Raw genomic sequence first — 55,625 nt, 5'->3', positions numbered from 1 at the left:
CCGCAAGGGGGGAGATTGGCAGCTTCGATCCCGCCGCTCTTCTTGCAACATTCGAGATTGGCGAAAGCGGAGGTGCAGTCAATCTCCCCCCTTGCGGGGGAGATGGCCGGCAGGCCAGAGGGGGGTGCTGTCCCGCCAACGTCTCACCCGTCAGCCAGCGCACCCTAATGCCTTCGCGCCAGCTTCGGCGGGTGCCCATGCTCCTCGCGAAAAGCCCGGGCGAAACTCGACATCGAGGCGAAGCCACAGGCGAGCGCCACGTCGCGCACGGCGAGCGTCGAGTGCGCCAGGAGGTCGGCGGCGCGTTTCAGCCTGAGCCGCCGGTAGTAGCCGTTGGGCGAGATGGCGAGTTCGGAGCGAAAGGAGCGTTCGAGCTTGTCGGAGGAGACGCCGAGCTTCGCGGTCAGCTCGGCCATGCCGAGCCGCTCCTCGACCGCGTCCTCCATGATGGCGATGGCCGACAGCACCAGTTCGTTCTGGACGCCGGTGCGCAGCCGCAAGGGCATCATCTTGCGGTCGATGCTGGAGCGCAGCTGGCTGTGCACGAACCATTCGGCGACGCCAGCGGCAAGCTCGGCGCCGTAGTCGCGGGTGATGATCTCCAGCATCATGTCGAGGCTGCCGACGCCGCCGGCCGACGTAAAACGCTTGCGGTCGATGACGTAGAGGTCGCGCCTGAGCTCGATGTTGGGGAAGGCTTCGGTGAAGGCGGCCTGGCTGGTCCAGTGCAAGGTGCAGGCATGGCCGTCGAGCAGGCCGGCCCGCGCCAGGAAGAACGCCGCATCCGCCACCGCGCCGATATGGGCGCCATTGCGCAGGCTCTTGCGGATCCAGCTGGCCGCGTCCTCGGCAACAAGGTGATCGGCATCGCCGCCCGAACAGACGACGATGCGGTCGACCTTGGGCGCGTCCTCGGCGTAAAAACCCGGCTGGATGACGACGCCGTTCGAGGCCTCGACCGAGCCTTTTGTGCCGCCGACGATGATCCAGCGATAGCACTGCCGCTTGGCCAAGACATTGGCGGCACGCAGCGGCTCAATGACGGAACTGAACGCCATCATCGGAAAGCCGGGAAACACCAGCACGGCGAAGGTGAGGGGTGTTTCGGTGGGTTTGGGTGGTTCGCGCGTGGCCATGGGGCGCTACATTTCGGGCAGATGGGGTTTGGGGTCAACCGAGGCGATGACCGGCGCAAGACTGCGGTTGCTTTCACCGCCACCGCGGCGAAGAAGTTTTGTCTGATGTCGGCGCGGCAGAAACAGTTTACCCTGCGCCACCGCATCTTCCTCGCCGCGACTTCAGCCCCCTAACCCCCCAGCGCCTGATCCAGATCCGCGATCAGATCGTCACCATCCTCGATGCCCGCCGACAGGCGCACGAGCGAATCCGAAATGCCGATCTCCGCCCGCTTCTCAACCGGTATCGACCCATGCGTCATCAGCGCCGGGTGCTCGATCAGGCTTTCCACCCCGCCGAGGCTTTCGGCGAGCGTGAACAGCTGCGTGCGTTCGAGGAAGCGTTTTGTGCCGGCGAGGTCGCGGTCGAGCACGGCTGATATCATGCCGCCGAAGGCATGCATCTGCTGGACGGCGATGGCATGCTGTGGGTGACTGGCGAGGCCGGGATAGATGACGCGGCGGACGTCCTTGCGGCCTTCCAGCCACTGCGCGATTTTCAGACCATTCGCGGAATGACGCTCCATGCGTAGCGCCAGCGTCTTGAGGCCGCGCAGCGCGAGAAAACTGTCGAACGGGCCCGAAATGGCGCCGATGGCGTTCTGCAGGAATTTCAGCTGGGCGGCGAGCTCCTTGTTGTCGCCGACCACGGCGACGCCGCCGACCATGTCGGAATGGCCGTTGAGATATTTGGTCGTCGAATGCACCACGATGTCGATGCCGAGTTCCAGCGGCCGCTGCAGATAGGGGCTGCAAAACGTGTTGTCGGCGACCGTGAGAATCCCCTTGCGCTTGGCAAGTGCGGCGACGCCTTCGAGATCGACGATGCGCAGCAGCGGGTTGGTCGGCGTCTCGACCCAGAGCATTTTCGTTTCCGGGCGGATCGCAGCTTCCACGGCGGCGAGGTCGGTGAAGTCGACGAAGCTGACCTGCAGATTGGCCGAGCGTTTCCGAACCCGCTCCATCAGCCGGAAGGAGCCGCCATAGATGTCGTCGGTGGCGACGATATGCGCGCCGGAATCGAGCAGCTCCAGAACGGTGGCGATCGACGCGAGGCCGGACGCGAAGGCGAAAGCGGCCGAGCCGCTTTCGAGGTCGGCCACGGCGCGCTCGAAGGCGAAGCGCGTGGGGTTCTGGCTGCGCGCATATTCGAAACCTTTGTGCACCCCGGGCGACTGCTGGCCGTAGGTCGAGGTGGCATAGATCGGCACCATCACCGCGCCGGTCAGCGGGTCGTGGCTCTGGCCGCCATGGATGGTGCGCGTCGAGAAGGCCAGGCGGTTCTTGCCGGAAGGCCCGGATGTGCTGCTGGTCATCGTGCGCGCCTCAGATGGTTGATCAGGTCGATGCGGGTAATCAGGCCGACGAACTCGTCGCCGTCGAAGATGATGGCGACCTCGTTGCGGTCGAACACAGGCAGCAGCGCATCCAGCGTCTGGCTGGCCTGCAGCGTGTGCAAATTGGAGGTCATGGCCGTGCGCACCGGGCCATTGAAACGCTCCCAGCGGCCGTCATAGGGGCCGTCGACATGAGCAAGAATATCGCTTTCGTCGACGATGCCGACCAGTCTGCCATTGTCGAGCACCGGCAGCTGCGAAACATCGGACCGGCGCATGCGGCCATAGGCGTTGAGCAGGCTTTCGTCAGGGCCGACATAGACTGTGTCGCCGGTGCGGTGCGAACGCATCACCAGATCGCGCAGATCGCCATGCTGCTCGTGCTCGGCCAGTCCCTGCTCGGCCAGCCAGAAATCGTCGAACACTTTCGACAGATATTTGTTGCCGCTGTCGCAGACGAAAGTGACGACGCGCTTGGCAGACGTCTGCTCGCGGCAATAGCGCAGAGCGGCCGACAGCAGCGTGCCCGAGGACGAGCCGGCCAGGATGCCTTCCCTGGACAGGAGGTCGCGCACGGCCAGCATGCTCTGCTTGTCGGGGATGGCATAAGCCTTCTTGACCAGCGACAGGTCGGCATTGGGCGGCACGAAATCCTCGCCGATGCCTTCCACCGTCCAGCTGCCGGCCTCTTCCATCTTGCCGGTCTTGATCAGCGGCGCCAGCACCGAGCCGACCGGATCGGCCAGCACCATTTCGGTCTTCGGCGAGACTTTGGCGAAGTAGCGGCCAAGCCCGGTCAGCGTGCCGCCCGAGCCGACGCCGACCACCACCGCGTCGACGTCACCGCCGAGCTGCGAAAAGATCTCCGGGCCCGTGGTCGTCTCATGCGCCAGCGGGTTGGCCGGGTTGGCGAACTGGTTGGCATAGAAGGCGCCGGGCGTTTCCGCCGCGATCTTCTCGGCCATGTCTTGGTAATATTCGGCATGGCCCTTGCCGACATCGGAGCGCGTCATGCGCACCTCGGCGCCGAGCGCGCGCAGATGCTGGATCTTTTCGCGCGACATCTTGTCAGGCACGACCAGCACGATGCGATAGCCCTTGGGGATGCCGACCTGGGCTAGGCCAAGGCCGGTGTTGCCGGCGGTCGCCTCGACGATGGTGCCGCCGCGCCTGAGCTTGCCCTCCCGCTCGGCCGCGGCAATCATCGACAGTGCGATGCGGTCCTTGATCGAGCCGCCGGGATTCTGGCTTTCGAGCTTGATGAACAGCCGGCACTTGCCGGTGTCGAATTTGGTCAGCTCGACCACCGGCGTCTGGCCGATCAGGTCGAGAACCGACTTGTAGGGCGGGCGCAGGCGGGACAATTCGTCGGCTGCGGCGATCTCGTGCTCGCTCATATCGATGCTCCATGACCAAGCGACCGCCTCGAGGCAGGGCGGCAGCGTATCCTCTTTTCCAGCCCTTTGCAGTCGGAAAGAAGATAGATCGTGCCAATCAACCGGCCAGATGGGGAATGAAATTCCGGGTTTGGTTAGCAAGGTTGGTGGGGCACGCCCCCCTCTGGCCTGCCGGCCATCTCCCCCTCAAGTGGGGAGATTGGATGCGCAACGGCTTTCGCCAACTTCCAGCGTCGTGAAGAATGGCGCTGTCAGCGAAGCTGCCGATCTCCCCACTTGAGGGGGAGATGGCCGGCAGGCCAGAGGGGGGCGCCGTAGAGCGCTACCCGCAACCGCTCAGCCCAACAGCTGCTTGCTCAGCCTCGCACACTGCACGCGGATATCCGGGATGGCGTCGATCTCGAAGAAGGTGCCGCGTGTCAGCGGGCCGACGGCGAGGATCTTGGCCGAAACGGTTCCGTCGCCGGCGATGATCTCGCAATTGGCCGACACGTCGAGGCCGATGCGCAGCGGATCGGGCCGGGCCAGGCCACGATCGACCAGTGAGCGCACGACGCTGTTCGATGAGGTCGAGATGTCCCTGACGATGCCCGAGCAATCATAGATGCGGGCGATCTCGAAGGCCTCAACGCGCTGGGTGTGGCGCGACTGGATCTGGACTGTAAACTCGCCATTGCGTGCGATGTCGACGACGCGGCCGGCGACCAGGCGGATGCGGCCGGATTGCACGGCTTCCGTGACGCGGGCATAGACCTCGGGCGCCATGCGATGGCGGTGGATGTCCCACCAGGCCTTGGTGTGCTCGACAAAGCGGCGCTTGGCGGACGCAGGCCAATTCTGCCAGATTTTCTGGTTGAACGGCCGCAGGCCGTCGACGACGTCGCGCCAGTCGATACCGGCCGTCTGGTTTTCCTTGATCAGATCGCGGAACCAGCCGACGAAATAGGACAATTGGGTGCCGAGCGGAATGTCGGCGACGTCGAGCTTGATCGGATTGCCCTTGCGATGCGGCGAGGGCAGCAGGCCGCGCCTGGACACCGCGATGATGTCGCCGCGATGGCCACGCTGTTCCAGCGCCAGGAAGGCGTCGACCATGCTGAGGCCGGTGCCCAGCACCATGACGCTTCTGTCTGGATCAAGTGCTGTATCGGCCTCCGAGCCCATTCTGATGGCATGGCCTTGCGCCGGCTCCTCGTCATGGCCGGTGGCCAGCACGGCCAGATGCGCAACCACGCTGGTGCCGTTGGCCAGCGCCACCTCGACACCGGATGCAGTGGGCGTGATCGAGAGGCTTTCCTCGTGGATCAGCCGAAGCCGCCCGGTCTGCTTTTCCCGCGCTTCCAGATCGTCCAGCAACTCGCCGAGGTAGCGCGCATAGATGCTGCGTGGCGCATAGACCGGCGCCTGGTCCTGGCTTGCCAGGCCGCGCTCCAGCAGCCAGCGCCAGAAATTGCCGGGATCGTCGGCATAGGCGCTCATGCCGGCGGCACTGACATTCAGCACATGCGCCGACAGCAGCGTCGAATAGGCGATTCCTTGCCCGAAATGCGGGCGCTTTTCGATCAGCGTGACGCGCAGGTCAGGATTGGTCGATTTCAAGAGATGCGCGGCCAGCACGACGCCGCTGGCGCCGCCGCCGACAATGATGATCGAGTTGGCGCGCCCGGTCATAGGCATGCCTGCGGTGTGCGCAGCGCCAGTGTCAGGCCTGGACCTTCACCGCAACCGGCAGGTCGTCGACGCCCTTCGCGACTGGGAGGTCGTCGATGGCCCTCGCGACCGGAAGGTCGTCGAGAGAGATATCGCGCATTTCGGCGAGGCTGCGCTGATCGAGCACCTCGGCGATCGCCTGCCGGACCTCGAGCATCAGATGTCGGACTTGGCATGTCGCCTCGTTGCAATCTTCACAGCGCTGGTACTGGGTGCGGCTGGCGCAAGGGATAGGGGCCAGCGGGCCGTCGAGCACGCGCACGACATGGCCGACCTTGATCTCGTCGGCAGCGCGCGCCAGGCGATAGCCGCCATCCTTGCCCTTGCGGCTCTGGACGAAGCCGGCATTGCGCAGCTCACCCAGGATGGCGTCGAGAAATTTCTTCGGGATGTTGTTGCCGGTGGCAATGTCGTTGACGAAGGCAAGCTGTCCGGCCGGCAATCGCGCGAGGTGGACAAGCGCCTTGAGACCGTACTTCCCTTTTTTCGTGAGCATAAACCGAACGTTTCTCTGTCTGGCGACGGCTCATGGCCATCGGTTGCGAAACGCCTGGCGTGCCTCCCCGCCGCGTCCAAGCTGCCATGACACATAAATTCTAGTGACATGATGTACAAGCCGAGGGCTGTTGATTTTGCTTCGTTTTCAAGCCGCTGTAGCCATTTTGACCAGCCTTTGTGCCCTAGAGAGCACAAAAATGCGCTTTGACGGCAGCGAGATGGCAAATGGTCCTCCGGGGCCGGAGGCGACCGGCATCGACTGACGCGACGGCGAAAGCCGATCCATGCCGCCGGCGATCGTGGTGGCGTGGTGGCCGCTCATCGTCGACTCCAACTCCCTCATGTCGATAAGAATACTATACTTACCCCCGAACACGCGGAACGCGTTTTCAAATCGCCGGCTGTTTGAGGCATGGATTTGCCTGACAGGAGCCGGAGGGGGAATTCTCGTTCCTAAGTGGGGGTGGGCCGGAGCCATCACGGCGGTTCAGAAGGTTAAGGCCGACGGGACAGCACCCCCCTCTGTCCTGCCGGACATCTCCCCCGCAAGGGGGGAGATTAAGCGCTCAACCGCTTTCGCCAATCTCCACCCTCGCAGCATTGGGCGCAGCTTCGGAACTGCCGATCTCCCTCCTTGCGGGGGAGATGGCCGGCAGGCCAGAGGGGGGTGCTGTCCCGCCGACATCAGAAGACTTCCCTGCACGCTACAACCGCCTCATCCGCCCTGGCAGCCAACCACCGACAGCTTTTTTCTAACAAGCCCGCCTTCGTTGGAAGGATTTAACTCTACAAGAACGATAGAATTAGCTGACTATCATGGGGCATTCCAGTTTCTCTTTTTTCAGGAGCCCTTCATGTCCACGATTTCGCGACGCATCATTCTCCTCTCGTCGGCAGCGCTTGCGGGCGCTGCCTTCCTCGGTCCGGCCCTTGCCGACGACCTCAAGATCACCATCGGCTATCAGACGGTGGTCGAACCCTCGAAAGTGCCGCAAGCCGACGGTGCCTATGAAAAAGCAACGAAGGCGGCAATAGACTGGCGGAAATTCGATTCCGGCGCCGATGTCATCGCCGCGGTCGCTTCCGGCTCGGTCGATATCGGCTATGTCGGCTCGAGCCCGCTGGCGGCGGCGGCGAGCCGCGAGCTGCCGATCCAGACCATCTTCGTCGTTGGCCTGATCGGGCAATCCGAGGCGCTGGTCGCCCGCAACGGCGCCGGCATTGAGAAGATCGCCGACCTCGCCGGCAAGAAAGTCGCCGTGCCGTTCGTTTCGACGACGCATTACAGCCTGCTCGCCGCACTGAAGCATGAGGGCGTCGATCCGAAGTCGGTCGAGATCCTCAATCTCAGGCCACCGGAAATCGCGGCGGCGTTTGCACGCGGCGATATCGATGCGGCCTATGTCTGGGATCCGGCGCTCGGCCAGATCAAGACATCAGGCAAGGTGGTGCTGGATTCCTCGCAGGTCGCCGCCTGGGGCGCGCCGACCTTCGACGCCTGGATCGTGCGCACCGACTTTGCCGAAAAGAACCCGGAAGCGGTGCGCGACTTCGTCAAGGTGACGGGTGCGGCCTATGCCGAGTTCCTGGCGAAGCCCGACGCCTGGTCGGTGTCGTCGCCGCAGGCGGCCGCGATCGCCAAGCTCACCGGCGCCAAGCTGGAAGAGATGCCGCAACTGCTCAAGGGCTATGTCTTCCCGACGCTCGAAGAGCAGGCGTCCGACAAATTCCTCAGCGGCGGCACGGTCAAGGCGATCGAGGCGGCATCGGCCTTCCTCAAGGAGCAAGGCAAGATCGACGCCGTGCTGCCCGACTATTCGAAATACGTGTCGTCGAAATACGTCACCCAGGCGCTGGCCTCGAACTAGGCGTATGAACCCGGCCCGCGCGCTTCTTCCCTGACGCCGCGTGTTGCCTGCCCCGGAACCGCTGACGAGGAGCGGCTCCGGGGCATTCAGATTTCAACGAATTGCGAGGCATCCATGCCGCATCTCGTGCTCGACCCCCATCTCGTGCTGGACAAGGTCTCGATCCATTATGACGGCCAGGCGGCGCCCGCCGTCGAGCTTGTGTCGATCGATGTCGCCAAGGGCGACTTCGTCGTGCTGGTCGGCCGCTCCGGCTGCGGCAAGACCTCGCTGCTCAATGTCGCCGCCGGCCTGGTCGCGCCGGCGCGTGGGCGTGCCTCCATCAACGGCAAGCCGATCACCGCGCCGGGCTCGGACCGGGCGGTGGTGTTCCAGAACGATGCGCTGTTTCCGTGGCTGACCGCGCGCGAAAACGTTGCCTTCGCGCTCAGGCTGCGTGGCATCAGGCCAGCCGAGCGGGCGCGGCGCGCCGATGAACTCTTGGCGCTGGTGAAGCTCACCGATGCCGGCGACAAGCGCATCTGGGAGCTTTCCGGCGGCATGCGGCAGCGCGTCGGCCTCGCCAGGGCGCTCGCCGCCGAGCCTGAATTCCTGCTGCTCGACGAGCCGCTCGGCGCGCTCGATGCGCTTACGCGCGAGCGCATGCAGACGACGCTGCTCGATTTGTGGACGGCAAGCGATGTCGGCGTGCTGATGGTGACGCACGGCATCGAGGAGGCGCTGGTGCTGGCCACCCGCATCGTCGTGCTGGCTCCAGGCCCGGGCCGCGTGGTGCGGACCTTCGAGCCCGGTTTCTCCAGGCGCTACGCGGCCGGCGAGGCCATTCGCACGATCAAAGCCGACCCGGCTTTTGCCGCGGCGCGAGGCGATCTGACCGATGCGATCTTCGAAGGAGAGGCGGCATGACCCTTACCTCCTACACGGAGCGGCCGGGCAGCAAGATCGACGAGGCCGATGGCCTTTCGGTGCCGTGGTCGCGGCCAAGCCCGAAGCGCAAAGGCATCTCGGCACGCGCGGTTAGCGCCGTAACCATTCTGGTGGTGCTGGCGCTGTGGGCGCTGTCGGCGCGCCTGCAACTCGTGTCGCCGGTGTTCCTGCCCTCACCGATCGCGGTGTGGAACAAGTTCATCCTCGTCGCCCGTGAAGGCTTCGTCGATGCGACGCTGCTGCAGCATGCTGTCGCCAGCCTGTGGCGGGTGTTCGCGGCGCTGATCGCGGCCATCCTCGTCGGCGTGCCGATCGGTCTCGCCATCGGCATCAGCACCATCGGGCGCGGCATCTTCGATCCGCTGCTGGAATTCCTGCGGCCGATCCCGCCGCTCGCCTACCTGCCGCTGGTCATCATCTGGTTCGGCATCGGCGAGCCGTCGAAGATCCTGGTGATCGCCATTGCCATGCTGGCGCCGGTTGCATTGTCGACCGCGTCCGGCGTTCGCGGCGTCTCGCAGGAACGCATCAATGCGGCGCGCTCGCTTGGCGCGACGCGAGCACAAGTGGTCCGCCACGTCATCCTGCCCAGCGCGCTGCCCGCGATCCTGACCGGACTGCGCATCGCGCTCGGCGCCGGCTGGTCGACCCTGGTCGCAGCCGAACTGGTGGCGGCGACGCGCGGGCTCGGCTTTATGATCCAGTCGGCCGCCCAGTTCCTCGTCACCGACGTGGTGGTGATGGGCATATTGGTGATCGCGGCCATCGCCTTCGTGTTCGAATTCACCATCCGCAGGATCGAGCGCGTGCTCGTCCCGTGGGCGGGACGCGAATGATTGGAAACCAGAAGAGCAGGAGAGAATGACGATGACCCATTCCACCGCCGTGCTGTTCGCCCAAGCCGGTAACTGGCTTCTTGCCTGGACCAGGGAAAGCCAGCCGCCTGAACAGCAACCGAAATCGCCCACGCCGGTGCGCTGGGACGCCGAACGCGACCGGCTGCCGCCGCGCGACGAAAGTTTTTACTGGGCTTGGCAATACTGGTCGCAGTGACCGGCCTGCTCACACCCGCGACCGGTTTGCCCAGACCAGTCCCACCAAGCCGACCAGCATGGTGACGAGGCCGATATAGAGCCATTGCGGCTGGCCGGTCATGAAGCTGCCGCCGACCACGCCGACGCCCTGCAGCGACCACAGCGCGCCGATAGCAAGCACAATCAACGCCAGCAGATTTTTGGTCAGTCTCATTGCCGGATCTCGCTTTCGAAGTCGATCGGTTGCAGCATTATGGCCGCGATGAAAGAGCCAAAGGAAGGGCTCAGCCGTGCCGGCTTCTACTTGGATATTAATGTTCGATATTGTCAAACGGATCCCTGGTATCAGCACGAAGATCATCAGGAATTGATCATCGCGCGCCGGAACATCCCTGACAGACTGTTACCCAGTGACTCCAAACGTGTGCCATTGCCACGGAACCGCCAGATCATTGCCGCATTTCCTGCCTTATTTGGTACCTAACGGCTGGGGTCTGTCAAAAACGGAGCCATCCCTCAAATATGAAGAACTCAAAACAGACCGCGCTTGTCGCGGTAACGATCGCTGCTGGCCTGATGGTCGGCGCATCTTCGGCAACCGCCGCCAGCCAATGTGGCCGTGCCTCGTGGTATGCCCTGCACTCCAAGACCGCATCGGGCGAGCGCATGAACCCGTCGGCGATGACCGCCGCCCACCGCACTTTGCCTTTCGGCACCAAGCTCAGGGTAACCAACAAGAACAACGGCCGCAGCGTCATCGTGCGCATCAACGATCGCGGTCCGTTCATCAGGGGTCGTGTGCTCGACCTGTCGAAGGGTGCGGCCGGCCAGCTCGGCTTCATCGGCTCCGGCCATACTTCCGTGTGCATGGCGCGCGTTTGATGCTTCCTGTGTCCGGCAAGAGGGGCCGGACACATTGCTTACACATTTCGCAGTCGCACACTGAGCCGGCTGGCGCCGTTCAAGGCCGATTCCCAGTGCCTTGAACGAAAGAAGCATTGGTCACGCCGCGTGACGTATTGCATCGCAGCAATTAGTTGTTAACTTCCCCGCGAGACATTTAAGGCATGGCGCTGCTCGTCGTCCCTTCGGGTCGCAGGCAGCAGCGGGGTTCTCGATGTTCTACCAGCTTTATGAAATGAACCACGCCGCCTTGCAGCCGGCGCGCCTCTATGCCGATGCGGTGCGCCTGCTCTACACCAACCCGCTCAATCCGTTTTCCCATACGCCTTGGGGCCGTTCGATGGCGGCGACGGCGGAACTGTTCGAGCGCACCACGCGCCGCTACGGCAAGCCGACATTCGGCCTCGACAAGACCGTGGTCGATTGGAAGAGCGTCGAGGTCACCGAAAAGACCGTCTGGTCGCGGCCATTCTGCAATCTCGTCCGCTTTGAACGCACTGTCCCCGCCGGGCGCAAGCCCGACCCAAAGCTTCTCATCGTGGCGCCGATGTCGGGCCATTATGCGACGTTGCTGCGCGGCACCGTTGAAGCGATGCTGCCCTATGCCGACGTGCACATCACCGACTGGGTCGATGCCCGCATGGTGCCGCTCGCCGACGGCAGCTTCGACCTCGACGACTATATCGACTACATCATCGACATGCTGCACGCGCTCGGCCCCGACACGCATGTGATGGCGGTGTGCCAGCCTTCCGTGCCGGTTCTGGCGGCCGTGGCGCTGATGGAAACCAAGGGCGACCCGTTCGTGCCCTCGACGATGACCTTGATGGGCGGGCCGATCGACACCCGCCGCAACCCAACCGCGGTCAATCTCCTGGCCGAGGAAAAGGGCATCGACTGGTTCCGCGACAATGTCGTCATGCGTGCGCCCTGGCCGGTGCCGGGCTTCGGCCGCGAGGTCTATCCGGGCTTCCTGCAGCTGTCCGGCTTCATGAGCATGAACCTCGACCGCCACATCATCGCCCACAAGGACTTCTTCGTGCATCTGGTCAAGCACGACGGCGACAATGCCGAGAAGCACCGCGATTTCTACGACGAATATCTGGCGGTGATGGATCTGACGGCGGAGTTCTATCTGCAGACCGTCGACACCGTCTTCGTGCGCCATGCCTTGCCCAAGGGCGAGATGACGCATCGCGGCACCAGGATCGACCCGTCCGATATCCGCAACGTCGCGCTGTTCACGGTCGAAGGCGAGAACGACGACATTTCCGGCCTTGGCCAGACCAAGGCGGCGCATGATCTGTGCCCCAACATCCCGACTGAGCGGCACGCCCATTACATGCAGCCGGCGGTCGGCCATTACGGCGTGTTCAACGGCTCGCGCTTCCGCTCGGAAATCGTGCCGCGCATCGTCGATTTCATCACCAGCTATGGTCGTCAGGAGCGTGTTGCGGTGAAGCCAAAGCTGGTCCGCACTGCCAAGAGATAATGCATGTCGCCAAAAGACCGCAGCGGTTTTGGGACAACGACAGGCATAAACAAAGCTTAGCGGCGACAATCCCGGCCAATTGACCGGCGAAGGCGGCCGGCCGATTCTGTTGCACAAGTGCCGCTGTCCAGCCCCTCGGGTAACCATGCCGACAATCCGACCGACGTCGCAATTGACACGGACTGTAAATCCCCCTTAACCTTTCGTTAATAACAAAGGGTGAGCGGGGACAATGATTTCCTCATCGATGGCGCGACGGCTGCGCGTGTATGTGGCGGCCGGGTTGGCAGTAACGGGAGGCTGGGTGGCACCGGCTTTGGCGGCCGGAGCGATGGCGACCGGTGGTCTCACCTCGCAACCGATCGGCCACTATGATTTCTGCAAGCTCCATCCGGGCGAATGCTCGATCCGCCCGTCCAATCTCGCGCCGGCCGCGATGACCGACGGGCTGATGCGCAAGCTTCTCAATGTCACCGCCAGGGTCAACGCCGCCGTCAAGCCGATGAGCGACATGGACATCTACGGCAAGGACGAAGTCTGGGCCTATCCCGACAAGGGCGTCGGCGACTGCGAAGACTACGTTCTGGAAAAGCGGCGCCAGCTTTCGCGCATGAGCATCTCCCTTGCCGATCTTCTGATCACCGTCGTGCGCAAGCCCGACGGCGAAGGCCACGCCGTGCTGACGGTGCGCACCGACAAGGGCGACTATGTGCTCGACAATCTGACCGACAAGGTCAGGCCATGGGACGCGACCGGCTACCGCTTCCTCAAGCGGCAGGCGATCGACAACACCGGCCGCTGGGTCTCGATCCGCGGTGGTCAGCAGGTGCTGGTGGGCGCGGTTCAGTAGGCACCAGCAACGGCGGCTGCCTTGGGGGCGGCATCCAACGCTTCGTCATCCCAGGGCGGAGCAGGAGCGAAGCTCCGTCGCGAAGACCCTGGGATCCATGCCGCGAGGCGAATGAAGACCGCAGCGGTGCAGGAACAGGCGCCACTCGGCATATTGCAGATTTTGCACCGTGGCAGCGCTCGGAAGTCGCGGCAGGATCCTCGGGTCTGCGCTGCGTCGCTACGCTCCTTGCTCCGCCCGTGGATGACGAAATCGATATTTCTCCATGAACCATTTCCTCCCGGTCGACGACACATGGCCGTAGACGGAAAACAATCACGGAGACTTCAGATGACCGCACTTTTGCGAAATACCTTCCTCGCCGCCGTGGCGGTATCGGCTTTGGCCGGACCCGCTCTGGCCGATCAGACGGTTACAAGCTGCGCCCAGACGCAAACCAACGATTTGTGGAGCGGCCGCTGTTGCGGTGCTGGCGACTCGAACTGCCTGGGCGGCGGAAACAATGGCCACGACCACAACGACAATGGCGGCCGGGGAAACAATGGCGGTACGGCCGGCAAGAAATGATCTCATCACTGCTGATCGCCGGCGGGCTCTTCATGTGAAGCGAACGCCGGCGCCAGCAGGGAACTCGCGCCCTGGCGCAAACCACCGGATTATGGCCGTCGGCCCAGCGCCGCGCGGATCGATGTGGTGATGCGGCGAAGCTCCGCTTCATCGAGCTTTTCGATGTTCTCGGCCAGCAGATTGGCGAGCTCGGTGGCGGCGGGGCTGAGGCCCGACGTGTCGAGCTTGACGCGCGGATGCGAGGCCTCGGCCAGCCGCGCCAGCTCCTCGGCGTCGTCCCAGATGATGTTGAAATAGCCGATGATCTTCTGGATCAGCGTCCAGGTCGGCGCGCCGCGCCTGCCATGCTCGAGCGCCGACAAATAGGCGGCGCTGACGCCGATCGCCGCCGCCATGTCCTTCTGGCTGACACCGCGCTCGCCTCGCAGCGTCCGCAGCTTCTCGCCGAACGGGGTCACGCGCCCGGCCTCACCGTGCGCCGCAGCCTGATGTAAAGCGCGCCCGAACCGCCATGGTTGCGGGCGGCATGGTCGTGGCTGGAGACCAGCGGCCGGAAGGCGGGCGTGGACAGCCAGGCGGGTACCGCGCGCCGCAACACCCCGTCGCCGCCGGAGGACGAGCCTTTGCCGGTAATGACCAGGACATAGCGGATGCCGCCGGCATGCGCCCGGTGCAGGAATGAAAACAGCAGCGAATAGGCCTCGTCCTGGGTCATGCCGTGCAGGTCGACGCGGCCCTCGATCGGCAGCCGGCCTTTCGACAATTTGTCCAGCGTCGGCTCGTCGAGGCGGTGCGTGACATGCTGAGCCTTCGGCTTTGCGGTCCCAGCAGTGTTGGTAGTGGCCAGCGCCGGCTGCGACTGACTTGGCCTAGCCTCGGCAGCAATTTCGGGGACGTCGATGGCGATCCTGCCCTTCAGCGGTTTGGCCGTGCGCGCCACCAAATTCCACAACACCCGGTCGTCTTCGCTCAGCTTCGCTTCGTTGAGTCTGTCTGGGCGCCGGGTCATCGATTCGCACCCGGAACGAGCACGCGCGGCACCAGCGCATAAAAATCGGCCACATTGCGCACCACGCCGGCGATCTCGCCGGCTTGGTCGCCCGAACCGGCGAAGAGATCACCCCGCGCCGGCCCGGTGATGGCCGAGCCGGTGTCCTGCGCGATCATCAGGCGCCGGAACGGTTTTGCGCCGAAAGCGGTGAGCGACGGCGCGTCGATGTAGAATGGTGTGCCGAAAGTGTGCAACAGGCGGTCGACGGCAATGGAGCGGCCCGGCGTCAGCGGCACCTTGGCGGCGGCGATCGGGCCAAGGGCCGCGTCCTCGACATCGGCCTCGCGAAAGAAGATGTAAGAGCGGTTCCGCCACAGGATCTCGTCGACACGATCCGGATGCGCCTTGAACCAGGCGCGGATCGACTGCATCGTCACTTTTTCGAGCGGAATCTCGCCCATCTCGCTCAGCATCTTGCCGGGTCCGGTAAAGCGCTGGCCCGATTTGGCGGCGTAGGTGACGCGGGAAAGCCGACCGTCCGTCATATTGAGCCGCGCCGCGCCTTGCACGTGAATGAAGAAGGCATCGACCTTGTCGGCCAGCCAGGCTATTTCCAGGCCCTTGCCGGCCAGCGCGCCGCGCTCGATCGCGCCGCGATCGAAATATTCGACCGGCCCGTCCGGCGTCTGCCGCGCGAAAGCGAGGTAGGGATCCATGTCAGGCGGCCGGTTGGCGTCGTCGATGTCGACGAGATCGGCCGGACGCGACAGCAGCGGCACGCAAAACCGGTCCGTTCGCACCGGCGAGGCTTCGACCACGGGCTCATAGAAGCCGGTGACGAGGCCGGCGCCGCCAGTCTCGGCGCGGACAAGCGCCGGGACAAAATGGCGCTCGAAAAAAGCGCGGGCTTCCTTCCGATCCAGAAATGGCGACCGATTCGCCGGCGAAACAATGCGGGCCTCGGCGTATGCCTCGGCAAAGGCGTCGAAGTCGACGCCGAGCGCACCGCTGCGATAGGGTTTGGTCAGGACGTGAAAGGCCGAGCGGCGAAAGGCGGCGAAAACCGCCAGATGGTCGTCGTCCTCCCAGCCTGGCAGATCGCCAAAGGATTTTTCGACAAAGAGAGGCGATAGCGACACCGGAGCCTCGCCGCGTATTCCCTAGTCTTCTTCCTCGGTGGCGACGAGCTTCCAGTTCGGATCGCGCGAGCGGGTGTCGCGGGCGAAGGTCCAGACATCCTTGACCTCGGCGACGGTTTCCGGATCGCCGTCGATGACCGCGCCGGCCTTGTCGCGGGTCGCCGAAATCAGCTCGCTGATGATGCGCAGCGTGACATGCGCCTCGCCGCCCTTCATCTCGGCCGAGACGATGTCGGCCTTGTCGATGCCAACGAAAGAGGACTGTATCTTTTCCGCCTTGGCCTCGCGTTCGCCGATCGCGGCGACAAAACCGTCATAGACCTCGCGCGACAACAGGTTCTTCAGCGTTTTGCGATCGCCGTCGGCATAGGCCATGACGATCATCTCGTAAGCCATCTTGGCGCCGTCGACAAAACCCTTCGGCTCGAAGGACGGATCATTGTCCTTGATCGTGCGCAGGCCCTTGTTGAGGTCGGTGTCGGGTTTGGCGAAGGCGTCGATCGCCACATAGGTGTCAGCCGCCGGCTCGCCCGGCAAGCGCTTGCGCGGCAGCGAGACGACGTTTTCGGATTTCTGGGCGGCATCCTTGTCGCCGCTGCGGGCCGCCGTATAGGGGTCGAAGGGCGGCCGTTCACTGCCGGTGCGACGGCCCAGCACATTGCGCAGCTGGAAAAAGATGACCACCGCCGCAATCAGGAAGAAAATCGTGCCGAAGTCGAAGAATCCCATATCTTCCGCCAATCAATTCCTGCCCTGTGGCCGGACCGTCAGGCCCAATGGCCACGGTCGCATAGCGTTCAACATTCAAAGCATATAGAACGCAAGGCGCAATCATTCAAATCAAAGGCAGGCATACCTATCTAACAGCCTCAGTGCCAGCGGCGATTGCTCACTGGCGGCCAAAACAATCGAAACGGCCAAAACGATCCAAAAAGGTTGGCAAGACTTGCGCATTTCGTTCCTTCCCCTTTTTCTCCTGGCACTTCCGCTGCTGGAAATCGCCGGCTTCGTGGTTGTCGGACGCCAGGTCGGCGCGCTGGCGACGGTCGGCCTGGTGTTGGCGTCGAGCATCGCCGGCGCGCTGCTGCTCCGGCATCAGGGTTTCAGCGTGATGACGCGGATCCGGGCCGAGATGGACGCCGGCCGCGACCCGAGCCGCCAGCTGGCGCATGGCGCCATGATCGTGCTGGCGGCGATCCTGTTGATCATCCCCGGCTTCATCACGGACATTATCGGCCTGCTGCTGTTCCTGCCGCCGATCCGCGACCTCGCCTGGCGGGCGCTGAAGGGCCGCGTCGTGCTGGCCACCAATTTCTCGACCGGCGGCTTCCGCAGCCGGCAACGCGACAAGACCATAGACCTCGACGATGGCGATTATTCGCGCAGCGACGACTATGCGCGCGGACCGGACCACAACTCTCCCTGGCGGCGTTTGAAGGACGAGTAGGCCACCGTCCTTCCACATCCCGAGGCCGAGAAGCAAGGCGGCAAACCTTGTCTTGTCATCCCCGCCATGGTAGCGAACGCCCGATTTCAATTCGGTCAGCGACGCTGCCCAGGCAAGAGGACAAGGCTTATGGCCAGCAAAGATGACGCGCCGGTCGGCGCAGCCAACGGAAACGGCAATGGGGCGCAGCCGTCGCTCAACGTTTTGGCCCAGTATGTGAAGGACCTATCCTTCGAAAGCCCCGGCGCGCCGAATTCGCTGCGCGGCCGCGACAAGGCGCCCGGCATCGCCATCAACGTCAACGTCAACGCCAACCCGCTCTCCGACAAGCAGTTCGACGTCAACCTGACGCTGAACGCCAAGGCGTCCTTCGATCAGGAAGTGCTGTTCAATGTCGAGCTGGTCTATGGCGGCGTGTTCGCGATCGCAGGCTTCCCGCAGGAACACATGCTGCCGATCCTGTTCATCGAATGCCCGCGCCTTTTGTTCCCGTTCGCCCGACAGATCATCGCCGAGGCAACCCGCAATGGCGGCTTCCCGCCGCTGATGCTCGACCCGATCGACTTCGCGCAGATGTTCCAGCAGAAGCTGGCCGAAGATCAGGCGGCGACCAAGGTCAAGGTGAGCTGAGGCTGCTTGCCAACGGATTGTGAAAAGCCCGGCCTCGCGCCGGGTTTTTTGTTTTGGGCGGGACGACTGAGACGCCGGCGGGACAGCGCCCTTCGAGGTTGGCCGAAGCCCTCCCGTCTTCGTCATCCTAGGGCGGAGCAAGGAGCGAAGCGACGCGGCGCAGACCCTAGGATCCATGCCGTGACGCAAGCGACGGGTCAAAGCGGACCAGGATCGAGCGCTACCACCCCGTCCCACGAAAAAGCTCGAACCACTCAGGATTGGTCTTTTCGATCAATTCGATCTTCCATTGTCGCGGCCAGCGCTTAAGCGATTTCTCGCGCTGGATGGCATCGGTAACATCGAAAAATTCTTCATACCAGACCAGTCGTTGAACGCCATAGCGGCTAGTGAAACCTGCACCCTCGCCGAATTTGTGCTCCGGCATGCGGCGGCCGAGATCATTGGTAACACCGATATAGATGGTGCCCCGCTTTTGGCTTGCGGTCATGTAGACATAGCCGGTCATGGCGCGCTACCGGGCAATGCGTCGTGAGAACATCCTGATCCGTTGCATTCCAAGGCAAACGTCACGGCATGGATCCTAGGGTCTGCGCCGCGTCGCTTCGCTCCTTGCTTCGCCCTAGGATGACGAAGGCGTGGGGGCTCCTCGGCCAATCTCGAGGGTCTCCACCAACCTCGCTGCCATCCGGCCTCCACCTTGTCGCTAGCCAGCCGCAACCTTCAACCACAGCGCCTTTTCCCCAAGCGTGGCGACCATGCCGGCATGCGCATCGCGCTCGGCTTCGGTGAGGCGCGGCGGCAAGGGTGCCGGCCGCTGGCTGATGACAATCTCGATCTGGCGGACATTCTCGCCCTGGGCCGGCGCGGTCGCGCTGTCGAGGATGAGGGCGGCCTGCTTGCCGCCGATCAGCTCGATATAGACCTCGGCCAGCAGTTCGGAATCGAGCAGGGCGCCGTGCTTGGTGCGCCTGGTGTTGTCGATGCCGTAGCGCCGGCAGAGCGCATCGAGCGAATTGGGACCCATCGGATGCTTGCGGCGCGCCAGCGCCAGCGTGTCGACGACGAGGCCGCTGTCGATAACCGGGTGACCCAGACGGCCGAATTCGACATTGAGGAAGCCGATATCGAAGGTCGCGTTGTGGGCGACCAGCTTGGCGCCGTCGGTGAAGTCCAGCCACTCCTGCGCAATCTCGGCAAAGGTCGGCTTGCCCGCGAGGTCCGCCGCGCCGATGCCGTGCACGGCCTGCGCCTCGGCGTGGATCGCGCGCCCTTGAGGGTTGATGTAGTGGTGGAAGGTCTTTCCGGTCGGGAAGCGGTTGACCAGCTCGACGCCGCCCAGCTCGATCACGCGGTCGTCGCGCGAATCAAGGCCGGTGGTTTCCGTGTCGAAGATGATCTCACGCATCGAATCAGTCGCTCCAAAGGAGCAGAATCATGAGACCGGAACAAAATGGCAATGGGCAATGCTGACGGCCTGCCGTCAGGAGCCTGCCTTGCCGGACTTATCCCCGGAGAGTTCGGCAATGATGGCAGCAACCGTGGCGCGGGCGGCGTCGAGCCCCTGGCCGGTGTCGACGATGAAATCGGCCTGGCGGCGCTTTTCCGCATCCGGCACCTGCTTGGCGAGAATAGAGGCTAGCTTCTCCTCCGTCATGCCGGGCCGCGCCAGCACGCGGGCGCGCTGGGTCTCAGTCGGGGCGGTGACGACGACCACCTTGTCGACGCGGTTGCGGCCACCGGTTTCGAACAGCAGGGGGATATCGAGGACGGCGATCGATTTGCCTGATGTACGATGCCTGGCCAGAAAGGCATCGGCATCGGCGCGCACCAGCGGATGGATGATCGATTCGAGCCGCTTCAGCGCGGCGGCATCGCCGAGCACGCGCGCGCCAAGTTTTGCGCGGTCGACCACCCCGGCAAATGTGGTGCCGGGAAACGCCGCCTCGACCAATGGTGCTGCCGTGCCGGCATAGAGGCGATGCACCGCCTCGTCGGAATCGTGAACCGGCACGCCGGCCTCGGCGAACATCTTTGCCGTGGTCGACTTGCCCATGCCGATCGAGCCGGTGAGGCCAAGCACGATCATGGCTTCGGCACCAGATCGGCAACGATGAGTGTGCGGAGCTCAGCCGTGACTTGCGGCCTGATGCCGAACCAGCGTTCGAAACCGGGCACGGCCTGATGCAGCAGCATGCCGAGGCCGTCGACCGTCTTCAGGTTCCTCGCACGGGCCGCCGCAAGCAGCGGCGTCTCCAGCGGCACATAGACAATGTCGGTGACGATGGCGTGGTCCGGCAGCAAAGCGGGATCGGCCGACAGGCCTTCATTGCCATGCATGCCGAGTGCGGTGGTGTTGACCAGCAGGCCGGCATCGCCGAGCAGTTCGCCGGTCGCCGCCATGCCATGCGCCGAGACACCGGCGCCGAAACGATCGCGCAATTCCATGGCCCGGGCGAGCGTGCGGTTGACGATGCGGATGTCGGCCACGCCGCGCTCCTTCAGCGCATGGATGACCGCGCGCGACGCGCCGCCGGCGCCAAGCACGACCGCCGCGCCCTTGCTCGCCCAGCCCGGCGCATGATCGTCGAGGTTGGCGGCAAAGCCGTGCGCGTCGGTGTTGCCACCCCACAAGGTGCCGTCTTCGAACCACAGCGTGTTGACGGCGCCGATTTCTTGCGCCGCCTGGTCGCGGCGCTCGACCAGCGCGAAGGCCGCCTCCTTGTGCGGGATGGTGACATTGCCGCCGCGGTAATTGTTTGCTTGCAGCGTCTTCACGAACGCGGCAAAGTCCTGCGGCGCGACATCGATGGCCTGGTAGCTGCCGTCGATGCCATGTTCGGCCAGCCAGTGGCCGTGGATCTTCGGCGAGCGCGAATGCTTGACCGGATGGCCGGTGACGAACGCTTTCTTTGACGCCTCAGCCATCTATCGCTCCCAGCGTGCGCAGTTCGGCGAGCAGTGGCAACAGCGGCAGGCCGACAATAGTGAAATGGTCGCCTTCGATTTTCTCGAACAGCTGGATGCCTTCGCCCTCGATCTGGTAGGCGCCGACGCTGGAAAGCGCCTTGACGCCGACGCGGGCAAGATGGCGGCCGATGAAGGCCGGGTCGAGCTTGCGCATGGTCATCGAGGCGATGCCGACATGCCGCCACAAAACCGCACCGTCGCGAACCAGCACCGCGGCGCTGTTCAACTGATGGGTCTTGCCCGAGAGCGCCAGGAGATGACGGCGCGCGCCTTCCATGTCGGCCGGCTTGTGGAACACTTCGTCGCCGAGCGACAGCGTCTGGTCGCAGCCCAGCACCAGCGCGCCCGGTCTGCGTTCGCTGACTTCGGTGGCCTTGGCCTCGGCCAGCACCAGGGCGACGTCCTCGGGCGAGACACCGGTGTCCTGCAGGGGCGATTCGAGCGCCCGCTCATCGACGTCGGCCGGCACCGCTTCGACGTCGACACCAGCATCGACGAGCATCGCCTTGCGGAAGGGACTGCCTGAAGCGAGGATGAGTTTCTCGGTCATGTTTTTCGCCCGGTTAATCGTCGTTGACCGGCGCAATGCAGAAGGTTGCCAAAGGTTGGCGGGACAGCGCCCCCCTCTGCCCTGCCGGGCATCTCCCCCTCAAGGGGGGAGATTGGAAGTAACTTCGGCTTTCGCCAATTTTTAACGTTGACCAGAAAGTGCGGTCCGCGAAACTGCCGATCTCCCCCCTAGAGGGGGAGATGCCCGGCAGGGCAGAGGGGGGCGCGAAGGATCTCGACGTTTCGGACACTGTCTCAAGCCTGCGGGTGGGGAAGGCCACTCATCTATCTCGACTTTCCCCGCAGGGCAACGATGGCCGCCGCCGTTTCCTCGATCGAGCGGCGGCTGACGTCGATCATCGGCCAGCCATGGCGCGTGCAGATCTGGCGAGCATAAGCGAGCTCTTCGCTGATGGCGGCGCGATCGATATAGTCTGACGCCTCATAAGAACTGCTGTTGCCGAGGATGCGGTTTTGCCGGACATGCGAGATGCGCTCGGCGGTGGCGATCAACCCGACGATCAGCGGTGTCTTGGCGTTGACCAGGCTTTCCGGCACCGGCACGCCGAGCACGATCGGGATGTTGGCGGTCTTGATGCCGCGGTTGGCAAGATAGATGCTGGTCGGCGTCTTCGACGTGCGCGAAATGCCGATCAGCACGACATCGGCATCGTCCATGTTGAGCGGCAGCTGGCCGTCATCATGGTCCATGGTGAAATTGAGCGCGTCGATGCGGCGGAAATATTCGGCGTCGAGCACATGCTGGGCACCGACGCGGCGGCCGGCCGGCGTGCCGAGATAGGACTGGAACACGGTCAGCACCGGTTCCAGCACCGAAACACAGGGCAGCCCCATCGTCGCGCAGCGCTCGTCGATGCCGCGCGCCAGCTTCTGGTCGACGACCGTATAGAGGATGATGCCCGGCTCCTCCTCGATGTCCTCGAACACTTTCGCCACCTGCTTTTCGGTGCGGATGAGCGGATAGATATGCTCGATGGCGCGCGCATCCTTATACTGCGCCGAAGCCGCCCGGCCGGCGGCGAGCAGCGTTTCGCCGGTCGCGTCGGAAATCAGGTGCAGATGGAAGAAACTCTGGGGTTTGTTCACAGGGGGTCACCAGGGGCTGTGGGCGGCTGTGGATAAAGCGGGATGGAAAGAAGGGTCGGTCGGAGGCGACTGTATCAGATGGCAGTTTGTCCACAATTCGATGCGCTGTCAGCTTCGTCGGGCGGCTGGGGACAAGTCTGGGGACCGGTTTTCTTGCCCTGCTTCTGTCCACAGGGCTGGTTTTTCCCGGACAACCCTAAGACTTTGACTCCAGTAGCGGATTCCAAACTATCCCCAGAGCCCTACATCCGGGAGAAAGAAGCGCGCGACAATATGCTTGCTGGTGTTTTTCGGGGCAAAGCGGGACAGGTGACAACCACCACAACCAACAGACTCTTAGAATCAGAAGAATCTTAGATATAAGAATCTTTAAGACTATAGAGGGCTGGGAGAGGCGAGCGTTCGATGCCCAAAAGCCGGATCATGCTGGACGTCCTCAAGGGCGAAGCGGTGTTTCCGCCTCCGCTCTGGATGATGCGTCAGGCCGGGCGCTATTTGCCGGAGTATCGTGAAACGCGCAGACGGGCCGGGTCGTTCCTCGATCTCTGCTATGATCCCGACCTTGCCGTCGAAGTGACCTTGCAGCCGATCGAGCGCTTCGGCTTCGATGCCTCGATCCTGTTTTCCGATATCCTTGTGGTTCCGCATGCGCTTGGCCGCGACGTCCGCTTCGAAGAGGGGCGAGGGCCGCTGCTGACGCCGATTACGGTGCCGGAGATATTGGCTCTGGAAGGCAAGGTGTTTCACGTAAATCTCGAACCGGTCTACGAGACGGTTCGTCGGTTGCGGGCCAAACTGCCAGACGAGACAACACTGATTGGCTTCTGCGGTGCGCCGTGGACGGTGGCGACCTACATGATTGCCGGCCATGGCACGCCCGACCAGGCGCCGGCGCGGCTGTTTGCCTATCGCGAGCCGGCGGCATTCCAGCACCTGCTGGAGGTGCTTGCCGATCATTCGGCCGCCTATCTCATCCGCCAGATCGAGGCCGGTGCGGATGTGGTGCAGATTTTCGATTCCTGGTCCGGCGTACTCGACGATGCGTCTTTCGACCTGTTCTGCGTGCAGCCGGTGGCGGAGATCGTTCGCCAGGTACGAGCCGTTCATCCCGACGTTCCGATCATCGGCTTCCCCAAGGGCGCCGGCGCCCGCTACCAGAGCTATCGCCAGAAGACCAATGTGACGGGTCTGGGGATCGACTGGACGGTGCCCCTGGAGGCGGCGAAGGATTTGCAGCGCTCGGGTGCGGTACAGGGCAACCTCGATCCCTTGCGCCTCGTGGCTGGCGGCAAGGCGCTATCCGACGGCGTCGGAGCGATCCTGAAAGCGCTGGGAGATGGGCCGCTGATTTTCAATCTCGGTCACGGCATCACGCCGGAGACGCCGATCGCCCATGTCGAGGCGATGGTGAAGCAGGTACGGAGCGCGACACGCTGATGGCTCAGATGAACAACACGAACAGTACCGGCCAGGCGATGATGCGCATGACGATCGGTATCGCCGTACTGGTTGTGCTCACCGCGCTTTTGTATTTCGCCGCACCCGACAGCTTCTATCCGTGGGCCAAGACGATCCATATCCTCGCTGTCATCTCGTGGATGGCGGGCATGCTCTATCTGCCGCGGCTGCTGGTCTACCACGCCGATGCCGAGATGGGCTCGGTGCAGTCGGAGACCTTCAAGGTGATGGAGCGGCGCCTGCTGCGCGGCATCATCAATCCGGCGATGATCGTCACCTGGGTGTTCGGCCTGTGGCTTGCCTGGAAAGGCTTTGGTTTCGAAGGCGGCTGGCTGCACGCGAAGGTCGGTGCGGTGCTTTTATTGTCCGCCGTTCACGGCTATCTGGCCGGTGCGGTGCGCAAATTCGCCGAGGATCGCAATGAAAAACCGGCGAAGCACTGGCGAATGATCAACGAGATCCCCACATTGCTGATGATCGCAATCGTAATCCTGGTTGTCGTCAAGCCGTTCTGATGCATGTCGTTCAAAAGTGGTCGCCGGTTTTGGGACAACGACATGCATGATGCGCTTTGAGGCCTTTACCGGTCCCGCAAAACGCAGCTTGCTCTTTCCCCCGACCGACGATAAAAGACGGGTCTTCCTTCCCGTCATGCGCCGCCCTTCATTGCTTTCGGCCGCGCCCGGCATTTGTCGCATCCCGCCGATATTTTCCCAAAGCTTACCCAGACTCCATCTGTTCAAGGTCCGTCTATGCAAGAAATGAAACTCGCCGAGTTCAAAAACAAGAAACCACCAGAGCTGATCGCTTATGCCGAATCGCTCGAGGTCGAAAACGCCAGCGTGATGCGCAAGCAGGAGCTGATGTTCGCGATCCTGAAGAAACTGGCCGCCCAGGAGATCGAGATCATCGGCGACGGCGTGGTCGAGGTGCTGCAGGATGGTTTTGGTTTCCTGCGCTCCGCCAACGCCAACTATCTGCCAGGTCCCGACGACATCTATATTTCGCCGTCGCAGATCCGACGCTTTTCGCTGAAGACCGGCGATACGGTCGAAGGGCCTATCCGCAGCCCGAAAGAGGGCGAGCGCTATTTCGCGCTGCTCAAGGTCAACACGATCAATTTCGACGATCCCGAAAAGATCCGTCACAAGATCCACTTCGACAATCTGACGCCGCTCTATCCGACCAAGCGGCTGAAGATGGAGATCGAGAATGCGACCACCAAGGACATCTCGGCGCGCGTGATCGACCTGGTCGCGCCCATCGGCAAGGGACAGCGCGCTTTGATCAACGCGCAGCCGCGTACCGGCAAGACGGTTCTGATGCAGAACATCGCCCACTCGATCACCGCCAACCATCCCGAATGCTATCTGATCGTGCTTCTGATCGACGAGCGGCCGGAAGAGGTGACCGACATGCAGCGCTCGGTGAAGGGCGAGGTGATCTCCTCGACCTTCGACGAACCGGCGGTGCGCCACGTGCAGGTCGCCGAAATGGTCATCGAGAAGGCCAAGCGCCTGGTCGAACATGGCCGCGACGTCGTCATCCTGCTCGATTCGATCACCCGTCTCGGCCGCGCCTACAACACCGTCGTGCCGTCATCCGGCAAGGTGCTGACCGGCGGTGTCGACGCCAACGCGCTGCAGCGGCCGAAGCGCTTCTTCGGCGCCGCCCGCAACATCGAGGAAGGCGGCTCCTTGACCATCATCGCCACCGCGCTGATCGATACCGGCAGCCGCATGGACGAAGTCATCTTCGAAGAGTTCAAGGGCACCGGCAACTGCGAAATCCAGCTCGACCGCAAGGTGGCCGACAAGCGCATCTATCCGGCCATGGACATCTTGAAGTCCGGCACCCGCAAGGAGGACCTGCTGGTTTCCAAGCAGGATCTGCAGAAGATCTTCGTGCTGCGCCGCATCCTGGCGCCGATGGGGACCACCGACGCGATCGAGTTCCTGATCGACAAGCTGAAGCAGACCAAGACCAATGCGGACTTCTTCGATTCGATGAACACGTAAGGGCTTACCCTCCCCCTTGTGGGGAGGGTCGATCCGCGTAGCGGAGCGGGGTGGGGGTCAGCACCGGGGGTTGGCGATTCACCCCCCACCCCGTCCCACGATCTACGCTTCGCTACGATCGCGAGCCGACCCTCCCCACAAGGGGGAGGGTGAGGCGCTATCCCCTCAACAGCTTCTCCAACTCCTCAGCATCCGTGACCGCCGGCAAGCAAACCTGCCCCGTACACAACCATGCACCCGCTCTGTTGGTCGGCGGCAGGATTCCACCGGGCAGCAAGGGTCGATTCGCTACCGTACCGATCGGCACGATGATGTCGACGCGACGCGGGTCCGGGCATCGATTCGCAACCGGAACGAGCTTTGGATCGTCCAGTCCATCGACGATGACCAGCTTGAGCGGCTCGATCGCCAGCGCGCAGGCGTTGACGATGCCGGCCTGGCCATAGGCCTGGTGCGCAGCACGGCCGGCGGCATGCTCGGCGACTTCCCAGGCTCTCTCGTGCAGCTCGAGATCGCCGGTGACGGAGGCAAGCCGGATCAATGCCTCGATGATCTGGCCGGTTGCGGAAGGAATGGCTTCGTCGACATCGCCCCTGATGCGGATCGGCACGTCGGCGCTATCCGAGGCGGTCAAATAGTAGCCGGTCTTTTCGGTGTCGGCGTGCCAATGGTCGAGCTGCCCGACGAACTGGCTGGCTTGGTCGACATAGCTCCAATCGCCTGATGCCTCGAACAGCGAGATCGCTGCATTGGTCATGGCGGCGTAGTCGCTGGACAAAGCAGGAAACAATGTCCTGGAGCCGAGCATCGAATGGGGCAAGCGGCCGTCGCGGCTGCCAGAGCTGATAAGGGCAAAGGCCTTCGCCGCCTTATCGATCCAGTCAGGCCGCGCCAGCGACCGGCCGCCCTCGGCGAGTGCTGCAATCATCAGGCCGTTCCAGTCGGTGAGGCTCTTTGCGTCCAGGCCTGGCCTGACCCGTTGTTCCCGCACAGTGAGAAGCTTCGCCTTCAGTGGGCTGAGCTCTTCGCCGTCGATCACACTTTGCGACTGCTGGGACCTTGTTTGGTGGACAACCGGCTTGCCTTCCCAACCATGCGGGCTGGCGAGCGTGAAGTGATTGAAAAACAAGGCGGAATCGTCTCCGAGTGCGGCTTCGATCTCGTCTTGGCTCCAGGTGTAGAACAGCCCTTCCTCGCCGTCGCTGTCGGCATCGAGACTGGCGGCAAAGGCGCCGCCGTCAACGCGCATTTCGCGCAGCAGCCAGTCGACTGTCTCTTCGATTCGTACCCGGAACAATTCGTTGCCGCTCGCCGCGTAGGCCCAGTTGCAAAAGCGGATGAGCTGGGCGTTATCGTAGAGCATTTTTTCGAAATGCGGCACCAGCCATTCGGCGTCGGTCGAGTAGCGGCTGAGCCCGCCGCCGATATGGTCGTAGATGCCGCCGCTCACCATCTGTTCGAGACTGAGCAGGACGTCGTCGCGATGGCTGGCGTTGCCGTCGCGCAGCCAGGACAGCCAGAGTGTCAGCATGAACGGCGCATTCGGGAATTTCGGCGCGCCGCGCAGACCGCCGAGATCGCCGTCGACCATGCCGTCTATGCCCTTGGCAAGCTCCGCCAGCGTGTCGCGATCGAGCGCTGTTTTCATATGCGAGCCGGCGAGCCGCGCCTCGACATGCGTCGTCAGGCCGTCGGCGCTCTGGTTGAGGCTCGCCCTCCTCTCCCGCCAGGCCTTGTCCACCGCCTCCATCACCTGGATGAAACCGGGGCGGCCATAGCGCGGCTCGCGCGGAAAATAGGTGCCGCCCCAGAACGGCTTGCCGTCCGGGGTCAGGAACATGGTCAGCGGCCAGCCGCCTTGCTCGCCCATCGCGGAGAGCGACGCCATATAGATCTGGTCGATGTCGGGACGCTCCTCGCGGTCGACCTTGATATTGACGAACAGACGGTTCATGACGGCGGCGACGTCATCGTTCTCGAAGCTTTCGTGGGCCATGACATGGCACCAATGGCAGGCGGCATAGCCGACCGAGAGCAGGATCGGCCTGTCCAGCGCCTTGGCCTCTTCGAGCGAAGCCGGCGACCAGGCCCGCCAGTGGACGGGATTGCCGCTGTGCTGCTGCAGATAGGGGCTGGCTTCTTCAGCAAGCAGGTTTTGCGCGGGCAGCGTCACGATGAACAAACTCGGGTGGTCGGATAGGCGTGAAGCTAGAGCGGTTCGGTAGAGCGGGCAAATGATTTCAGGCGATTCGATCGTTGCGCTGTCGAGCGGCCGGCTTCCGGCCGGCGTCGCCGTCATTCGCATTTCCGGCCCGCAGACTCGATTCGTAGTCGAAACGATTGCCGGCGCTATGGTTAAGGACCGCGCGGCGGTTTTGCGCAGGTTCAGGGCGCCCGATGGAACCGTACTCGATAACGGCTTGGTCGTCTTCTTTCCCGGACCGGCCAGTTTTACGGGCGAGGATGTGGCGGAATTCCACGTTCATGGAGGACGCGCCGTGGTGGCCAGGATGCTGGAGACGATCACTGGTTTCGACGGCGTCAGGCACGCGGAACCGGGCGAATTCACCCGCCGCGCCTTTCTCAACGGCAAGGTCGATCTGGTCGAGACCGAGGCGCTGGCGGATCTCGTCAATGCCGAGACGGAGGCGCAGCGGCGTTTTGCTGTCCAAAATGCCGAAGGCGCTCAGAGCGAACTCTACCTCGGCTGGCGCCGCAGGCTGATCCACGCCCGGGCCATGATCGAGGCGGAGATTGATTTTGCCGATGAGGACGATGTCCCCGGTTCCGTTTCGGATACGGTTTGGTCTGATGTCCGGACAATGATCGATGAAATCGACCGGCACGTTGCCGGATTTCGCGCTGCCGAGATCATCCGTGACGGCTTCGAGGTCGTCATCCTTGGTGCGCCCAACGCCGGTAAGTCGAGTCTGTTCAACGCCCTGGCACGGCGGGATGCCGCTATAGTAACGGATGAACCTGGCACGACCCGCGATCTGCTTGAAGTGATACTTGATCTTCAGGGGCTGCGCGTCAGGCTGATCGACACGGCCGGGCTGCGCGATGCCGCTGGGAAGGTCGAGGCGATCGGCATCGAGAAGGCGAGAGCCAAGGCACATGGCGCCGATCTCTTGCTGTTGCTTAGAGATGTCTTGGATCCCAGGGATATCGGTTCGCTGTCGACGGCGCCGACCTTGCGCGTCGGCACCAAGCTCGATCTGCTGGAAGACCGCGCGGCGAGCGATGCGGCCGTTGATTATGATCTCGTCATCTCGGTGAAGGACGGGACCGGCGTGGAGGGACTGCTGGCGGAAATCGGCCAGCGTGCGGCGGAGGCGGCCGGCAACGTCGGGGATATCCTGCCGTCGCGCCTTCGCCACGTCGAATTGCTTGGTGCAGCAAACCGCCATCTGCTTCGGGCCATTGATGGGCAGACTGTCGGGCAGGAATTGCGCGCCGAGGAGTTGCGGCTCGCTGCCGATCGCCTGGGCCGGCTCGTCGGCGCCATCGATGTCGAGGACATGTTGGACGTGATTTTCTCGCAGTTTTGCATAGGGAAATGACTCACGTGAAACACTCTTTCGCCCAGACGGGATTTGCCTATCGGCCTAGATGCTTGGGATAGAGGCTTGAGGGATTGTCCGCGCGGAACCGTAGGCCTTGGCGATTGGCAGAAACATCAATCGCTTCGTCATCCACGGGCGGAGCAAGGAGCGCAGCAACGCAGCGCAGACCCGAGGATCCATGCCGGGGCTCCAAAGCGTTGCTACGGTCCAGAATTCTGCTCCGTCAGCAAGGTCGCGGCATGGATCCTCGGGTCTCCGCGACGCCGCTTCGCGGCTGCTCCGCCCGTGGATGACGAGGTTGGGAACACTCGGCAATCCCTGGTCGTGACTCACGTGAAACATCATCGGATGTGCCTCTCACCCTGTTTCACGTGAAACTCGTCGCGGAGTTTTCTTGACAGCACTGCTTCGCGGGGACATGTGTCCTCAATCTTTTGAGTCTGGGACGTTTGGAAATGACCAATCACTATGATGTGGTTGTGGTGGGTGGCGGCCACGCAGGTTGCGAGGCGGCCAGCACCGCCGCGCGTGCCGGCGCGAGAACCGCGCTGGTGACGCTGCGCTTTGACACGATCGGCGTGATGTCTTGCAATCCGGCGATCGGCGGGCTCGGCAAGGGTCATCTGGTGCGCGAGATCGATGCCATGGATGGCCTGATGGGCCGCGTGGCGGATGCTGCCGGCATTCAATTCCGTCTGCTCAACCGCCGCAAGGGTCCCGCCGTGCGCGGACCCCGCACGCAGGCCGATAGAAAGCTCTATCGCCTTGCCATGCAAGAAGCGATTCGGCAGCAGAACGATCTCGACGTGGTCGAAGGCGAGGTTCTGGACTTCGAAATCGTCGGCGAGCAGATCAAGGCTGTTCTCCTGGCTGACGGGCGGCGCCTGGCTTGCGGCGCGGCCGTTTTGACCACCGGAACCTTCCTGCGCGGGCTTATTCATATCGGCGAGAAGAAGATTGTCGCCGGTCGCATGAACGAGCAGGCCAGCCTTGGCCTGTCGGCGACGATGGACCGTGCGGGCTTCAAGCTCGGCCGTCTGAAGACCGGCACACCGCCGCGGCTCGATGGCCGGACCATCGATTGGGCGTCGCTGGAAAAGCAGGCCGCGGATGAGGATCCGGTGCCGTTCTCGCTGATGACCGACCGCATCGAGACGCCGCAGATCGAGTGCGGCATCACGCGCACGACCACGGCCACGCATGAGTTAATCCGCGCCAATCTTGGCCGGTCCGCGATGTATTCCGGCTCGATCGAAGGTGTCGGACCGCGCTATTGCCCGTCGATCGAGGACAAGATCGTCAAGTTCGGCGACAGGGACGGCCACCAGATCTTTCTGGAGCCGGAAGGTCTTGATGACGACACCGTCTATCCCAACGGGATTTCGACCTCGCTGCCGCAGGATGTGCAGCTCGATATCCTGAAAACCATCCCCGGGCTTGAGCGCGCAACCATGCTGCAGCCTGGCTATGCCATTGAATATGATCATGTCGATCCGCGCGAGCTGCATCAGACGCTGGAGACGAAGCGCATCAGTGGTCTGTTTCTCGCCGGGCAGATCAACGGCACGACCGGCTATGAGGAAGCAGCCGGGCAGGGCCTGCTTGCCGGCCTCAATGCGGCGCGGCTGATATCGGGCAACGAGCAGATCGTGCTCAGCCGCACCGAAGCCTATATCGGGGTGATGGTCGACGATTTGACCAGCCGCGGCATCAGCGAACCCTACCGGATGTTCACCTCGCGGGCCGAGTTCCGGCTGTCGCTGCGCGCCGACAACGCGGATGAGCGGCTGACTCCGTTGGCGTCGAGGTTGGGAATTGCCTCGACGCAGCGGATTCAGCGCTACGGGCATGTCATGCAGTGCCTCGATGAGGCACGTCAGCTGGCGAAGTCGCTCACCCTGACGCCCAACGAGGCTGCACGTCACGGGCTGGAGATCAACCGGGATGGCGTGCGCCGGTCCGGATATGAATTGCTGTCCTATCCCGACGTCGATGTGGCCTGGCTGGCACGTATCGATTCGCGCTTTGCGGAAATCGACGCCAAGACGGCGGAGCGCCTCGAAACGGAAGCAAAATATTCTGTCTATCTCGATCGTCAGAAGACGGATGTCGCGCAGATCCGGCATGAAGAGAGCCGGTTGATCCCCGAAACGGTCGATTTCGCCGGCGTGCCGGGGCTGTCCAACGAGCTGAAGCAGAAGATGCAGGCGCGGCGGCCGCGCTCCATCGCCGATGCCCAGCGCATGGAAGGCATGACGCCGGCGGCGCTGGCGATCATTGTCGCGCATGTCCGCCATGCTGAGAGTGCCCGGCGCCCACAAAGGGATGTTGCGTGAGTTCTATGTCCCTAGAGAGTCTGCAGGACGCGGCAGGCCCGGTTTCACGTGAAACATTCGATCGGCTGGTGGCGTTCGAGCAGGTGTTCCAGAAATGGAATCGCAGCATAAATCTCGTGGCGCAATCGACGTCGGGCGATGTCTGGCAGCGCCATATCCTGGACAGCGCGCAGCTCGGGCGCATAGAGCCTCAAGCCAAACGCTGGGTCGATCTCGGCTCAGGCGGCGGATTTCCCGGCCTCGTCATGGCTTTCCTGCTTGCCGAGCGCGACGGCGCCAGCATCGATCTGGTTGAAAGCAATCGCAAAAAGGCATCCTTCCTGCAGACCGTGGTCGGGCAGTTCAGCCTGCCGGCGCGGGTGGTGGCGCGCCGCATCGATGACAGCCATGCGCTTGTTTCGACACCGCAAATTGTCACGGCGCGGGCGCTGGCCTCGCTTTCGACCTTGCTGGACCTGTCTGCGCCCTGGCTAACGTCAGGCGCGCGCGGCCTGTTCCACAAAGGCCGGGATTATCGCGCCGAAGTGCAAGAAAGCGTTCACCGATGGTCCTTCGATCTGGTAGAACATCCCAGTGTGACCGACCCTCACGGGGTCATCCTGGAACTGTCCAACCTGCGACCTGTCTGATCTGCGACTTGTAAGACCATTGGTCAGACCATTTGGCGACCCAAAAATGAACTTCTGGCATAGACCCATGATGAAGAATGGCCCCCGAATCATCACCGTAGCCAACCAGAAGGGCGGCGTCGGCAAGACCACCACCGCCATCAATCTGGCGACCGCGCTTGCCGCGATCGGCGAAAAGGTGCTGATCGTCGATCTCGATCCGCAAGGCAATGCCAGCACCGGCCTCGGCATCGACCGCAAGGACCGGACGGTCTCGTCCTATGACGTGCTGACCGGCGAGCTGGAGCTGGAGGCCGCGGCCATTCCGACGGCGGTGCCTGGCCTCTCGATCGTGCCGTCGACGCTCGATCTGCTCGGCATCGAAATGGAGATCGCTTCCGCCCCCGACCGTGTGCTCAAGCTGCGCAATGCGCTTCGCGCCGCGACCGACCGCGGGGCGCCCTTCGGCTATGTGCTGATCGACTGCCCACCGTCGCTCAACCTTTTGACTTTGAATTCCATGGCGGCAGCCGATTCTGTTCTTGTGCCGCTGCAATGCGAGTTCTTCGCGCTCGAAGGTCTCAGCCAGTTGCTGGAAACGGTCGAGCAGGTCCGCCGTTCGATCAATCCGGATTTGACCATCCAGGGCATCGTGCTGACCATGTATGACGGCCGCAACAATCTCGCCAACCAGGTGGTGCAGGATGTGCGGGCGCATATGGGCGACAAGGTCTACGAGACCATCATTCCGCGCAATGTGCGGGTGTCCGAGGCGCCATCCTACGGCAAGCCGGCGATCCTCTATGACCTGAAATGCTCGGGCAGCCAGGCCTATCTGCAACTGGCGTCGGAAGTGATCCGCCGCGAGCGTAAATTACGCGCTGCTTGATTAGGCTGGGTGCATCGTTAAAAGCCGATTCGATACCGAAACGATCCGAGACGTTGGAATAAAGATGAGCGAAGACCTTTCGAGAAAGAGACTGGGCCGCGGGCTTGCAGCGCTGATCGGCGAGATTGATCGCCCGGCAGCGCCCGAAAAGACAGGTATGAGCGCCGACGGCAAGGTTCCGATCGAGTTCCTGACGCCAAATCCGAAAAATCCGCGCCGGCATTTCGGCGACGCCGAGCTGACCGATCTTGCCCAGTCGATCCGCGAACATGGCGTCGTCCAGCCGGTGGTGGCACGGCCGTCGCCGACGCAGGCCGGCCGCTACGAGATCATCGCCGGCGAGCGGCGCTGGCGCGCGGCGCAGCGCGCCGGGCTGTCCGAGATCCCGGTCATCATCCGCGAGGTCAACGACCGCACCGCGCTCGAACTGGCGATCATCGAGAACGTCCAGCGCACCGACCTCAATGCGGTCGAGGAAGCGCTCGGTTACCAGCAGTTGATCGACGATCACGGCTACACCCAGGCCGATCTCGGCCAGGTCATCGGCAAGAGCCGCAGCCATGTCGCCAACACGCTGCGGCTGTTGAAGCTGCCGGATGTGATCCGCGACATGCTGGTCGACGGCGCCCTGTCGGCGGGCCATGCCCGCACGCTGGTGACGGCGGAAGATCCAGCCGGCCTTGCCAAGCGCATCGTCGAAGAGGGACTTTCGGTGCGCCAGGCCGAAGCGCTGGCGCAGATGCCGGCCGGCAGCAGCAGCGCGAAGGAAGCCAAGCCGGCGCCGAGTCCGGAGCAGAAAGACGCCGACACGCTGGCCCTGGAAAAGCTGTTGACCGACACGATCGGCATGATTGTGTCGGTGGACCACAAGGGCAAGGGCGGCACTTTGCGGGTGTCGTACCGGTCGCTGGAGCAGCTTGATGAGCTGTGCAGAAGGCTGAAGCAGGAGCGGTAGTTAGCCGGAGAAGTATATTCAGACCGGAGATTGCGCGCATGTGGAAAGGGGCTGGCCATTGGGCCGGCCTTTTCCTTTTGTGGCGCTGGTGATTGGCGAAATCGGTGCCGCCGCGAATCTCCCTCCTTGAGGGGGAGATGGCCGGCAGGCCAGAGGGGGTCGCCCCACATCAAGCGCCGGCCCCCTGCGGCAACGAAGAAGAGGCCAGCGCTTCACGCGCAACGACCCCCTCTGTCGCCTTCGGCGACATCTCCCCCTCGAGGGGGGAGATCAGGCGCGCTGCGCCAAGCGGCTGCTCTCCACCGCGATCCCCAGCAGCGCCTGTCTCGCCAGCGCCACCGAAAGATCCGGCCGCCGCCGTGTCTGCAGCACCGCCGTCTGCAGCCGGGTCAGCGCACGGCTGAGCGCGTCGACGTTCCAGCGCTCCAGCGCCTTTTCCACCAGCTTGCGCCTGGAGAAAAAAACCGGCGGCCGAGCGGCGGCAACGACCGAGGCGGCGTTGCGGTTGCCGGACTCCATCTGCCCGCGCATGACCTGGATCTGCTGCAACTGCCGCATCGCCGAGGACAGCACCAGGAAGGGCTGGCCGCCGGACTGGCAATGGCGGGTGAAGGCGGTGTCGAAGTCGCCGATCTTGCCTTCAAGAAGCGCATCGACCGCGTCGTCGAAAGAGGCGCCTGACACGTCGCCCGACATCGCCTTGATGTCTTCCAAGCCGATGTCCTGCTGGCCATGGGCATAGAGCACGAGCTTTTCGATCTCGCCGCGCGAGGCCAGCCGGTCGCCGCCGAGATTGCGGCGCAGCGCCTGTCTTGCCTCCATGGTCATCGACATGCCGGCCTTGCGCAGTTCATCGTCGATGACCGCGTCGATGTCGCGGGCTTCATCGGCATAGCAAGGCAGCGCCATGGCGTTGTCCGCGGCCTCGACGATGGCACGCAGCCCGACGCCCTTCTTGAGATCGCCGGCCTCGATCAGGATGATCGCATCGCGCGCGGGTTCCGCTGTCAGCGCCTTGACGTCGTCAGCCAGCGCCTTCTGGCCGCTGGCATTGCGCACCCACAGCAGGCGCCGGTCGGAAAACATCGGCACGGTGCGCGCCTCGTCAAGCAGCCGGCCCTCATCGCGATCGACCTCCGAACCCTCCAGCCGGACCACCGAGAACGGATCGTCGAGCGGCAGGCCGGTCTTGCCGGCAAAGGCCTTTGCCCGCTCGGAAACGAGGCCGCGATCGGGACCGTAAAGCAGGACAATGGAGATGCGCTGGTCCGGCCGCGCCAGCCACCCATCGACCTCGTATGCTTTCTTCTGTGCCATGGCGGGTTGGTTAGCATGATGAGCGGGCGGCATCCAGCTTGGGTTCCTCTCCCCACAAGGGTGTCCGATCGACGGGGGAGAGGAAAGGCGCGAGTTCGTCGCCCTTGGCTCCCTTCCTCTCCCTCCGGAGGGGGGAGAGGTGGCGCTGCGAAGCAGCGACGGAGTGGGGGAAGCCATTCGCCAAACGCGCCGCCGTAAGACAAGGCACAACCCGGCGAGCAAGAAAACTCAGGCAAGCCGTAGTCAGTCGGAAGCATTGCTTCGATGAAAGATCGACCCCCACTCCGTCGAGCTTCGCTCGCCACCTCTCCCCCGATCGACGCTAGGGCATATACATATCTCGGTGCGGCGGATTGACTCGCCTTGGCTGGGTCGGATTCCGCGAATGCCTGAGGTATGATTTTTTCTGCGACGGTCTGATTTGCAAGGATTGTCGCCGATGTCGTGCCCGTCGTGGTCATTAGGTTTGTTTGGAGATCGCCGCCTCGATAAAGGGGGGCGTCGCTGCTCCAAGGCATGGTGCTGCGCGAAACGGTGTGCTTGCGCCAGCTTTCTGGCGGCAACCATTCCGAGGAGATCCGCTATGGGCGCTTTCTCGGCAATGATGCGGTGACGGTCGAGCGGGTGATTGAAGGCTGGAGCCAACCGACGCGGGTTGCAGTGGACGGCCGGCATGTTTTGGCGCTGCAAGACACCAGCGAGATCAGATTCCCAACGACGCAGGACAACCGGCGCGATCTTGGCAGGATCAAGAAGGGCAATTGCTGGGGCATGCTGCTGCATCCGATGCTCGCCCTTGATGCCGAGCGCGGTTCTTGCCTTGGTCTTGTGGGCGGGCGGGTTTGGACACGGGGCGATGAAGAGCTGCCACCGCACGCTGATCGCTCGTTGAGCGAGAAGGAATCGTGCCGCTGGGTCGAAACCGCGCAAGCGGCCAAGCCAGTGCTGGCCCGGGCCCGTATGGTCACTTTCATCGCCGATCGTGAGAGTGACTTTTATATGATGTGGGCGCGTGTGCCGGATGGCTCTTTCCACGTGCTGACACGCGTCATGCATGACCGCGCACTGCTTTCGGGCACAACGCTGCGCCGTGCCGTGCAGGAGGTGGCGTTCAGTGACACCCAGGTGATCGAGCTGCGCGAACGGGCCGACCGCCCGGCGCGTCGAGCCGAGCTTTGCTTGCGCTTTGGCGAAGCCACGATCCGGCGGCCGGGCAACCTGCGCGAGGCCAACCTGCCCAAAGGCGTGACGCTGCGCTGGGTCGAAGTCATCGAGACGGCTGCGCCCGCCGACGTGGAGCCGCTTCACTGGCTGCTGCTGACCACCCATGCGGTGGCCACACCCTCCCAGGCCTGGCAGATCGTCGACTGGTACAAGCAGCGCTGGGTCATCGAGCAGTTCTTCCGGGTGATGAAGAGCCAAGGCTTGAAGATCGAAGACAGCCAGCTGCAATCGGCCGCGCGCTTGGAAAAGCTCGTCGCCATCGCCGCCAAGGCCGCCATCATCGTCATGCAGCTCGTGCAGGCCCGCAATGGCCAAGGCGATCAACAGGCGAGCCTCGCCTTCACGTCCAACGAGATCGATACGCTCTCGGCGATCGAGACACGCTTCAAGGGCAAGACGCGGCTGCAATCCAATCCCTACCCCAAAAACTCACTCGCATGGGCGGCCTGGATCATCGCAAGGCTCGGCGGCTGGAACGGTTATGCCTCCTCAAGGCCACCAGGCCCTATCACCTTCTACAACGGCTTGGCCTACTTCCGTGCCTGTGCCGATGGTTGGGCCTTGCGAGATGTGTATATGCCCTAGCCGATCGACGGGGGAGAGGAAAGGCGCGAGTTCGTCGCCCTTGGCTCCCTTCCTCTCCCTCCGGAGGGGGGAGAGGTGGCGCTGCGAAGCAGCGACGGAGTGGGGGAAGCCGTTCATGAGAGGAACCCAAGCCCTGCCCGCCAATCGCCTTATCTGGCGGGAAACCCGCCGCATCCTTCTCCCAAATTGCGCGCCGCTGCCCAACATCGACAAGAAATTTCGCCGACATATCTTCATCTTGGTGCTGGGGAGGCTGGATCGGCCGGCGCGGCCGGACCGGAGGCTTGCCCAACGAATTCGCACTGGTCTGGCCGCGCAGATATGCAAATATCTTTCCGGGCAACGTTGGGCCAGGCAACATTGGAGGACAAAGGTCATGGCCGATGCTGGGATGTTGCGTTTTCACGTTCCGGAGCCGGAAGTGCGGCCGGGCGGAACGCCTGACTTTTCCAATGTGCCGATCCCGAAAGCCGGCTCGGTGCCGCGCCCCGAGATCGATGTCGATCCGCGCACCATCCGCGATCATGCCTTCTCGATCATCCGCGTGCTGAACCGCACCGGCGAAGCCGTCGGCCCCTGGGCCGGCCTGCTCTCCGATGAGGAACTTTTGGCCGGCCTGCGCCACATGATGACGCTGCGGACCTTCGATGCGCGCATGCAGATGGCACAGCGGCAGGGCAAGACCTCCTTCTACATGCAGCATCTGGGCGAAGAGGCGGTGGCTTGCGCCTTCCGCAAGGCACTGGCGCCTGGCGACATGAACTTCCCGACCTATCGGCAAGCCGGCCTGCTCATCGCCGACGGCTATCCGATGGTCACGATGATGAACCAGATCTATTCCAACGAGGCCGACCCACTGAAGGGCCGGCAATTGCCGATCATGTATTCGTCAAAGGAGCATGGCTTCTTTTCGATCTCCGGCAATCTGGCGACGCAGTACATTCAGGCGGTCGGCTGGGCGATGGCTTCGGCAATCAGCAATGATTCGAAAATCGCCGCGGCCTGGATCGGCGACGGCTCGACGGCCGAGTCCGACTTCCATTCGGCGCTGGTGTTCGCCTCCACCTACAAGGCGCCCGTCGTTCTCAATGTCGTCAACAACCAATGGGCGATCTCGACCTTTCAAGGCATCGCGCGCGGCGGCTCGGGCACTTTTGCGGCAAGAGGCCTCGGCTTCGGCATCCCGTCGCTGCGCGTCGACGGCAACGACTATCTCGCCGTCCATGCCGTTGCCAAATGGGCGGCGGAGCGTGCGCGCAGCAATCTCGGGCCGACGCTGGTCGAATATGTCACCTACCGTGCCGGCGCGCATTCGAGCTCGGACGACCCGTCCGCCTATCGGCCAAAGACCGAATCCGACGCCTGGCCGCTCGGCGACCCGATCGTGCGGCTGAAGAACCATCTCATCGTGCTCGGTGTCTGGTCGGACGAGCGGCACGCGCAGGCCGAGGCGGAAATCCTCGACACGGTGATCGCGGCGCAGAAGGAGGCCGAAAGTCACGGCACGCTGCATGCCGGCGGTAAGCCGTCGACCCGCGACATGTTCGAGGGCCTCTACGCCGAAATGCCGCCGCATCTGCGGCGCCAGCGCCAGCAGGCGGGAGTTTGACCATGCCGAGACGGACCATGATCGAGGCCATCCGCGACGCCATGGATGTGTCGATGGGGCGCGACGATAAAGTCGTCGTCTTCGGCGAGGATGTCGGCTTCTTCGGCGGCGTCTTCCGCTGCACGCAGGGTCTGCAGGCCAAATATGGCAAGAGCCGCTGCTTCGACGCGCCGATCAACGAATCCGGCATTGTCGGCTCGGCCATCGGCATGGCGGCCTATGGCTTGAAACCCTGCGTGGAGATTCAGTTTGCCGACTACATGTATCCGGCCTACGACCAGCTGACCCAGGAAGCGGCGCGGCTGCGTTACCGCTCCAACGGCGATTTCACCTGTCCGATCGTGGTCCGCATGCCGACCGGTGGCGGCATCTTCGGCGGCCAGACGCACAGCCAGAGCCCCGAAGCGCTGTTCACCCATGTGTCGGGCCTGAAGACGGTGGTGCCGTCCAACCCGCACGACGCCAAAGGGCTGCTCATCGCGGCGATCGAGGACCCCGATCCGGTGATTTTCCTGGAGCCGAAGCGGCTCTACAACGGTCCGTTCGACGGCCATCACGACCGGCCGGTGACGCCATGGTCGAAGCATGAGCTGGGCGAGGTGGCCGACGGCCACTACACCGTGCCGCTCGGCAAGGCGGCGATCCGCCGGGCGGGCTCGGCTATCACGGTGCTCGCCTACGGCACCATGGTCTATGTCGCGCAGGCCGCGGTCGAGGAAACCGGCATCGATGCCGAGATCATCGATCTGAGAACGCTGCTGCCGCTCGATCTCGATGCGATCGTCGCCTCGGTCAAGAAGACCGGGCGCTGCGTCATCGTGCATGAGGCGACGCTGACGTCGGGCTTCGGCGCCGAGCTGTCGGCGCTGGTGCAGGAAAACTGCTTCTACCATCTGGAGGCGCCGGTGGCGCGGGTCGCCGGCTGGGACACGCCCTATCCGCATGCGCAGGAGTGGGACTATTTTCCCGGTCCCGCACGGGTCGGCCGCGCTCTGCTTGAAACATTGCAAGCGTAGATTGGGGGAGCCTGAAATGGGCGAACACATCATCAAGCTGCCCGATGTTGGCGAAGGCGTCGCCGAGGCCGAGCTCGTCGAGTGGCATGTCAAGGTCGGTGACATCGTGCGCGAGGACACCGTGCTTGCCGCCGTCATGACCGACAAGGCGACGGTCGAGATCCCGTCGCCGGTCGATGGCGAAATCCTGTGGCTAGGCGCCGAGATCGGCGACACGGTGGCGATCGGCTCGCCCATCGTGCGGCTGAAGGTGGCGGGCGAGGGCAATGCGAAGCCGCAGAGCGGCGAAGTGGAAGCGGTGGCCACCGAGCCTCCGGCAAAACTTCCGACCCCGAAGCCCGAGACCGCCGCGCAGCCAGCTGCGAAGACGTCCCCAAAGGCCGACGAGCCAAAGGCGAAACCGGCGGCGGCCGCTCCCAAAAGCACGGCTCGGCCGTCCATCTCGGGCGCACCGCGTCCAGAGGGTGAAAAGCCGCTGGCCTCGCCGGCTGTTCGTCTGAGGGCAAAAGAGGCCGGCATCGATCTCAGGCAGGTTGCAGGCAGCGGCCCGGCCGGCCGCATCGGCCACGAGGATATCGAGGCGTTTCTGTCGCGCGGACCGCAGGTCGCCAGGGCATCCGGCCTCGCCCGCAACGATGCGATAGAGGACATCAAGGTGGTGGGCTTGCGGCGCAAGATCGCCGAGAAGATGTCGCTGTCCAAGTCGCGCATCCCGCACATCACCTATGTCGAGGAGATCGATGTCACCGCGCTGGAGGAATTGCGCGCCGCGCTCAACAAGGAGAAGCGTCCGGGCGTGGAGAGGCCGAAGCTGACACTGCTGCCGTTCCTGATGCGGGCGATGGTCAAGGCGATAGCGGACCAGCCCAATCTCAATTCGCTGTTCGACGACGAGGCCGGCATCATCCACCAGCATGGCGGCATCCATATCGGCATTGCCGCGCAGACGCCGTCCGGGCTGGTGGTGCCGGTGGTCAAGCACGCCGAGGCGCGCGACATCTGGGATTGCGGCGCCGAGGTCATCAGGCTGGCCGAGGCGGCCAAGTCCGGCACGGCGACACGCGACGAGCTGTCCGGCTCGACCATCACCATCACCTCGCTCGGCGCCATGGGCGGCGTGGCGACGACACCGGTGATCAACCGTCCGGAAGTGGCGATCATCGGCGTCAACAAGATGATGGTGCGGCCGGTGTGGGACGGCACCCAGTTCATCCCGCGCAAGATGATGAACCTGTCCTCCAGCTTCGACCATCGCGTCATCGACGGCTGGGACGCGGCGGTGTTCATCCAGCGCATCAAGACGCTGCTGGAAACGCCGGCGCTGATTTTTGTGGATTGAGGAAACGATCGAGATGCCAGCGGGACAGCGCCCCCCTCTGCCTTGGAGGACCGGTTTTCTTCTTACAATGTTGAAAATCAGCGAAAGCAGTGGAGGGCGTAATCTCCCCCCTCGAGGGGGAGATGGCCGGCAGGCCAGAGGGGGTTGGTACGACTGGACGCGACCGCCTTGCGCGACAGATGCAGGCCGGCGCTCTACGCGCGGCGACCCCCTCTGTCGCCTTCGGCGACATCTCCCCCTCGAGGGGGGAGATTACGCGCTTCAAGGGCGGCGCGAAGGACCCAACATTATCTGCCTTCCAGCACCATTGTGAACCAGGATGCCAACATGAAAGAAATCTCCTGCAAGCTGCTCGTCATCGGCGCCGGTCCTGGTGGTTACGTCTGCGCCATCCGCGCCGGACAGCTCGGCGTCGATACGGTGATCGTGGAAGCCGGTAAGCCGGGCGGCACCTGCCTCAATGTCGGCTGCATCCCGTCCAAGGCGCTGATCCATGTGGCGGAAGAGTTCGAGAAGGTGTCGCACATGGTCGGCGGCAACAGCCCGCTCGGCATTTCGCTCACCGCACCGACGCTCGACCTGGCGAAGACAATCGCTTGGAAGGACGGCATTGTCAGCCGGCTCAACAGTGGCGTCGCGGGCCTGCTCAAGAAGGCTGGGGTGAAGACCGTTCACGGCTGGGCTACCTTTCGCGACGGCAAGACTGTGGCGGTCGAGACCGAGACCGGCGTGCAGGTCATCCGCGCCGAAGCGATCGTCATCGCCACCGGCTCGGCGCCGGTGGACCTTTCGTTCCTGCCCTTTGGCGGTCCGGTGATTTCCTCCACGGAGGCGCTGGCGCTAAGCGAAGTGCCGAAAAAACTCGCGGTCGTCGGTGGCGGCTATATCGGGCTGGAGCTCGGCATGGCCTTCGCCAAAATGGGCGCCAAAGTGACCGTGGTCGAGGCCTTGCCGCGCGTGCTGGCGCAATATGATGCGGAACTCACCCGGCCGGTGGTCAAGCGGCTCAACGCACTCGGCATCGAGGTGATGCTAGGTGCCAAGGCCAAGGGGCTGTCGACCAAAGGCGATGCGCTGCTGGTCGAGACAGCGGACGGCAAGAGCACCAAGGTCGCCGCCGAAAAAATCCTGGTGACGGTCGGCCGCAAGCCGGTGACCGAAGGCTGGGGGCTCGACCAGATCGACCTTGATATGGCTGGAAAATTCATCCGCATCGACGACCAGTGCCGCACCTCGATGCGCGGCATCTTTGCCATCGGCGACGTCACCGGCGAGCCGATGCTGGCGCACCGGGCGATGGCGCAGGGCGAGATGGTCGCCGAGATCATTGCCGGCCACAAACGCAGCTGGGACAAGCGCGCCATTCCCGCCGTCTGCTTCACCGATCCGGAACTCGTCACCGCTGGTCTTTCGCCGGAAGAGGCCAGGGCGCTCGGCGGCGAGATCAAGATCGGCATGTTCCCGTTCGCTGCCAATGGCCGGGCGATGACCAAGCTGGGTGAAGACGGCTTCGTCCGCGTCGTCGCCCGCGCCGACAACCATCTGGTGCTCGGCATCCAGGCGGTCGGGCAGGGCGTGTCGGAACTGGCGGCGGCTTTTGGACTGGCGCTGGAAATGGGCGCAAGGCTGGAGGACATCGCCGGCACCACCCATGCCCATCCGACGCAAGGCGAAGGGTTTCAGGAAGCGGCGCTCAAGGCGCTGGGGCACGCGCTGCATATTTGAGGCGCTTACCCCCCTTGTGGGACGCAAGGGGAGAGGAGCGGCGCGAACCCCAGGCTCCTTTCCTCTCCCTCCGGAGGGGGGAGAGGTGGCGCTGCGTAGCAGCGACGGAGTGGGGGAAGCCGGTCCTCAAATGCGCCGCCGCTGACAAACTCACCACAGGGCCTCAATCAAGGCGAGGCATGGCCCCGGCTTGAAATAACAACGCCCGAGCCAGGTCGACCCCCACTCCGTCGAGCTCCGCTCGACACCTCTCCCCCGATCGACGGGGGAGAGGAAAGGCGCGAACCTATTCCTCAAGGCTCTCTTCCTCCTCCAGCCGGCTCCCATCCTTCTCACACAGGGAGAGAACAAGGCTCCTCACCCCGCCAGCCGGCTCACCATCTCATGCTGCGCCTAGGCGTGACCAAAGCGATTGGTGGGGAAGGTGTCGAGCACCATGTTTTCCAAAACCAGATTCCACCGTTCGGGATCATGCTCTAGTCTGGTTCCATGAGCACCGACCTGAAGAAATACGTGGCAATTCGCTACAACACCGCCACCGGCTTCATGCCGAGCCAATGGAATGGAAAGGGCAGAGCCAATCTCGACCCTGTGTGGCTGGTCGAGCGGCTGGCGCTGTTCGACACCTATTGCGCGCCCTCGCTCGAGGGCCAGTCGCTGAAGGACTTTACGGTCCTGGTCGGGTTCGATTCCGAGACACACGAGAATTACATCCGGACCGTCTGCGACTGTGCGATCGGGATCGAGGTCAGGCCGGTCCTCGTCAAGGCAGGCGAGGACTACAATGTCGCCTTCAATGCGTTTGTCCAAAGCGACACGGACGCCGAATTCGTTTCGCTGACGCGGCTCGACAGCGATGGCGCGCTGGCGCCGACCTTCATGGAACGTGTCGACTTTTACGCGCGCCGGGAAATCGCCAAGGGCGAGGTGAACCAGCAGCCGCTGTACATCGCCTTTCCGCACGGCCAGAATTTCGATGCGGCGACCAACCGCTACACGCAGCACGAATATCCAACGTCGGCCTTCGGCACTCTGGTCGAGAAGCGATCACCGTCCATGAACGGGGTCTATTGCGACGAGCACACCAGGATGGCGATGCGTTTCAACACCGTCGGGGCGGCCTCGAAGGAGGCTCAATGGTGCATCGTCATTCATGACAACAATGCAGCCAATGTCTTGCGCGGCAAGCTGGTCGCGGAGCCGGCTTTCACGGTGGGCCGACCCGGCGCCGAAACAAAAGCGCGCGCGCCTGCCCGAAAAGAGACTGCGCAAAAGCAGATGTCGCAGACCTCGGCCAAGGTCTCGCGCAACGCCGGCAATTTCATCCGGTTTCTGCTGGGGCGGCCGATGGTGTTGCGGAAATAGGACGACGGCTAATCTCCCCCCTTGAGGGGGAGATGTCGCCAAAGGCGACAGAGGGGGTCGCCTCGCGTGAAGCGCCAACCTCCATCTGTCGCAAGGGGGTCGCATCCGGTCGAACCGACCCCCTCTGGCCTGCCGGCCATCTCCCCCTCAAGGGGGGAGATTACGCTTGGCCGCCTCAGCTCGCCAGCCGGCTCACCATCTCGTGTTGTGCATAGGCGCGGCCGAAGCGGTTGGCGAGGAAGGCGTCGAGGGCGATGTCTTCCTGCTTGATGAAACCGCTCGCCGGCAGGCTGCCGTCGGCCAGCATGTCGAGCACGGCGCAGATGCCGGACGCCGTGGTGATCTGGATGGCGCTGCGCACCTGGTCGCCGATGCGCTTCGAGTAGATCTTGTTGGCGTAGGTCTCCTGCAGTAGGCGGCCGTTCTTGCGGCCCGAGACGGTGACGAAGACGATGACCACATCCTGCAGCGTCGCCGGCAGGGCGCTCTCGAAAATGTCCTTCAGCACGTCGCGGCGGTGGCGCAGGCCGAGGTCGTTGAGCAGCGCCTTCATGATCGCGGCGTGGCCGGGGTAGCGGATGGTGCGGTAGTTCAGCGTACGCACCTTGCCCTTCAGCGTCTCGGCCAGCGTGCCGAGCCCGCCGGAGGTGTTGAACGCTTCGTAGGTGACGCCGTCGAGCGAGAACTCCTCGCGCTCCTCCAGCGGCGGCACTTCGACCAGCTCACCCTCGACGATCGCCTCGCAGGGCTCGCAATATTCGTTGATGACGCCGTCGGTGCTCCAGGTCAGATTGTAGTTCAGCGCATTGGAGGGATATTGCGGCAGGGCGCCGACGCGCATGCGCACGCTTTCCAGCGAATCGAAGCGGCTGGCGAGATCATTGGCGACGATCGAGATGAAGCCCGGCGCCAGGCCGCATTGCGGAATGAAGGCGCTCTTGCCTGAGCGCGCCAGTTCCTTGACCCGGCGGGTTGAGACGACGTCCTCGGTGAGGTCGAGATAATGTACGCCGGCACTGGCCGCCGCCTCGGCGATGCGGGTGGTCAGATGGAAGGGGGCGGCGCTGAGCACCGCGAACTTGCCGGCGAGTGCGGCTTCCAACGTACCGGCGGCTTCGATGTCGAGCTCCAGCGTCGCGACCGTGGCCGGCAGTTCGGCCGCGGTGAGCTGCGCCGCCGAGCGGTCGACGAGCGTGACCTGATAATCCCCGGTGGCGGCGAGCATCTCGGCAATGGTCGAGCCGATCTTGCCGGCGCCGACAACAACAATTTTCTTCATGACCAATTCCCTCGCGCAAAAGCTTGTTCTTGTGAGCAGAATCGCAGCTTGCCCGTCGAAAGGAAGCGTGGAATTGTTCGAAACGAAACTCTGATTGCGCAATCTGCCGAGAGGATTCGTCGAAATGCTCAGTGACGCCGAACAGGCCCTGCTTTCCCTGCTGCGCGAGAATGCGCGCGCCTCGACCGCCGAGCTCGCGCGGAAGCTCGGCGTCTCGAGGACAACCGTGCAGAGCCGCCTCGAACGGCTGGAACAGCGTGGCATCATCACCGGGTATGGTGTGCGGCTGGCGCCGGACTATGAGCAAGGGCTGGTGCGGGCGCATGTGCTGCTCACCGTGACGCCCAAGCTCGCCGACAAGGTGGTGCGCGGCCTGCGCGCGTTGACGACGGTCAGGACGCTGCATTCGGTCAGCGGCAATTTCGACATGATCGTCATCGTCGACGCGCCGTCGATCCGTGACCTCGACATGCTGCTCGACCAGATCGGCGCCATGGACGGGGTCGAGCGGACCCTGTCGTCGATCATCCTGTCGACGCGCATCGATAGGTGAACAATCACGGTGCGGCTGCCGATCTCCCTCCTTGCGGGGGAGATGGCCGGCAGGCCAGAGGGGGGTGTGAAGGATCGCCGGCATGCCCAGTTGTCCCGACGTGAGCCCACCGATGTCGCCATAGATCGACAGGGCGGCGGGACAGCACCCCCCTCTGCCTTGCCAGGCATCTCCCCCGCAAGGGGGGAGATTGGCCGTCATTTCGACTTTTGCCAATTTCCGAAGTCAATTCCTGGCGGGCGATCTCGCGTCAGTCCGCGCGGATCGCAATGGGAAAACCGACCGCCACCGCAAGTCCAGGCCGGCGATCGTCCAGCGTGATGACGGCGCCATGCAGATCGGCAATGGCCCTGACAAGGCTGAGGCCGAGCCCACTGCCTGGCGTCGACCGGCTGTGGTCCAGCCGGTAGAGCCGCTGGAACACTTTCTCGCGCTCCTCGGCGGGAATGCCCGGTCCGTTGTCGGCGACGCTGGCGACAATGCGGTCGCCGTGGCGCGCCACCGACAGTTTGATGGATGTGCCTGATGGACAATGGCGCAGCGCGTTCTCGACCAGATTGGCGACCATCTGCGTCAACAATTCGCGGTCGCCGTGGATCCGGTCCGTCGTTTCCTGCAATTGCAACAACGACAGCGATTTTCCGTCGTCTTCGGCAACGTCGGCATAGATCTCGGCGATGGTTTGGAGGATCTCGCCCAGATCGACATCGGTGAACCGCGCCCGGCGGGCGCCGGCCTCGATCTGGGCGATGCGCAGCAGCGCATCGAAGGTCTCGTTGATCTGCAGGCTCTCGGCATGCGCCTCCGCCAGTTCACCGGCGATGTTTTGGCCCGACAGGTTCTTTTCCGATGCGCTGTCGAGGATCATCTGCAGCCGGTTGAGCGGCGTCTTCAGATCGTGCGCGATGTTGGCGCTGACCTGTTTCATGCCTTCGACCAGCGCCGACAGGCGGTCGAGCGCGGCATTGATCTGGCTGGAGACGATGTCGATATCGTCGCCCTTGCCGGTCAGCGGAATGCGGGTGTCCAGCCGTCCATGGCTAACATCCACCATGGTGGCGGCGATACCGTCGAGACGGCGCTGGACGCGCGAGGCCAGCAGGGCGCCGCCGGCGACCGCCAGCCCGGCAATGATCAGCGTGCCCCAGCCGAAGCTCATCAGCACGATCCTCTCCAGCTCCTCCGTCTCGGAAAGGCTGAAGGCGACGGTCAACGTGTTGCCGCCGACCGAGCCGGAATAGGCGCGGTACTCGGCGCCCGGCGGCACGCCGGGCATTTCGGTGTCGAACATTGAAAAACCGTCGGGAAGCCCTGCCGCGGTGAAATTGCCGGCCAGGCGATTGCCGGCCGCGTCGGTCAGCGAAAACAGCTGTTCCTTCTTGAGGCTGCGCATGGAGTGGCTGCCGACGGTCTCCACCAGCTCCTTGAGATCATTGTCGGCATAGGTCGCGGCGACGACCGCGTAGGTCTCCTCGATGGTGTCATCGAGCCGCTCGGCAAGATCGGCGCTCATCATCTGGTAGACGATGGCGCCCGACAGCACGAAGGCCAGCACGAACAGGAAGGCGAAGGTCAAGGCAAGCCGGAACGGCGTGCTGCGCAGCAGGCGGGGCCAGGCTCCGGTCATGGCGCTGCGTGCAGGCTGTAGCCGGTGTTGCGGACCGTGTGGATGAGCTGGGTTTCGAAGGGTTTGTCGATCTTGGCCCGCAGCCGGCTGATATGGGTTTCGACGACGCTGGTCCTCGGATCAAAATGAAAATCCCAGACGCGCTCCAGAAGCATGGTGCGGGTGATGACGCGGCCTTCGCCGCGCATCAGCACTTCCAGCAGGCTGAATTCCCTGGGCTGCAGGTCGATCGTCTGGCCCCGCCGCGTGACGCGCCGCATGATCAGGTCCATTTGGAGGTCGGCAACCCGCAGAACGGTCTTCTGCTCCTGCGCGGCCGGCCGGCGGCCGAGCGCGTTGATCCGGGCGAGAAGCTCGGAAAAGGCGAAGGGCTTGACCAGATAGTCGTCGCCGCCGGCCTCGAGTCCCTCGACGCGGTCGTCTATGCCACCGACGGATGTGAGAAAGATGGCCGGCGTCCGCACGCCGGCGGCGCGGACCGCCTTGACCATCGACAGCCCGTCGAGACCGGGGATCATGCGATCGGCGATGATCACGTCATAGCTGCCGCTGGTCGCCGCGAACAGCGCGTCATGGCCGTTGCGAAGCAAATCGCAGACATGGCCGGCCTCGGTCAGCCCCCTGACGATGTAGTCGGCCGTCCTGTGGTCGTCCTCGACGAGAAGCAGTCGCATGAAAGGTCCGGTCCGTTGCCGAGGTGGGGAGGCTACCACCGGCACGGGCCTGTTCCTAGGATGTCACGAGCGCGCAGGCCCGGTAGCATTCTCATCATACATTCGCGATTGTCGGAAGCCTCCCCAGCTTCGTCCCTGGGATGCGGCGACACCTCTGAGCCGCGCGGCGATATGGACCTGATGTCGGCGGGACAGCACCCCCCTCTGCCCTACCGGGCATCTCCCCCGCAAGGGGGGAGATCGGCAGCTTCGATCCCGCCACTCTTCTTTCAACATTCGAGATTGGCGAAAGCGGAGGTGCAGTCAATCTCCCCCCTTGCGGGGGAGATGGCCGGCAGGCCAGAGGGGGGTGTGAAGGATCGCTACAGAAGAAAACTTCCTTTCTGCTCTGCACTCTTCGGCCAAGGTCGGGGCTCAGGTCTGCGTCGCTGTGCTCCGCCCGTGGATGACGAAGCCAAGGTTTCAGTCCGATTCCAGCAGGATTTCGTCGGCTTCGTCGGTTATCTCCTTCAAGGTCATATGGAGGACGAGGGCAAAAATGCAGCCGAGGAAGAGCAGGCTGGTGAAGATGGTGCCGAGACCCAGGCCGCCATGCCTGACCGACCGCGACAGCAGGTCGCCGAAGGAGGCGCCGAGCGGCCGGGTCAGGATGTAGGCGAGCCAGAAGGCCAGGATGCCGTCGAGATCGAGCAGCCAGTAGGCGAGCGCAATGAGCGCGATGACGCCGCCGAACAGCAGGCCTGTGCCGAGATAGCCCATGTCGAAGCTTTCGGCGACGAGATCGCCGGCGGCGGTGCCGAGCGAGAAGGTCAGCAGGATCGCCAGCCAATAGAAGATCTCGCGCCTGGTGGTGAAGATGGTGTGGATCGACAGCGTCCTTTCGCTGGCGAACCAGACCGCGAACGTCGCGGCGAGCGCGACCGAGAAGGCGATGGTCGTCGTCTGCAGGCGCACGCCGAAATCGTCGACGAGGTTGTCCGTCACCAGCGTGCCGACGATGCTGATCAGCACCACCGCCAGCCAGTAGGCCCAGGGCACATAGCGTTTCTGCGCAAACTGCAGGACAAGAGCCGCTATCAGGATGGCGGCCATGATCAGCGAAGTGACGGTCAGCCCAAGTCCGAGTGTGTCGGCAAGATAGTCCGCCGCGGTTTCGCCCGTGGTGACCGCCATCAGCTTGATCAGCCAGAAATCGAGGGTGACGTCCGGAACCCTGTTGTGGCTCGGCGCGGCGGGCTGTTGCCTGATGGGGGAGAGCATGGCTGATATCCTGAGGTCTTTGGCTGCGGCGCAGCAGAACTGAGCCGGCATCCGTACGGTACGCAGCAGAGTTCACATCAGCCTGTCCGGCGGCATACAAATTCGTAAGAATGGGTCGCGCAAAAGGCCTTTTCGAATGCCTCGTGATACGCTGATGGAATGCAGGTGCCTTGCATCCGCCATCAATATGGTGGCCAGTGCCGCGCACCTGCCCAATGCCCGCTTGTGGAAGCCCAAGGAAAACACGATGACCTGCGCTTCCCTCAAGCCGGTTTCACGGGCCTTCGACCAGCGCAAGCGGCTGATCTTCCTGCGGCGGTGCTGGCGGTGCTGCTGCTGTTTCTCACCAAACCGGCGCTGACCGAGGGCTCGGACGGGCACGAGACGCTCGAACTCCTCGGCTTGTGCCTGGTGCTCGCCTGTGTCGTCGGACGGCTCTGGAGCATCCTTTATGTCGGCGGCAAGAAGAACGAGGAACTGGTCTCGACGGGACCGTTTTCGACAACCCAGAACCCGCTCTATTTCTTCTCGACGGTCGGCGCGGTCGGCATCGGATTGCTCTACGGCTCGATGGTGGCTGCGCTGGCGCTGGGCCTCGCCAGCTTTTTCATCTTTCGCGTCACGGCGCGCAAGGAAGCCCAATTCCTGCTCGGCAAGTTCGGCCCGGCCTACCTTGCCTATATCAAGGATACGCCCCGGTTCTGGCCAAATCCTTGGCTGTACCACGACCATGACGAGCTGCGGTTCTCGACGCGGGCGCTCAAGCGTACGTTTTTCGACGGGCTCTATTTCCTCGCCATTTTCCCGGCCATCGAACTGGTCGAACACTTCAGGGCGACTGGCCTGCTGTTTCCAGCCTTCGTCACGCTCTATTGATCAGCGGGTTCTAGCTGCCAAGCGGATGCGGCATGTAGCCGACGAAGCCCGCGATCTTCCAGCGTCCACCGGACTTGGTGCAGAAATACAGCGTCTGCCATTTCAGCCTGTCCACGCTGCCATCCGCCTTGGCGACCGAGCCGTCGAATTTCTTGTGCAGCACGGCGCGGTCGCCATCGACATCGATGTCGCGCATGTTGGTGACGCGAAACAGCGCCTCGCGCAGCGGCTCGGCGAATTTGGTCGCCGCGGTCTCCTTGGCCTGGCGCAGCCACTCGTCGCGATAGATTTCCAGCCGCGGGAACTGCAGCCGCCAGGCATCGGCATTGCTGAGGAAATGCGCGTGCATGCCGAAGAAGCTCGAGGCTACGAAATCATCCTCGACCATCGACCAGTCCTGGCAGATGAAGGCGTCGATGTCGCGCCGCACCAGCATTTCCCAGAGCGCGTGGCGATCGGCATCGCCTGATGGAAACGGGTTCTTGTCGTAGGTCATTTTTTGGCTCGCTCCGGTCTGAAAATGCGTCAGTCCGTTGCCGCTCGAAGCAGCCCGGCCTGCGCGCACGATGCAAGCGCTTCTGTAATAAAGCAACATGGATTTCGAAGAATGTTGCTTTCCAACAAGGCCCCTATGAGGATCGCCCCGATCGCGGTAAATGTCGATCGAAGCGGGCGCTGCCATTGCATCCCGTGTTGTCATCAGAGGAGGTATCCCTTGCCCAAGCAATGTTTTGGAACGTCGCATGTGCCGCTGTCGCCGGCCGTGCGGGCCGGTGATCTCGTCTATGTCTCGGGTCAGGTGCCCGTCGGCAGCGACGGCATCGTGGTCAAGGGCGGCATATCCGAGCAGACCGAGCAGGTGCTTGCCAATATCAAGGCCGCACTGGCGCTGGCCGGGTGCACCCTGGACGATGTCGTCAAGACCACGGTCTGGCTGGAGGACGCGCGCGATTTCGGCGCCTTCAATGCGGTCTATGCCAGGCATTTTCCGAAGAACCCGCCGGCCCGCAGCACAGTCGAATCGCGGCTGATGATCGATATCAAGATCGAGGTCGAGGCTGTCGCCTACCGGCCGGTTTGAGACGACAAGGCAACGAAGCGGAGGTTACCCTATGCAATTTGACCTCCTGCTGAAGGGCGGACGGCTGATCGACCCTGCGTCCGGGATCGATGCGCCGCGCGATGTCGCCATCGCCAATGGCCGGGTCGCCGCAGTCGATGCCGATATTCCGGCCGACCGCGCCGCGCAGGTCATCGATGCCGGCGGTTGCATCGTCACATCAGGCCTCGTCGACCTGCACAGCCACGTCTATTGGGGCGGCACTTCGCTGGGCGTCGATGCCGATCGGCTGGCCGCCAAGAGCGGCACCACCACCTTCATCGATGCGGGCAGTGCGGGCGCCGGCAATTTCCTTGGCTTCCGCCGCCACGTCATGGAGCGCTCGAAGGTCCGCATCCTGGCCTATGTCAACATTTCCTTTGCCGGCATTTTTGGCTTCTCGCAGACAGTGTCGGTCGGCGAGTGCAGCGATCTCAGGCTGTGCGAGCCGCGCGAGGTGGTCGCGGCAGTGCGCGAACATCGCGATGTCGTGGTCGGTGTAAAAGTCCGCTCCGGCAAGCATGCCGGCGGCACCAGCGGCATCGCCCCCGTGGATCTCGCGCTGGAGGCCGCCGACCAGGCCGGCCTGCCGCTGATGGCGCATATAGATGAGCCGCCGCCCGGCCGCTCGGAAGTGCTGCCGCGCCTGCGCAAGGGTGACATCCTCACCCACTGCTTCCGGCCGTTTCCCAATGCGCCGGTGTTTGCCTCCGGCGCGGTGCGGCCCGACATGCGGCTGGCACGCGAGCGCGGCGTCATCTTCGACATCGGTCACGGCATGGGTTCGTTCGATTTCGCCGTCGCAAGGGCCATGCTCGAGGAAGGGTTGGCGCCGGACGTGATCAGCAGCGACGTCCATCTATACTGCGTCGACGGTCCCGCCTTCGACATACTGGTCTGCATGTCGAAGCTGCTGGCGCTCGGCATGCCGCTGGTCGAGGTTTTGCGCGCCGCGACGCAAGCACCGGCGCAGGCGATCGCCAGGCCCGATCTCGGCACGCTGGCGGTCGGCACCGTCGGCGACGTCGCCGTGCTCCGGCAGCGTCCGGGCCGCTTCACCTTCGTCGACGCGGTCGGCGCATCGCTGGTCGCCGACCAGCGGCTGGTCTGCGAAGGCATCGTCATCGGCGGCACCTGGTGGCCGAACGAGGCGGTCAACGATGTCAGCGAGACCGAGCGTTTTGCGCCGCATGAGCGGCATACGCATGTCGAGGTGGCGGCGAGGCATTTTGGGCATCGGCACGATTAGCCGATCTCCCCCCTCGAGGGGGAGATGGCCGGCAGGCCAGAGGGGGTCGGTGCGACTGGGTGCGACCTCCTTGCCGCAGATGAAGGCTAGCGCTCTACGCGCACCGACCCCCTCTGTCGCCTTCGGCGACATCTCCCCCTCAAGGGGGGAGATCAACAGCGTCGGCTCGGCGCCCCATAAACCGGTGTCGCCACGCCCTCCATCCGCGCCTTGATCTGCAGCGCCACATACTTCGAATAGAAACGCGACAGCGCCAGATTGCCGCCGTGGAACCAGAGCGCTTTCTGCGCGGTCGGCTTCCACATGTTGCGCAGCTCGCCTTGCCATGGGCCAGGGTCGCCCTTCACGCCCGAGCCGAGACCCCAGCAGGGACCGACCTTGTCGGCGACCTCGCGAGAGACGATTCCCGCCACCGTCTCGTTCATCGACTGATAGCCGGTGCAGGCGATGATGGCGTCGGCAGCGAGTTCACTGCCGTCCTCGAATAGGATGCCGCTCGGGGTCAGCGACTTGATGGCGACGCCGCTGCGGACTCCGATCTCGCCGTCGATGATCAGGCTAGAGGCGCCGACATCGATGTAGTAGCCGGAGCCGGTGCGGTAGGCCTTCATCAAGAGGCCGGTTTCGTCGTCGCCGAAATCGATGGCGAAGCCGGCGGCGCGCAGACGGTCGTAGAAGGCCGCGTCGCGCGCCTTGATCACCTCATAGAGCGCCCGCTGGCCCTTGGGCACCAGCGCGAACGGCGTCGAGGCGACGATCATGTCGGCCTTCTCGGTGGTGATGCCGCGCGCCAGTGCGTCTTCCGAGAAGATCTCGAAGCCGACTTCCATCAGCGTGTCCGACTTGACCACCGTCGTCGGTGAGCGCTGGATCATGGTCACCTTGGCGCCGCTTTCCCAGAGGTCGACGCAGACATCGTGCCCGGAGCTTGCCGCGCCGATGACGGCAACCTTTTTGCCGCGGAATTTCTCGCCGCTGGCATACTGGCTGGAGTGCAGCAGCTCGCCCTTGAACTGGTCGGCGCCCGGCAGATCGATCCGCCGTGGCGGGCCGTAGGCGCCGGTGGCAAAGACGATGTGCTTCGGCTTCAGCGTGATGCGCCGGCCGACGCGGTCGACTACGACGGTCCAGAGCTTTTCTGCCTCGTCATAGCTGGCGCTAAGGCACTTCGTGGCGACCCAATAGTTGAGCTCCATGACGCGCGTGTACATTTCCAGCCAGTCGCCCATCTTGTCCTTGGGCGTGAACACCGGCCAGTTTTCCGGGAAGGGAATGTAGGGCAGATGGTCGTACCAGACCGGGTCGTGCAGCACGAGGGTGCGGTAGCGGTTGCGCCAGGAGTCGCCCGGCCTTGCATTCTTCTCGATGACGATGGTGGGCACGCCGAGCTGGCGCAGCCGTGCGCCCAGCATGATGCCGCCCTGGCCGCCGCCGATGACCAGGCAGTAGGGTTGCTCTTCGGCGCCAAGCTCGCGCGTCTCGCGCGCCCGCGCCTCCGACCAGGTCTCGCGCTGGGGATCGGCTTTGTGGCGCACGCCGAGCGGCCGGTCCGCCCCCTTGCGCTCTTCGAACCCTTTGAGGTCGGTCATCGCCGTGAACAATGTCCGGCAGCGACCGTCGCGCAGCCGCATGATGCCCTCTCCTGACGCCACCGCGGTTTCGAAGCTGAACCAGGCCTCGATGGTGCCATCATCCGAGGTCGCCTCGCCGGAAAGGCGCCATGCCGTCGGCTTGGTCGTCGCCAGCGCCGCCGCCAGCATGTCGGCGATCGCCTCGCGGCCTTCCATGGTGGTGATGTTCCAGGTGAAGGTCAGGAGATCGCGCCAGTAGCAATCGTCGACGAACAGGTTGCTCGCTGCCGCAGCGTCGCCGGCTTCGAGCGCGCTGGCAAAGGACCCGAGCCATGCGGCTGCCTGTTTCGATGGTGCTATCTCGAGCATTTCTTCCCTCTGCTGCAATGCGCCGACACATGGCGCAAAATCTCAATTGTCGAACTCAGCGCTGCCCCTCATCCGCCTGCCCGTCCTCCGCAGCAGCTGCGCTGCAGCTGCGGAGGGTGGACCGGCACCTTCTCCCCGTGAACGGGGAGAAGGGAGCTAATCCCCGAGCGGCTCCATCTCCTTGCCGGTGCGGTGGATCTGGGCGTTGTATTTGATGCGGCGCACGGTCTCGCGGGCCGAGCCGTCGAGCTTGTAGGCGGAGGCCACCGCCAGAAGGTCGATCGCCGCCAGGAAGGCGAAGCGCGACGCCGTCGGCTTCAGCGTGTCGGGATATTCGGGCACCGCCACCGTCAGCCTGACGTCGCAGGCGCGTGCGAGCTCGGTGTCGGGCGCGGTCACGGCGATCGCATTGGCGCGGTAGTGCTTGGCGAGTTCGACAGCCTCGATCACCTCGCGGGTGCGTCCCG

At 63.7% G+C, this 55,625-nt stretch carries 53 protein-coding genes and 1 pseudogene (1 of these 54 running past the window's edge); 28 read left to right on the top strand and 26 right to left on the bottom strand.

The window, feature by feature from the left end; genetic code table 11:
- Positions 1-164: 164 nt before the first annotated feature.
- The 6 genes from ACFOJ9_RS33280 to ACFOJ9_RS33255 form a co-directional block, all read right to left on the bottom strand.
- Positions 165-1,136, bottom strand: a complete 972-nt coding sequence (locus ACFOJ9_RS33280; RefSeq protein WP_378985562.1) for a GlxA family transcriptional regulator — start codon at positions 1,134-1,136, stop codon at positions 165-167.
- Between the two features lie 170 nt (positions 1,137-1,306).
- Positions 1,307-2,491: a trans-sulfuration enzyme family protein gene (locus ACFOJ9_RS33275; protein WP_378985560.1), complete on the bottom strand. Its 1,185-nt coding sequence runs from the start codon at positions 2,489-2,491 to the stop codon at positions 1,307-1,309.
- The gene (locus ACFOJ9_RS33270; protein ID WP_378985558.1) at positions 2,488-3,909 is read right to left on the bottom strand and encodes a pyridoxal-phosphate dependent enzyme; all 1,422 of its coding nucleotides are present in this window, start codon (positions 3,907-3,909) and stop codon (positions 2,488-2,490) included. Before ACFOJ9_RS33270 ends, ACFOJ9_RS33275 begins: the two co-directional genes overlap by 4 nt.
- A gap of 336 nt (positions 3,910-4,245) precedes the next feature.
- Positions 4,246-5,580, bottom strand: coding sequence for an FAD/NAD(P)-binding protein (locus ACFOJ9_RS33265; protein ID WP_378985556.1), 1,335 nt, complete (start codon positions 5,578-5,580; stop codon positions 4,246-4,248).
- Between the two features lie 31 nt (positions 5,581-5,611).
- Positions 5,612-6,115 carry an RrF2 family transcriptional regulator gene (locus tag ACFOJ9_RS33260; RefSeq protein ID WP_378985554.1) on the bottom strand — a complete coding sequence of 168 codons (504 nt, stop codon included), beginning with the start codon at positions 6,113-6,115 and terminating at the stop codon, positions 5,612-5,614.
- A 147-nt stretch (positions 6,116-6,262) separates the two neighbouring features.
- Positions 6,263-6,439 (bottom strand): hypothetical protein, encoded by a 177-nt coding sequence (locus tag ACFOJ9_RS33255; RefSeq protein ID WP_378985552.1) that lies wholly within the window; start codon positions 6,437-6,439, stop codon positions 6,263-6,265.
- A gap of 532 nt (positions 6,440-6,971) precedes the next feature.
- Between ACFOJ9_RS33255 and tauA the strand changes: the two genes are divergently transcribed.
- The 4 genes from tauA to ACFOJ9_RS33235 all read left to right on the top strand — a co-directional run bounded on the left by tauA (position 6,972) and on the right by ACFOJ9_RS33235 (position 9,965).
- The gene (tauA, locus tag ACFOJ9_RS33250) at positions 6,972-7,985 is read left to right on the top strand and encodes a taurine ABC transporter substrate-binding protein (protein WP_378985550.1); all 1,014 of its coding nucleotides are present in this window, start codon (positions 6,972-6,974) and stop codon (positions 7,983-7,985) included.
- A gap of 114 nt (positions 7,986-8,099) precedes the next feature.
- The gene (locus ACFOJ9_RS33245; RefSeq protein WP_378985548.1) at positions 8,100-8,891 is read left to right on the top strand and encodes a taurine ABC transporter ATP-binding protein; all 792 of its coding nucleotides are present in this window, start codon (positions 8,100-8,102) and stop codon (positions 8,889-8,891) included.
- The gene (locus tag ACFOJ9_RS33240; protein ID WP_378985547.1) at positions 8,888-9,748 is read left to right on the top strand and encodes an ABC transporter permease subunit; all 861 of its coding nucleotides are present in this window, start codon (positions 8,888-8,890) and stop codon (positions 9,746-9,748) included. Before ACFOJ9_RS33245 ends, ACFOJ9_RS33240 begins: the two co-directional genes overlap by 4 nt.
- A 31-nt stretch (positions 9,749-9,779) precedes the next feature.
- Positions 9,780-9,965: a hypothetical protein gene (locus tag ACFOJ9_RS33235; RefSeq protein WP_127269227.1), complete on the top strand. Its 186-nt coding sequence runs from the start codon at positions 9,780-9,782 to the stop codon at positions 9,963-9,965.
- A gap of 9 nt (positions 9,966-9,974) precedes the next feature.
- Here ACFOJ9_RS33235 and ACFOJ9_RS33230 read toward each other — a convergent pair whose 3' ends face one another.
- Positions 9,975-10,160 (bottom strand): hypothetical protein, encoded by a 186-nt coding sequence (locus tag ACFOJ9_RS33230; protein ID WP_378985544.1) that lies wholly within the window; start codon positions 10,158-10,160, stop codon positions 9,975-9,977.
- Positions 10,161-10,468: 308 nt separating this feature from the next.
- On the opposite strand from ACFOJ9_RS33230, the gene ACFOJ9_RS33225 reads away from it, so the two are divergent.
- The 4 genes from ACFOJ9_RS33225 to ACFOJ9_RS33210 all read left to right on the top strand — a co-directional run bounded on the left by ACFOJ9_RS33225 (position 10,469) and on the right by ACFOJ9_RS33210 (position 13,758).
- Positions 10,469-10,828, top strand: coding sequence for a septal ring lytic transglycosylase RlpA family protein (locus tag ACFOJ9_RS33225; RefSeq protein ID WP_378985542.1), 360 nt, complete (start codon positions 10,469-10,471; stop codon positions 10,826-10,828).
- A gap of 235 nt (positions 10,829-11,063) precedes the next feature.
- Entirely contained in the window at positions 11,064-12,341 is a 1,278-nt protein-coding gene (locus ACFOJ9_RS33220; RefSeq protein WP_378985540.1) for a polyhydroxyalkanoate depolymerase, read from the top strand.
- Positions 12,342-12,573: 232 nt separating this feature from the next.
- A complete protein-coding gene (locus ACFOJ9_RS33215) occupies positions 12,574-13,191 on the top strand; it encodes a transglutaminase-like cysteine peptidase (RefSeq protein ID WP_378985538.1) in 618 nt (205 codons plus the stop codon).
- A gap of 330 nt (positions 13,192-13,521) precedes the next feature.
- Entirely contained in the window at positions 13,522-13,758 is a 237-nt protein-coding gene (locus tag ACFOJ9_RS33210; RefSeq protein ID WP_378985536.1) for a hypothetical protein, read from the top strand.
- Positions 13,759-13,847: 89 nt separating this feature from the next.
- Here ACFOJ9_RS33210 and ACFOJ9_RS33205 read toward each other — a convergent pair whose 3' ends face one another.
- Genes ACFOJ9_RS33205 through ACFOJ9_RS33190 form a run of 4 tightly spaced genes read right to left on the bottom strand, consistent with a single transcriptional unit; the run spans position 13,848 to position 16,617 of the window.
- Entirely contained in the window at positions 13,848-14,216 is a 369-nt protein-coding gene (locus tag ACFOJ9_RS33205) for a helix-turn-helix domain-containing protein (RefSeq protein ID WP_378985534.1), read from the bottom strand.
- Positions 14,213-14,767 carry a Smr/MutS family protein gene (locus tag ACFOJ9_RS33200; protein ID WP_378985532.1) on the bottom strand — a complete coding sequence of 185 codons (555 nt, stop codon included), beginning with the start codon at positions 14,765-14,767 and terminating at the stop codon, positions 14,213-14,215. Before ACFOJ9_RS33200 ends, ACFOJ9_RS33205 begins: the two co-directional genes overlap by 4 nt.
- A complete protein-coding gene (gene mltA / locus ACFOJ9_RS33195) occupies positions 14,764-15,888 on the bottom strand; it encodes a murein transglycosylase A (RefSeq protein ID WP_378985530.1) in 1,125 nt (374 codons plus the stop codon). The genes ACFOJ9_RS33200 and mltA overlap by 4 nt, the downstream gene beginning before the upstream one ends.
- Positions 15,889-15,909: 21 nt before the next feature.
- The gene (locus ACFOJ9_RS33190; protein WP_378985528.1) at positions 15,910-16,617 is read right to left on the bottom strand and encodes a Tim44/TimA family putative adaptor protein; all 708 of its coding nucleotides are present in this window, start codon (positions 16,615-16,617) and stop codon (positions 15,910-15,912) included.
- A gap of 217 nt (positions 16,618-16,834) precedes the next feature.
- Here ACFOJ9_RS33190 and ACFOJ9_RS33185 point away from each other — a divergent pair, with 217 nt between their 5' ends.
- Together ACFOJ9_RS33185 and secB are read left to right on the top strand one after the other, a co-directional pair.
- Positions 16,835-17,335: an FxsA family protein gene (locus tag ACFOJ9_RS33185; protein WP_378985526.1), complete on the top strand. Its 501-nt coding sequence runs from the start codon at positions 16,835-16,837 to the stop codon at positions 17,333-17,335.
- A gap of 129 nt (positions 17,336-17,464) precedes the next feature.
- Complete coding sequence (gene secB, locus ACFOJ9_RS33180) at positions 17,465-17,965, top strand: protein-export chaperone SecB (protein WP_378985524.1); 501 nt, start codon at positions 17,465-17,467, stop codon at positions 17,963-17,965.
- A gap of 220 nt (positions 17,966-18,185) precedes the next feature.
- Here the strand turns inward: secB and ACFOJ9_RS33175 are convergent, their stop codons facing one another.
- The 6 genes from ACFOJ9_RS33175 to ACFOJ9_RS33150 form a co-directional block, all read right to left on the bottom strand.
- Positions 18,186-18,473: a GIY-YIG nuclease family protein gene (locus tag ACFOJ9_RS33175; protein ID WP_378985522.1), complete on the bottom strand. Its 288-nt coding sequence runs from the start codon at positions 18,471-18,473 to the stop codon at positions 18,186-18,188.
- Between the two features lie 198 nt (positions 18,474-18,671).
- The gene (dnaQ, locus tag ACFOJ9_RS33170) at positions 18,672-19,373 is read right to left on the bottom strand and encodes a DNA polymerase III subunit epsilon (RefSeq protein ID WP_378985520.1); all 702 of its coding nucleotides are present in this window, start codon (positions 19,371-19,373) and stop codon (positions 18,672-18,674) included.
- Positions 19,374-19,448: 75 nt separating this feature from the next.
- Complete coding sequence (gene coaE, locus ACFOJ9_RS33165) at positions 19,449-20,054, bottom strand: dephospho-CoA kinase (RefSeq protein WP_378985518.1); 606 nt, start codon at positions 20,052-20,054, stop codon at positions 19,449-19,451.
- A complete protein-coding gene (locus ACFOJ9_RS33160) occupies positions 20,051-20,893 on the bottom strand; it encodes a shikimate dehydrogenase (protein ID WP_378985516.1) in 843 nt (280 codons plus the stop codon). Before ACFOJ9_RS33160 ends, coaE begins: the two co-directional genes overlap by 4 nt.
- The gene (locus ACFOJ9_RS33155; RefSeq protein ID WP_378985514.1) at positions 20,886-21,485 is read right to left on the bottom strand and encodes a Maf-like protein; all 600 of its coding nucleotides are present in this window, start codon (positions 21,483-21,485) and stop codon (positions 20,886-20,888) included. The genes ACFOJ9_RS33160 and ACFOJ9_RS33155 overlap by 8 nt, the downstream gene beginning before the upstream one ends.
- Before the next feature lie 284 nt (positions 21,486-21,769).
- Positions 21,770-22,591: a pyruvate, water dikinase regulatory protein gene (locus ACFOJ9_RS33150; protein WP_378985512.1), complete on the bottom strand. Its 822-nt coding sequence runs from the start codon at positions 22,589-22,591 to the stop codon at positions 21,770-21,772.
- A 405-nt stretch (positions 22,592-22,996) separates the two neighbouring features.
- On the opposite strand from ACFOJ9_RS33150, the gene hemE reads away from it, so the two are divergent.
- From hemE to rho, 3 genes are all read left to right on the top strand, one after another.
- Complete coding sequence (gene hemE / locus ACFOJ9_RS33145) at positions 22,997-24,028, top strand: uroporphyrinogen decarboxylase (protein WP_378985510.1); 1,032 nt, start codon at positions 22,997-22,999, stop codon at positions 24,026-24,028.
- Positions 24,028-24,564, top strand: coding sequence for a protoporphyrinogen oxidase HemJ (gene hemJ / locus ACFOJ9_RS33140; protein WP_378985508.1), 537 nt, complete (start codon positions 24,028-24,030; stop codon positions 24,562-24,564). The genes hemE and hemJ overlap by 1 nt, the downstream gene beginning before the upstream one ends.
- Positions 24,565-24,801: 237 nt before the next feature.
- Complete coding sequence (gene rho, locus ACFOJ9_RS33135) at positions 24,802-26,067, top strand: transcription termination factor Rho (RefSeq protein ID WP_378985506.1); 1,266 nt, start codon at positions 24,802-24,804, stop codon at positions 26,065-26,067.
- Between the two features lie 157 nt (positions 26,068-26,224).
- Here rho and ACFOJ9_RS33130 read toward each other — a convergent pair whose 3' ends face one another.
- The gene (locus ACFOJ9_RS33130) at positions 26,225-28,240 is read right to left on the bottom strand and encodes a thioredoxin domain-containing protein (protein WP_378985504.1); all 2,016 of its coding nucleotides are present in this window, start codon (positions 28,238-28,240) and stop codon (positions 26,225-26,227) included.
- A gap of 61 nt (positions 28,241-28,301) precedes the next feature.
- On the opposite strand from ACFOJ9_RS33130, the gene mnmE reads away from it, so the two are divergent.
- From mnmE to ACFOJ9_RS33105, 5 genes are all read left to right on the top strand, one after another.
- The gene (gene mnmE, locus ACFOJ9_RS33125; RefSeq protein WP_378985502.1) at positions 28,302-29,630 is read left to right on the top strand and encodes a tRNA uridine-5-carboxymethylaminomethyl(34) synthesis GTPase MnmE; all 1,329 of its coding nucleotides are present in this window, start codon (positions 28,302-28,304) and stop codon (positions 29,628-29,630) included.
- A 458-nt stretch (positions 29,631-30,088) separates the two neighbouring features.
- Positions 30,089-31,969 (top strand): tRNA uridine-5-carboxymethylaminomethyl(34) synthesis enzyme MnmG, encoded by a 1,881-nt coding sequence (mnmG, locus tag ACFOJ9_RS33120; protein WP_378985500.1) that lies wholly within the window; start codon positions 30,089-30,091, stop codon positions 31,967-31,969.
- Positions 31,966-32,598, top strand: a complete 633-nt coding sequence (gene rsmG, locus ACFOJ9_RS33115) for a 16S rRNA (guanine(527)-N(7))-methyltransferase RsmG (protein ID WP_378985498.1) — start codon at positions 31,966-31,968, stop codon at positions 32,596-32,598. Before mnmG ends, rsmG begins: the two co-directional genes overlap by 4 nt.
- A gap of 67 nt (positions 32,599-32,665) precedes the next feature.
- The gene (locus tag ACFOJ9_RS33110) at positions 32,666-33,466 is read left to right on the top strand and encodes a ParA family protein (protein WP_378985496.1); all 801 of its coding nucleotides are present in this window, start codon (positions 32,666-32,668) and stop codon (positions 33,464-33,466) included.
- A 64-nt stretch (positions 33,467-33,530) separates the two neighbouring features.
- Positions 33,531-34,421 (top strand): ParB/RepB/Spo0J family partition protein, encoded by an 891-nt coding sequence (locus ACFOJ9_RS33105; protein WP_378985494.1) that lies wholly within the window; start codon positions 33,531-33,533, stop codon positions 34,419-34,421.
- Positions 34,422-34,691: 270 nt separating this feature from the next.
- Here ACFOJ9_RS33105 and holA read toward each other — a convergent pair whose 3' ends face one another.
- Positions 34,692-35,738 (bottom strand): DNA polymerase III subunit delta, encoded by a 1,047-nt coding sequence (holA, locus tag ACFOJ9_RS33100; RefSeq protein ID WP_378985492.1) that lies wholly within the window; start codon positions 35,736-35,738, stop codon positions 34,692-34,694.
- A gap of 516 nt (positions 35,739-36,254) precedes the next feature.
- Here holA and ACFOJ9_RS33095 point away from each other — a divergent pair.
- The 6 genes from ACFOJ9_RS33095 (at position 36,255) to ACFOJ9_RS33070 (ending at position 44,601) form a co-directional block, all read left to right on the top strand.
- Positions 36,255-37,547, top strand: coding sequence for an IS4 family transposase (locus tag ACFOJ9_RS33095; protein ID WP_378979481.1), 1,293 nt, complete (start codon positions 36,255-36,257; stop codon positions 37,545-37,547).
- A gap of 376 nt (positions 37,548-37,923) precedes the next feature.
- Positions 37,924-39,156, top strand: coding sequence for a 3-methyl-2-oxobutanoate dehydrogenase (2-methylpropanoyl-transferring) subunit alpha (locus ACFOJ9_RS33090; protein WP_378985490.1), 1,233 nt, complete (start codon positions 37,924-37,926; stop codon positions 39,154-39,156).
- A gap of 2 nt (positions 39,157-39,158) precedes the next feature.
- Entirely contained in the window at positions 39,159-40,172 is a 1,014-nt protein-coding gene (locus tag ACFOJ9_RS33085; protein WP_378985488.1) for an alpha-ketoacid dehydrogenase subunit beta, read from the top strand.
- Between the two features lie 16 nt (positions 40,173-40,188).
- Positions 40,189-41,511 (top strand): dihydrolipoamide acetyltransferase family protein, encoded by a 1,323-nt coding sequence (locus tag ACFOJ9_RS33080; RefSeq protein WP_378985486.1) that lies wholly within the window; start codon positions 40,189-40,191, stop codon positions 41,509-41,511.
- A gap of 327 nt (positions 41,512-41,838) precedes the next feature.
- Positions 41,839-43,236 carry a dihydrolipoyl dehydrogenase gene (gene lpdA / locus ACFOJ9_RS33075; protein ID WP_378985484.1) on the top strand — a complete coding sequence of 466 codons (1,398 nt, stop codon included), beginning with the start codon at positions 41,839-41,841 and terminating at the stop codon, positions 43,234-43,236.
- 489 nt (positions 43,237-43,725) lie between these two features.
- A complete protein-coding gene (locus ACFOJ9_RS33070) occupies positions 43,726-44,601 on the top strand; it encodes a glycosyltransferase (RefSeq protein ID WP_378985482.1) in 876 nt (291 codons plus the stop codon).
- Positions 44,602-44,776: 175 nt separating this feature from the next.
- On the opposite strand, the gene ACFOJ9_RS33065 is transcribed toward ACFOJ9_RS33070, so the two are convergent.
- A complete protein-coding gene (locus ACFOJ9_RS33065) occupies positions 44,777-45,880 on the bottom strand; it encodes a saccharopine dehydrogenase family protein (protein WP_378985480.1) in 1,104 nt (367 codons plus the stop codon).
- Positions 45,881-46,004: 124 nt separating this feature from the next.
- Between ACFOJ9_RS33065 and ACFOJ9_RS33060 the strand changes: the two genes are divergently transcribed.
- Positions 46,005-46,433: an Lrp/AsnC family transcriptional regulator gene (locus ACFOJ9_RS33060; RefSeq protein ID WP_378985478.1), complete on the top strand. Its 429-nt coding sequence runs from the start codon at positions 46,005-46,007 to the stop codon at positions 46,431-46,433.
- Between the two features lie 250 nt (positions 46,434-46,683).
- On the opposite strand, the gene ACFOJ9_RS33055 is transcribed toward ACFOJ9_RS33060, so the two are convergent.
- The 3 genes from ACFOJ9_RS33055 to ACFOJ9_RS33045 all read right to left on the bottom strand — a co-directional run bounded on the left by ACFOJ9_RS33055 (position 46,684) and on the right by ACFOJ9_RS33045 (position 49,994).
- Entirely contained in the window at positions 46,684-48,060 is a 1,377-nt protein-coding gene (locus tag ACFOJ9_RS33055) for a HAMP domain-containing sensor histidine kinase (protein WP_378985476.1), read from the bottom strand.
- Positions 48,057-48,734: a winged helix-turn-helix domain-containing protein gene (locus ACFOJ9_RS33050; RefSeq protein ID WP_378985474.1), complete on the bottom strand. Its 678-nt coding sequence runs from the start codon at positions 48,732-48,734 to the stop codon at positions 48,057-48,059. The genes ACFOJ9_RS33055 and ACFOJ9_RS33050 overlap by 4 nt, the downstream gene beginning before the upstream one ends.
- Before the next feature lie 462 nt (positions 48,735-49,196).
- Positions 49,197-49,994, bottom strand: coding sequence for a COG4705 family protein (locus ACFOJ9_RS33045; protein ID WP_378985472.1), 798 nt, complete (start codon positions 49,992-49,994; stop codon positions 49,197-49,199).
- A 247-nt stretch (positions 49,995-50,241) separates the two neighbouring features.
- Here ACFOJ9_RS33045 and ACFOJ9_RS33040 point away from each other — a divergent pair.
- Positions 50,242-50,870, top strand: a pseudogene (locus tag ACFOJ9_RS33040) (methyltransferase family protein).
- Between the two features lie 10 nt (positions 50,871-50,880).
- Here ACFOJ9_RS33040 and ACFOJ9_RS33035 read toward each other — a convergent pair.
- The gene (locus ACFOJ9_RS33035; protein WP_378985470.1) at positions 50,881-51,366 is read right to left on the bottom strand and encodes a hypothetical protein; all 486 of its coding nucleotides are present in this window, start codon (positions 51,364-51,366) and stop codon (positions 50,881-50,883) included.
- 219 nt (positions 51,367-51,585) lie between these two features.
- On the opposite strand from ACFOJ9_RS33035, the gene ACFOJ9_RS33030 reads away from it, so the two are divergent.
- Complete coding sequence (locus ACFOJ9_RS33030) at positions 51,586-51,951, top strand: RidA family protein (RefSeq protein WP_378985468.1); 366 nt, start codon at positions 51,586-51,588, stop codon at positions 51,949-51,951.
- A gap of 31 nt (positions 51,952-51,982) precedes the next feature.
- Entirely contained in the window at positions 51,983-53,218 is a 1,236-nt protein-coding gene (locus tag ACFOJ9_RS33025; protein WP_378985466.1) for an amidohydrolase/deacetylase family metallohydrolase, read from the top strand.
- 152 nt (positions 53,219-53,370) lie between these two features.
- On the opposite strand, the gene ACFOJ9_RS33020 is transcribed toward ACFOJ9_RS33025, so the two are convergent.
- Positions 53,371-55,158, bottom strand: a complete 1,788-nt coding sequence (locus ACFOJ9_RS33020) for a flavin-containing monooxygenase (RefSeq protein WP_378985464.1) — start codon at positions 55,156-55,158, stop codon at positions 53,371-53,373.
- 156 nt (positions 55,159-55,314) lie between these two features.
- Positions 55,315-55,625, bottom strand: partial view of a MurR/RpiR family transcriptional regulator gene (locus ACFOJ9_RS33015; RefSeq protein WP_378985462.1) — the 3' portion only. It continues 634 nt past the right edge of the window; the window shows 311 of its 945 coding nt (coding positions 635-945); the start codon falls outside the window, past its right edge; it ends in the stop codon at positions 55,315-55,317.

It is taken from the genome of Mesorhizobium cantuariense, assembly GCF_042647205.1.
Lineage (GTDB): Bacteria > Pseudomonadota > Alphaproteobacteria > Rhizobiales > Rhizobiaceae > Mesorhizobium > Mesorhizobium cantuariense.
The sequence above is the reverse complement of the archived record's forward strand: the minus strand, read 5'-3'. Positions and strand labels throughout refer to the sequence as shown.

Coding starts and splice junctions, on each gene's coding strand:
- ACFOJ9_RS33275 (WP_378985560.1), bottom strand. CDS start 2,491: ATGACCAGCAGCACATCCGGGCCTTCCGGCAAGAACCGCCTGGCCTTC.
- ACFOJ9_RS33265 (WP_378985556.1), bottom strand. CDS start 5,580: ATGACCGGGCGCGCCAACTCGATCATCATTGTCGGCGGCGGCGCCAGC.
- ACFOJ9_RS33280 (WP_378985562.1), bottom strand. CDS start 1,136: ATGGCCACGCGCGAACCACCCAAACCCACCGAAACACCCCTCACCTTC.
- ACFOJ9_RS33255 (WP_378985552.1), bottom strand. CDS start 6,439: ATGAGCGGCCACCACGCCACCACGATCGCCGGCGGCATGGATCGGCTT.
- ACFOJ9_RS33110 (WP_378985496.1), top strand. CDS start 32,666: ATGATGAAGAATGGCCCCCGAATCATCACCGTAGCCAACCAGAAGGGC.
- ACFOJ9_RS33025 (WP_378985466.1), top strand. CDS start 51,983: ATGCAATTTGACCTCCTGCTGAAGGGCGGACGGCTGATCGACCCTGCG.
- ACFOJ9_RS33220 (WP_378985540.1), top strand. CDS start 11,064: ATGTTCTACCAGCTTTATGAAATGAACCACGCCGCCTTGCAGCCGGCG.
- ACFOJ9_RS33045 (WP_378985472.1), bottom strand. CDS start 49,994: ATGCTCTCCCCCATCAGGCAACAGCCCGCCGCGCCGAGCCACAACAGG.
- ACFOJ9_RS33270 (WP_378985558.1), bottom strand. CDS start 3,909: ATGAGCGAGCACGAGATCGCCGCAGCCGACGAATTGTCCCGCCTGCGC.
- secB (WP_378985524.1), top strand. CDS start 17,465: ATGGCCAGCAAAGATGACGCGCCGGTCGGCGCAGCCAACGGAAACGGC.
- ACFOJ9_RS33105 (WP_378985494.1), top strand. CDS start 33,531: ATGAGCGAAGACCTTTCGAGAAAGAGACTGGGCCGCGGGCTTGCAGCG.
- ACFOJ9_RS33225 (WP_378985542.1), top strand. CDS start 10,469: ATGAAGAACTCAAAACAGACCGCGCTTGTCGCGGTAACGATCGCTGCT.
- lpdA (WP_378985484.1), top strand. CDS start 41,839: ATGAAAGAAATCTCCTGCAAGCTGCTCGTCATCGGCGCCGGTCCTGGT.
- ACFOJ9_RS33210 (WP_378985536.1), top strand. CDS start 13,522: ATGACCGCACTTTTGCGAAATACCTTCCTCGCCGCCGTGGCGGTATCG.
- ACFOJ9_RS33065 (WP_378985480.1), bottom strand. CDS start 45,880: ATGAAGAAAATTGTTGTTGTCGGCGCCGGCAAGATCGGCTCGACCATT.
- ACFOJ9_RS33190 (WP_378985528.1), bottom strand. CDS start 16,617: ATGGGATTCTTCGACTTCGGCACGATTTTCTTCCTGATTGCGGCGGTG.
- ACFOJ9_RS33160 (WP_378985516.1), bottom strand. CDS start 20,893: ATGGCTGAGGCGTCAAAGAAAGCGTTCGTCACCGGCCATCCGGTCAAG.
- mnmE (WP_378985502.1), top strand. CDS start 28,302: ATGATTTCAGGCGATTCGATCGTTGCGCTGTCGAGCGGCCGGCTTCCG.
- ACFOJ9_RS33200 (WP_378985532.1), bottom strand. CDS start 14,767: ATGACCCGGCGCCCAGACAGACTCAACGAAGCGAAGCTGAGCGAAGAC.
- mnmG (WP_378985500.1), top strand. CDS start 30,089: ATGACCAATCACTATGATGTGGTTGTGGTGGGTGGCGGCCACGCAGGT.
- hemE (WP_378985510.1), top strand. CDS start 22,997: ATGCCCAAAAGCCGGATCATGCTGGACGTCCTCAAGGGCGAAGCGGTG.
- rho (WP_378985506.1), top strand. CDS start 24,802: ATGCAAGAAATGAAACTCGCCGAGTTCAAAAACAAGAAACCACCAGAG.
- ACFOJ9_RS33240 (WP_378985547.1), top strand. CDS start 8,888: ATGACCCTTACCTCCTACACGGAGCGGCCGGGCAGCAAGATCGACGAG.
- ACFOJ9_RS33175 (WP_378985522.1), bottom strand. CDS start 18,473: ATGACCGGCTATGTCTACATGACCGCAAGCCAAAAGCGGGGCACCATC.
- ACFOJ9_RS33080 (WP_378985486.1), top strand. CDS start 40,189: ATGGGCGAACACATCATCAAGCTGCCCGATGTTGGCGAAGGCGTCGCC.
- ACFOJ9_RS33155 (WP_378985514.1), bottom strand. CDS start 21,485: ATGACCGAGAAACTCATCCTCGCTTCAGGCAGTCCCTTCCGCAAGGCG.
- ACFOJ9_RS33095 (WP_378979481.1), top strand. CDS start 36,255: ATGGTGCTGCGCGAAACGGTGTGCTTGCGCCAGCTTTCTGGCGGCAAC.
- ACFOJ9_RS33230 (WP_378985544.1), bottom strand. CDS start 10,160: ATGAGACTGACCAAAAATCTGCTGGCGTTGATTGTGCTTGCTATCGGC.
- dnaQ (WP_378985520.1), bottom strand. CDS start 19,373: ATGCGTGAGATCATCTTCGACACGGAAACCACCGGCCTTGATTCGCGC.
- ACFOJ9_RS33020 (WP_378985464.1), bottom strand. CDS start 55,158: ATGCTCGAGATAGCACCATCGAAACAGGCAGCCGCATGGCTCGGGTCC.
- ACFOJ9_RS33260 (WP_378985554.1), bottom strand. CDS start 6,115: ATGCTCACGAAAAAAGGGAAGTACGGTCTCAAGGCGCTTGTCCACCTC.
- ACFOJ9_RS33235 (WP_127269227.1), top strand. CDS start 9,780: ATGACCCATTCCACCGCCGTGCTGTTCGCCCAAGCCGGTAACTGGCTT.
- coaE (WP_378985518.1), bottom strand. CDS start 20,054: ATGATCGTGCTTGGCCTCACCGGCTCGATCGGCATGGGCAAGTCGACC.
- ACFOJ9_RS33215 (WP_378985538.1), top strand. CDS start 12,574: ATGATTTCCTCATCGATGGCGCGACGGCTGCGCGTGTATGTGGCGGCC.
- ACFOJ9_RS33035 (WP_378985470.1), bottom strand. CDS start 51,366: ATGACCTACGACAAGAACCCGTTTCCATCAGGCGATGCCGATCGCCAC.
- ACFOJ9_RS33055 (WP_378985476.1), bottom strand. CDS start 48,060: ATGACCGGAGCCTGGCCCCGCCTGCTGCGCAGCACGCCGTTCCGGCTT.
- tauA (WP_378985550.1), top strand. CDS start 6,972: ATGTCCACGATTTCGCGACGCATCATTCTCCTCTCGTCGGCAGCGCTT.
- holA (WP_378985492.1), bottom strand. CDS start 35,738: ATGGCACAGAAGAAAGCATACGAGGTCGATGGGTGGCTGGCGCGGCCG.
- ACFOJ9_RS33090 (WP_378985490.1), top strand. CDS start 37,924: ATGGCCGATGCTGGGATGTTGCGTTTTCACGTTCCGGAGCCGGAAGTG.
- ACFOJ9_RS33050 (WP_378985474.1), bottom strand. CDS start 48,734: ATGCGACTGCTTCTCGTCGAGGACGACCACAGGACGGCCGACTACATC.
- ACFOJ9_RS33070 (WP_378985482.1), top strand. CDS start 43,726: ATGAGCACCGACCTGAAGAAATACGTGGCAATTCGCTACAACACCGCC.
- ACFOJ9_RS33085 (WP_378985488.1), top strand. CDS start 39,159: ATGCCGAGACGGACCATGATCGAGGCCATCCGCGACGCCATGGATGTG.
- ACFOJ9_RS33060 (WP_378985478.1), top strand. CDS start 46,005: ATGCTCAGTGACGCCGAACAGGCCCTGCTTTCCCTGCTGCGCGAGAAT.
- hemJ (WP_378985508.1), top strand. CDS start 24,028: ATGGCTCAGATGAACAACACGAACAGTACCGGCCAGGCGATGATGCGC.
- ACFOJ9_RS33245 (WP_378985548.1), top strand. CDS start 8,100: ATGCCGCATCTCGTGCTCGACCCCCATCTCGTGCTGGACAAGGTCTCG.